Source organism: Bradyrhizobium diazoefficiens (genome assembly GCF_016616235.1).
Classification (GTDB): domain Bacteria; phylum Pseudomonadota; class Alphaproteobacteria; order Rhizobiales; family Xanthobacteraceae; genus Bradyrhizobium; species Bradyrhizobium diazoefficiens_H.
Genome location: NZ_CP067100.1, coordinates 4339887 through 4397292, shown reverse-complemented (window position 1 = coordinate 4397292; position 57406 = coordinate 4339887). Strand labels below are relative to the sequence as shown.

General features: G+C 65.7%; 49 protein-coding genes (2 of these 49 only partly in view). 22 read left to right on the top strand and 27 right to left on the bottom strand.

Annotation, left to right across the window (positions count from 1 at the left end; genetic code table 11):
• The 4 genes in view from JJB99_RS20875 to JJB99_RS20860 are tightly spaced (at most 59 nt apart) and all read right to left on the bottom strand, a layout consistent with a single transcriptional unit that may run on beyond the window.
• On the bottom strand, nt 1–815 hold the start of the coding sequence (locus tag JJB99_RS20875; RefSeq protein WP_200494210.1) for a CHASE3 domain-containing protein. It extends 1441 nt beyond the left edge of the window; 815 of the gene's 2256 nt are visible here — the first part of the coding sequence; the start codon lies at nt 813–815; the stop codon falls past the left edge of the window.
• Nucleotides 812–1225 (bottom strand): response regulator, encoded by a 414-nt coding sequence (locus tag JJB99_RS20870; RefSeq protein ID WP_200494209.1) that lies wholly within the window; start codon nt 1223–1225, stop codon nt 812–814. Before JJB99_RS20870 ends, JJB99_RS20875 begins: the two co-directional genes overlap by 4 nt.
• A gap of 59 nt (nt 1226–1284) precedes the next feature.
• Complete coding sequence (locus tag JJB99_RS20865) at nt 1285–1644, bottom strand: hypothetical protein (RefSeq protein ID WP_200494208.1); 360 nt, start codon at nt 1642–1644, stop codon at nt 1285–1287.
• 37 nt (nt 1645–1681) lie between these two features.
• A complete protein-coding gene (locus JJB99_RS20860; RefSeq protein ID WP_246774933.1) occupies nt 1682–4453 on the bottom strand; it encodes an autotransporter outer membrane beta-barrel domain-containing protein in 2772 nt (923 codons plus the stop codon).
• A 351-nt stretch (nt 4454–4804) separates the two neighbouring features.
• Here JJB99_RS20860 and JJB99_RS20855 point away from each other — a divergent pair, with 351 nt between their 5' ends.
• The 4 genes from JJB99_RS20855 to JJB99_RS20840 all read left to right on the top strand — a co-directional run bounded on the left by JJB99_RS20855 (nt 4805) and on the right by JJB99_RS20840 (nt 7040).
• Nucleotides 4805–5071: a hypothetical protein gene (locus tag JJB99_RS20855; RefSeq protein WP_200494207.1), complete on the top strand. Its 267-nt coding sequence runs from the start codon at nt 4805–4807 to the stop codon at nt 5069–5071.
• A gap of 213 nt (nt 5072–5284) precedes the next feature.
• Complete coding sequence (locus JJB99_RS20850; protein WP_200494206.1) at nt 5285–6424, top strand: helix-turn-helix transcriptional regulator; 1140 nt, start codon at nt 5285–5287, stop codon at nt 6422–6424.
• Between the two features lie 104 nt (nt 6425–6528).
• Nucleotides 6529–6825, top strand: coding sequence for a hypothetical protein (locus JJB99_RS20845; RefSeq protein WP_200494205.1), 297 nt, complete (start codon nt 6529–6531; stop codon nt 6823–6825).
• Nucleotides 6825–7040 (top strand): hypothetical protein, encoded by a 216-nt coding sequence (locus tag JJB99_RS20840; protein ID WP_200494204.1) that lies wholly within the window; start codon nt 6825–6827, stop codon nt 7038–7040. The genes JJB99_RS20845 and JJB99_RS20840 overlap by 1 nt, the downstream gene beginning before the upstream one ends.
• A gap of 64 nt (nt 7041–7104) precedes the next feature.
• Here the strand turns inward: JJB99_RS20840 and JJB99_RS20835 are convergent, their stop codons facing one another.
• Entirely contained in the window at nt 7105–7767 is a 663-nt protein-coding gene (locus tag JJB99_RS20835) for a BA14K family protein (protein ID WP_200494203.1), read from the bottom strand.
• A 246-nt stretch (nt 7768–8013) separates the two neighbouring features.
• Here JJB99_RS20835 and JJB99_RS20830 point away from each other — a divergent pair, with 246 nt between their 5' ends.
• Nucleotides 8014–8421, top strand: a complete 408-nt coding sequence (locus JJB99_RS20830) for an NADH:ubiquinone oxidoreductase subunit NDUFA12 (RefSeq protein WP_200494202.1) — start codon at nt 8014–8016, stop codon at nt 8419–8421.
• A gap of 481 nt (nt 8422–8902) precedes the next feature.
• On the opposite strand, the gene JJB99_RS20825 is transcribed toward JJB99_RS20830, so the two are convergent.
• Nucleotides 8903–9589, bottom strand: a complete 687-nt coding sequence (locus JJB99_RS20825) for a DJ-1/PfpI family protein (protein ID WP_200494201.1) — start codon at nt 9587–9589, stop codon at nt 8903–8905.
• Nucleotides 9590–9680: 91 nt separating this feature from the next.
• On the opposite strand from JJB99_RS20825, the gene JJB99_RS20820 reads away from it, so the two are divergent.
• The gene (locus JJB99_RS20820; RefSeq protein WP_200494200.1) at nt 9681–10619 is read left to right on the top strand and encodes a GlxA family transcriptional regulator; all 939 of its coding nucleotides are present in this window, start codon (nt 9681–9683) and stop codon (nt 10617–10619) included.
• 19 nt (nt 10620–10638) lie between these two features.
• On the opposite strand, the gene bla is transcribed toward JJB99_RS20820, so the two are convergent.
• Complete coding sequence (gene bla, locus JJB99_RS20815; protein WP_246774932.1) at nt 10639–11598, bottom strand: class A beta-lactamase; 960 nt, start codon at nt 11596–11598, stop codon at nt 10639–10641.
• A gap of 24 nt (nt 11599–11622) precedes the next feature.
• Here bla and JJB99_RS20810 point away from each other — a divergent pair, with 24 nt between their 5' ends.
• Complete coding sequence (locus JJB99_RS20810; RefSeq protein WP_283815974.1) at nt 11623–12525, top strand: LysR family transcriptional regulator; 903 nt, start codon at nt 11623–11625, stop codon at nt 12523–12525.
• 46 nt (nt 12526–12571) lie between these two features.
• Here the strand turns inward: JJB99_RS20810 and JJB99_RS20805 are convergent, their stop codons facing one another.
• Nucleotides 12572–13579: a Na+-dependent transporter gene (locus JJB99_RS20805; RefSeq protein WP_200494199.1), complete on the bottom strand. Its 1008-nt coding sequence runs from the start codon at nt 13577–13579 to the stop codon at nt 12572–12574.
• 227 nt (nt 13580–13806) lie between these two features.
• Here JJB99_RS20805 and JJB99_RS20800 point away from each other — a divergent pair, with 227 nt between their 5' ends.
• Nucleotides 13807–14844 (top strand): DUF2155 domain-containing protein, encoded by a 1038-nt coding sequence (locus tag JJB99_RS20800; protein ID WP_200494198.1) that lies wholly within the window; start codon nt 13807–13809, stop codon nt 14842–14844.
• A 3-nt stretch (nt 14845–14847) separates the two neighbouring features.
• On the opposite strand, the gene aat is transcribed toward JJB99_RS20800, so the two are convergent.
• The 10 genes from aat to JJB99_RS20750 form a co-directional block, all read right to left on the bottom strand.
• The gene (gene aat / locus JJB99_RS20795; protein WP_200494197.1) at nt 14848–15528 is read right to left on the bottom strand and encodes a leucyl/phenylalanyl-tRNA--protein transferase; all 681 of its coding nucleotides are present in this window, start codon (nt 15526–15528) and stop codon (nt 14848–14850) included.
• 48 nt (nt 15529–15576) lie between these two features.
• Complete coding sequence (locus JJB99_RS20790; protein ID WP_200494196.1) at nt 15577–16680, bottom strand: sensor histidine kinase; 1104 nt, start codon at nt 16678–16680, stop codon at nt 15577–15579.
• The gene (locus JJB99_RS20785) at nt 16677–17117 is read right to left on the bottom strand and encodes a response regulator (protein WP_200494195.1); all 441 of its coding nucleotides are present in this window, start codon (nt 17115–17117) and stop codon (nt 16677–16679) included. Before JJB99_RS20785 ends, JJB99_RS20790 begins: the two co-directional genes overlap by 4 nt.
• Nucleotides 17114–18631, bottom strand: coding sequence for a sensor histidine kinase (locus JJB99_RS20780; protein WP_200494194.1), 1518 nt, complete (start codon nt 18629–18631; stop codon nt 17114–17116). The genes JJB99_RS20785 and JJB99_RS20780 overlap by 4 nt, the downstream gene beginning before the upstream one ends.
• A gap of 105 nt (nt 18632–18736) precedes the next feature.
• A complete protein-coding gene (gene accC, locus JJB99_RS20775) occupies nt 18737–20095 on the bottom strand; it encodes an acetyl-CoA carboxylase biotin carboxylase subunit (RefSeq protein ID WP_200494193.1) in 1359 nt (452 codons plus the stop codon).
• Nucleotides 20096–20177: 82 nt separating this feature from the next.
• Nucleotides 20178–20675 (bottom strand): acetyl-CoA carboxylase biotin carboxyl carrier protein, encoded by a 498-nt coding sequence (gene accB / locus JJB99_RS20770; RefSeq protein WP_200494192.1) that lies wholly within the window; start codon nt 20673–20675, stop codon nt 20178–20180.
• Nucleotides 20676–20712: 37 nt separating this feature from the next.
• Entirely contained in the window at nt 20713–21180 is a 468-nt protein-coding gene (gene aroQ / locus JJB99_RS20765) for a type II 3-dehydroquinate dehydratase (protein ID WP_200494191.1), read from the bottom strand.
• A gap of 228 nt (nt 21181–21408) precedes the next feature.
• On the bottom strand, nt 21409–22275 hold the full coding sequence (locus tag JJB99_RS20760) for a DUF1236 domain-containing protein (RefSeq protein WP_200494190.1): 867 nt from the start codon (nt 22273–22275) through the stop codon (nt 21409–21411).
• A gap of 232 nt (nt 22276–22507) precedes the next feature.
• Nucleotides 22508–23275: a DsbA family protein gene (locus JJB99_RS20755; RefSeq protein WP_200494189.1), complete on the bottom strand. Its 768-nt coding sequence runs from the start codon at nt 23273–23275 to the stop codon at nt 22508–22510.
• A gap of 98 nt (nt 23276–23373) precedes the next feature.
• Nucleotides 23374–24777 (bottom strand): M48 family metalloprotease, encoded by a 1404-nt coding sequence (locus tag JJB99_RS20750; protein ID WP_200494188.1) that lies wholly within the window; start codon nt 24775–24777, stop codon nt 23374–23376.
• 208 nt (nt 24778–24985) lie between these two features.
• Here JJB99_RS20750 and JJB99_RS20745 point away from each other — a divergent pair, with 208 nt between their 5' ends.
• The 4 genes from JJB99_RS20745 (at nt 24986) to JJB99_RS20730 (ending at nt 30481) form a co-directional block, all read left to right on the top strand.
• A complete protein-coding gene (locus JJB99_RS20745; RefSeq protein WP_200494187.1) occupies nt 24986–26173 on the top strand; it encodes a pyridoxal phosphate-dependent aminotransferase in 1188 nt (395 codons plus the stop codon).
• Between the two features lie 87 nt (nt 26174–26260).
• Nucleotides 26261–26818, top strand: coding sequence for a biotin transporter BioY (locus tag JJB99_RS20740; protein WP_200500230.1), 558 nt, complete (start codon nt 26261–26263; stop codon nt 26816–26818).
• Nucleotides 26819–26901: 83 nt separating this feature from the next.
• Nucleotides 26902–28236, top strand: coding sequence for a dicarboxylate/amino acid:cation symporter (locus JJB99_RS20735; protein ID WP_200494186.1), 1335 nt, complete (start codon nt 26902–26904; stop codon nt 28234–28236).
• Nucleotides 28237–28423: 187 nt separating this feature from the next.
• Nucleotides 28424–30481 carry a tetratricopeptide repeat protein gene (locus tag JJB99_RS20730; RefSeq protein WP_246774931.1) on the top strand — a complete coding sequence of 686 codons (2058 nt, stop codon included), beginning with the start codon at nt 28424–28426 and terminating at the stop codon, nt 30479–30481.
• Here JJB99_RS20730 and JJB99_RS20725 read toward each other — a convergent pair.
• Nucleotides 30478–31710 (bottom strand): NAD(P)/FAD-dependent oxidoreductase, encoded by a 1233-nt coding sequence (locus tag JJB99_RS20725; RefSeq protein WP_200494184.1) that lies wholly within the window; start codon nt 31708–31710, stop codon nt 30478–30480. The genes JJB99_RS20730 and JJB99_RS20725 overlap by 4 nt on opposite strands.
• Before the next feature lie 65 nt (nt 31711–31775).
• Nucleotides 31776–34862 (bottom strand): Rne/Rng family ribonuclease, encoded by a 3087-nt coding sequence (locus tag JJB99_RS20720; protein WP_200494183.1) that lies wholly within the window; start codon nt 34860–34862, stop codon nt 31776–31778.
• Nucleotides 34863–35566: 704 nt separating this feature from the next.
• On the opposite strand from JJB99_RS20720, the gene JJB99_RS20715 reads away from it, so the two are divergent.
• The 7 genes from JJB99_RS20715 (at nt 35567) to JJB99_RS20685 (ending at nt 44959) form a co-directional block, all read left to right on the top strand.
• A complete protein-coding gene (locus JJB99_RS20715; RefSeq protein ID WP_200494182.1) occupies nt 35567–36859 on the top strand; it encodes an N-acetylmuramoyl-L-alanine amidase in 1293 nt (430 codons plus the stop codon).
• Between the two features lie 240 nt (nt 36860–37099).
• Nucleotides 37100–39607 carry a penicillin-binding protein 1A gene (locus JJB99_RS20710; RefSeq protein WP_200494181.1) on the top strand — a complete coding sequence of 836 codons (2508 nt, stop codon included), beginning with the start codon at nt 37100–37102 and terminating at the stop codon, nt 39605–39607.
• Nucleotides 39608–39721: 114 nt separating this feature from the next.
• Nucleotides 39722–40853, top strand: a protein-coding gene (prfB, locus tag JJB99_RS20705; protein WP_200494180.1) for a peptide chain release factor 2 whose coding sequence is annotated in 2 segments (ribosomal slippage) — nt 39722–39790 and nt 39792–40853 — 1131 coding nt in all. Because the reading frame shifts where the segments join, the coding sequence is not laid out codon by codon here.
• Between the two features lie 2 nt (nt 40854–40855).
• Complete coding sequence (locus tag JJB99_RS20700; protein ID WP_200494179.1) at nt 40856–41737, top strand: NAD(P)-dependent oxidoreductase; 882 nt, start codon at nt 40856–40858, stop codon at nt 41735–41737.
• A gap of 13 nt (nt 41738–41750) precedes the next feature.
• A complete protein-coding gene (locus JJB99_RS20695; protein ID WP_200494178.1) occupies nt 41751–42626 on the top strand; it encodes a DMT family transporter in 876 nt (291 codons plus the stop codon).
• An 81-nt stretch (nt 42627–42707) separates the two neighbouring features.
• The gene (locus JJB99_RS20690; protein WP_200494177.1) at nt 42708–43619 is read left to right on the top strand and encodes a DMT family transporter; all 912 of its coding nucleotides are present in this window, start codon (nt 42708–42710) and stop codon (nt 43617–43619) included.
• A 107-nt stretch (nt 43620–43726) separates the two neighbouring features.
• Complete coding sequence (locus JJB99_RS20685; RefSeq protein WP_200494176.1) at nt 43727–44959, top strand: ABC transporter substrate-binding protein; 1233 nt, start codon at nt 43727–43729, stop codon at nt 44957–44959.
• On the opposite strand, the gene JJB99_RS20680 is transcribed toward JJB99_RS20685, so the two are convergent.
• From JJB99_RS20680 to JJB99_RS20660, 5 genes are read right to left on the bottom strand one after another with little or no spacing between them, the layout of a single operon-like run.
• Complete coding sequence (locus tag JJB99_RS20680) at nt 44960–46240, bottom strand: O-antigen ligase family protein (protein ID WP_200494175.1); 1281 nt, start codon at nt 46238–46240, stop codon at nt 44960–44962.
• A gap of 11 nt (nt 46241–46251) precedes the next feature.
• On the bottom strand, nt 46252–47631 hold the full coding sequence (locus JJB99_RS20675; protein ID WP_200494174.1) for a glycosyltransferase family 4 protein: 1380 nt from the start codon (nt 47629–47631) through the stop codon (nt 46252–46254).
• Nucleotides 47628–48368, bottom strand: coding sequence for an ABC transporter ATP-binding protein (locus tag JJB99_RS20670; RefSeq protein ID WP_200494173.1), 741 nt, complete (start codon nt 48366–48368; stop codon nt 47628–47630). Before JJB99_RS20670 ends, JJB99_RS20675 begins: the two co-directional genes overlap by 4 nt.
• A gap of 3 nt (nt 48369–48371) precedes the next feature.
• Nucleotides 48372–50312 carry a glycosyltransferase gene (locus JJB99_RS20665; protein ID WP_200494172.1) on the bottom strand — a complete coding sequence of 647 codons (1941 nt, stop codon included), beginning with the start codon at nt 50310–50312 and terminating at the stop codon, nt 48372–48374.
• Nucleotides 50313–50320: 8 nt separating this feature from the next.
• The gene (locus JJB99_RS20660) at nt 50321–50482 is read right to left on the bottom strand and encodes a hypothetical protein (protein ID WP_200494171.1); all 162 of its coding nucleotides are present in this window, start codon (nt 50480–50482) and stop codon (nt 50321–50323) included.
• A gap of 125 nt (nt 50483–50607) precedes the next feature.
• Between JJB99_RS20660 and JJB99_RS20655 the strand changes: the two genes are divergently transcribed.
• The gene (locus JJB99_RS20655; protein ID WP_200494170.1) at nt 50608–51495 is read left to right on the top strand and encodes a DUF6502 family protein; all 888 of its coding nucleotides are present in this window, start codon (nt 50608–50610) and stop codon (nt 51493–51495) included.
• Nucleotides 51492–52715: a DUF5666 domain-containing protein gene (locus JJB99_RS20650; protein WP_200494169.1), complete on the top strand. Its 1224-nt coding sequence runs from the start codon at nt 51492–51494 to the stop codon at nt 52713–52715. The genes JJB99_RS20655 and JJB99_RS20650 overlap by 4 nt, the downstream gene beginning before the upstream one ends.
• A gap of 33 nt (nt 52716–52748) precedes the next feature.
• Here the strand turns inward: JJB99_RS20650 and JJB99_RS20645 are convergent, their stop codons facing one another.
• Both JJB99_RS20645 and JJB99_RS20640 read right to left on the bottom strand, forming a co-directional pair.
• Nucleotides 52749–54104 carry a M23 family metallopeptidase gene (locus tag JJB99_RS20645; RefSeq protein ID WP_200494168.1) on the bottom strand — a complete coding sequence of 452 codons (1356 nt, stop codon included), beginning with the start codon at nt 54102–54104 and terminating at the stop codon, nt 52749–52751.
• 111 nt (nt 54105–54215) lie between these two features.
• On the bottom strand, nt 54216–54896 hold the full coding sequence (locus tag JJB99_RS20640) for a peroxiredoxin (protein WP_200500229.1): 681 nt from the start codon (nt 54894–54896) through the stop codon (nt 54216–54218).
• Between the two features lie 196 nt (nt 54897–55092).
• On the opposite strand from JJB99_RS20640, the gene JJB99_RS20635 reads away from it, so the two are divergent.
• Nucleotides 55093–57406: the 5' portion of a YhdP family protein gene (locus JJB99_RS20635; RefSeq protein WP_200494167.1), read on the top strand. It continues 1496 nt past the right edge of the window; only the first 2314 of its 3810 coding nucleotides appear in the window; the start codon lies at nt 55093–55095; its stop codon lies beyond the right edge, outside the window.

The following is a 57406-nucleotide window of genomic DNA, read 5'->3' as shown; positions in this document are numbered from 1 at the left end:
GCCGGATTGGACAAAAGCACATTGCCCTCGGTGTCGATGACCAGCACCGCCTCCGCCATGCTGCGAAAGGTGCTCTGGAGCACGTTGACCGAGAGGCGCAGCTCGTCATGGGCGGCGACCAGATGTTCGGTGCGCTCGGCCACCGCGGCTTCGAGCTGTTCGTTGGCGGCGGTGGCTTCCTCGAGCGTGCTCTTGAGCGCGCTTTCGGTGCGGTGGCTCTCGCGCATCACCATCAGCACGAGCAGCAGGATCACCAGCGCGCCGGCCACGTCGATGCCGAGCAGCACGACGCCGGTGCGGCGCGAATCCTGGGAGCGCGCGGTCAGCAGTCGCTCCTCCTCCGCGCTCAGACGGTCGAGATTGCCCATCACCGTGTCCATGAGGCCGCGGCCCTCGCCCTTGCCCTGGAGCGCGGCGATGCCGGCCTGATCGTTCGCAGCGCGCAGGCGCATCGCCGCCGCAGCGATCTCGATCCGGCGCAGCGCCAGCGGCTCGGTGCCCTCCAGCAGCGCGACCTGGTCGGGATTGTCGCGCACCTCGCGCTTGAGCTCGGCGAGCGCCGGGGCGATCTGGGCATGCACCGCCTGGAATTCGTCGCTGAAGCTCTCGCTGCGATAGATCTCGAAGCCGCGCGCGGCGCTCTCGGCGCGGCGCAGCAGCACGCGCAGGTCGGAAATCTTCTTTTGCACCTGGATGGTGTGATTGACCCGGGCCGTATCCGACCGCGACTTGACGTCGAGCGCGATCGATGCGGCGGTGATGATCAGGAGGATGGCGAGTCCAGCACCGAGAATGACGCGTTGCGTTGGGATCAAGGTGCTTCTTTCTTGTCCTTCGGCAAGGCGGCCTCGCCGAGGCATTCGCGGATCGTGGTCAGCAGCGCGTCCGGCGTGAACGGCTTGCGCAGGCAGCGCGTCGCGCCGAGTTCCAGTGCCATGCGGAGGAAATCGGGGGAGGGCGAGGCGGACGAGGCGAAGGCGTAGCCGGACATCGCGATCAGCGGGACCGCCGGCGCGCGCTCGTGAAAGATGCGGATCGATTCGAAGCCGCGCATATGCGGCATGAAGATGTCGACCAGCATCACGTCATAGGCCTGCGCTTCCAGCGCAGCCAGTCCAGTTTCGCCGCCGTCGGCCAGCGTGACGTCGAAGCCCTGACGTTGGAGGAGGACCTCGATGGTCGCGCCGACCATCGGATCGTCATCAACCACGAGGATACGCGGCATGACACTTCCCAGTAGATCGAAGTCCCCGCATTGGTGATATCCGCGAATCGTATGTCGGGTCAATTTGGGAGTGGATCGACGTAGATATGCACGGCGCGATGCATAAAAGCGCCTTGCGGGTTCCCGCCGCCGTGCCACCCGATCCAATCCTGACATTTCGACGAAAGATCGAGGCAATAGCTCCCCGGGCCCGGCACATCGTTCAGCGGCACATCGCGAACAGGCGCGCCGGCTCCGCCTGCGAATGGGTTCCGGTCTTCTTGAAACAGCGGCGCAGATGCGTCGGTCAGGCCAAAGGCCTGGATCGCCGGCGCCACGGTGCGCGACTTCGCCGCGGGATCGACAATGATGACAAGGGCGCGGGCGGGAGCCACCAGCCCCCAGAACGGCACGGACGGCCGCCGCAGCGGCATCGGCATGACGAGAAGGGGGGCGCGCGCTCGATGGTCCGGATGCCTACCAGGAATAGCGCACGACGCCCTTGCCCGCATAGCTGCGCACCGTGCCGGCGAACTCGCCTTCGAACGAGGCGGCGGCGGACCAGCCATTCATCCACCGCATCTCGGCGGACGCTGTCGTCAGCGCTGAATCGTGCGGGCGAGCTGCGCCATTGACGACGAAGCTTGCGCCCGGCAGCGCCTGGAACGTTGCGCCGACCGAACGGTCCGAATTGAAGTCGTGGGCCCAGGCGAGCCGGCTCCGCAGCGTCAGGATGGCGCTGGAGACCGCGAACGACTTGTCGCCGCGAACGCCCAGTTCGCTGCGGCTGTCGGTGACGGTCTTCGCCGCGTAAGCGAGCGCAAAGACCGGCGTGCCTGCCAGCGCCTGCTCCGCGTAGGCGGGCAGGTCGAATGTGGTGAACTGCGCCGCAGCGTACGGGGTGAGACCGATGCCGCCGAGCCAGGGCGTTGCGAACCGGTAGCCGCCCTCGATGCGGCCCGAATAGGCGTTCGCGTTGAACTCGGCATGCAGCCGGTCGACGCCGGCGATGGTCACGATGCGATCGGTGGTGACGTTCTGAAAGCCGTAGGCGAGCGCGGCGGAGACGTAGGCCGGGCCGGATTTGTGGCGCACGAACGCGCCGGCCTGAAACAGGTCGGAGCGGCCATAGCCGCCATTGTCGACGGAGAAGCTCGTCCCGCCGCCGGCGAGTGCGAAGCCGGCAACCGTATCCGGCGAGAAGCGATAATCTGCACCGACGGCGATGCCGGCGAGGTTGCTCGTGGTGTTGTTGCTGCCAAGTGCGGCGTTTCCGTCCGTGGTCTGGGCGCCGCCGAAGCCCGCGCCCCACACGCTCCAGCGCCGATCGTAGACCTGCGCGACGGAAGCCTTGGCGAACATCGCGGCATAGGCATCACGTTCGAGGCGCGATGTGCTGCTTCCGCCGGTCTCGGCCGCGAAGGAGGACGTGCCGGAGGACGTCGTCGTCTCGCCGCGCCCGGCAATGAACGGATCGGTCAGGACGCCCATGAACTGATTCATGGCATTGAAGGTCGCCTGCTGGCTGCCGGTTGCGGCTTCGCCCGAGGCCTGGGTGAGGCCCGCCGCGCTCAGCATGCTGTAGACCGCCGGAATGCTGCCATTGGCGTTGAAGAAATTCGTCAGCGCGTTGGCGACGTTCTGCTGGTTGGCGTTGAGGCCGCCGGGAATGGCAAAATTAAGAAGGAGGTTCAGATAGACGTCGTTGGCATCGTAGCTCAGGCTCGCGCTGAAGTTCGGCGACAGGTTGGTGGTGAGACTGCCGAACGTGCCGTTGACGCCGCTGGGGGAGCTGAGGATGGTATATTGCTTCGAGACGTAGCTGCCCGGTGCAAAGACCGCCTGCACCGATGCGCCTCCAAGCGTTGCCTTCCCCTTGAAGGTGCTGGTGAAGCTTGAGGCCGACGGCGAGACTTCGACCAGGTAGGTCGATGCAGCGGTGAAGGACAGATTGAACTGCACAAGGAACGAATTGCCGGGCGCGAGCGTGCCGCCATTGACGACGAGATTGCCGACTGTGCCGGTGCCGCCCAGTATGCCGCCGGCATTCACGGTGACATTGCTACCGGACAGATCGCCGTTAACGAGCAACGTCCCCGCATTGACGTTCGTGGCGCCGTTGAACGTGCTGGCGCCGGTCGCCGTCCAGGTCGAGTCTCCGACCTTGTTGAACGTGGCAAAGCCCTGGTATTGCTTGCCCGAGCCGAGCCGTGAGAGGTCGAACGTCGCTGCGCCGCTGCCGCCGAGTTGGAGCGTGTCGCTGCCGGTGCCGGTCACGTTGCCCGAAATGACCGATCCGGGCGCGAGTGTCAGCGTGTTGCCGGTCCCGGCGAAGACGATCGCGTCGGACCCGCCGGTCACACTGATGGTCCCGGCGTTGAAGACGGATGAATTGCCGCCAAGGAGGTTGATTGCGGCAAAGGTGCCGCTGATGGTGCCGGCATTGACCACTGACCCGCTGCCGTTGGAATTGATTGCGTAGAGGGCGCCTGTGATCGTCGCGCCGGCATTGTTGGTAACGCTGACGTTGTTGTTGGCGTTGACGCCGATTCCGGTGCTTGGTGCGTCGGCGGAAATCGTGCCCGAATTGGTCACTGTGGCGGTGTTCACTGCTCCAATGCCAGAGATAGGCCCCGTGATGCTGGCGCCGGCATTGTTGACGACGGTCACGCTGTCGCCGAGGATACCGAAACTTGTGCCACCGCTGACGATTCCGTTGTTGGTGACGCTGATCGATGCGGAACCGCCTCCGATGCCGGAGGTTCCGGTGATCGTTCCGCCCGTGCTGTTCACGATCGTGGCGCTGGTAAAGACCGCGATGCCGCTTTGGGTCGAGCCGGCAATGGTCCCGGCGTTCGCGACAATTCCGGTGTCGAGTACCAATCCAAATCTGGTGCCGCTGATATTTGCGCCCACGCCGTTGTTGATGGTCCCGCTGGTGAAGGCGATGCCGTTGGAATTGGCGTTCGCGTTACCGGTAACGCTCGCGCCGTTGGCGACATTGACCGTGATGCCGAATTCTCCGGCGCCGTAGCCATTGGCACCAGCGCTGGTGCCCGGCGCTCCGGCGCCCTGATTGACGGTGGCGCCGGTACAAGTGGCGGTGACATTGTTCGTCGATGCCGGCGTGCAGGTGGCCCAAGCCGATGGTGCTGCCAGAAGCATCGACAGCGTCAGCGAGCCTGCGAATACACGGGTGAATTCGACGTCGCGGCGGCGCCTCGTAGCGTTACGGCTCGGCTTTGGCATTGCTCATTCCAATGTCTTGAGGTCAGGCAAGAGCTGTTTCGAATCGTGTGAACACGTTTGCGCATGTGAATACCGAACGGTTGCAGAGGCCGCGTCGCCCACCCGGGTGAGACGGCACGACTTCGCGGCAACCGTGGCGCGCACAGCACACCGGCAGCACTGGCTCGCAAGAGGACGAGAACGGTGCGCAAAGAAGAAGTGCACACGTCGTACGCCCGTCTCACCCGCCTGGATGATGACGCGTGATCTCAGCTTGACGTATTGCCGAGGTGTGATCCCGGTCGGGGCTTGCCGGAGATCTCGATCGCAACTGGATGCATGCCCGCATCCGGACGTGCGGGAGGTTCCACTATGACCAGACTTGCCATGCGCAGTAGGCATTCATCGAGACCAGCGTCCGCGCCTACGGAAGAAGATCGTCAGACCTACCGACGTTGGGCGCGCGCGTCCTATGTCATCGACTTCATGGTCTTCGCCGCGCTGCTGATCGGTTTCTCGCTGTACGACAGACAGACGTCGCGGACGGTTCGTAACGACCTGACAGCCGGTGTGAATGTGAAAGCGATGCCGCCGAGCCCGCAGAATACGAGCAGCGATCACGACGGTCACAACTTTTGATTGAATATGTGCTTAGAGCGGACAACCGACCAGCGTGATGAGCAGGGATGTCGCCGTCGAAAGGAGATTGAAAACGGATATTTGACCGACATCAACCCTGCCTCACCCGGTCGGGTGAGGCCTCGCTGCCGCGAGTCGCCGTATCATCATGATACCGCCCTAGATTGCGCGGACGGCCGTCGGCTGTCGGCAGCCTCAGGCAGGGAGAGTGCCGTGAATTTCTCCAGTGACAAGATCGAGAAGATTCTCGACCTGATCTACGACGCCGCGGCCGATAACGATCTGTGGCCGCATGCGCTCACGGCGGTCGCCGATCTCACGCATAGTGAGGGCGGCATCCTGTTCGGTCAGTCCTACACCGCGCAACGGATTTACTTCGATTTCAACGGTCGCCTGAACGAAGAGTGCAACCGCGCCTACCAGGAGCGGCATATGCAGAATCCGTGGTCGCGTTACATGGAAAGCCAGCCGACAGGACGGCTGGTGCTGTCGGATGAAGCGGTCTCGCTCGGGGAGCTTCAGCGGTCCGCGTTCTTTGATGAGGTGTTGCGGCCGCAGGAGATCGCCCACAACGGAATGATCGCGCTGGCGGCGCGCGACGACTTTCGCGCCGCGTTCAACATGTGTCGCAGCGCGCGTCGGGGCATGTTCGATCCCGACGAGCAGCGGCTTTTGGAATGGTTGTCGCCGCATCTGTGCAGGTCGGTGACGCTCGGGTTTCGGATCGACGGCTACCTCGCCATGCAGCAAGCAGCATTCGACGTCCTGGATCGGCTTGCTGATGGCATCGCCGTGCTCGATCGCAAGGCGCGGGTGCTGTTCGTCAATGCCGCCGCCCGCCGCATGGCGGAGGAAGGCGTGCTGCGGCTACACCAGTCTGTCGGGACCCATTCGTCGGCGCATTCGCAGCGGCTGAATGAGCTGATCCGCTCCGCGCTGCAGGGGGCTGCTGGCGGCACCATGAGCTTGCCGCGCCAGCTCGACGGCCGCCTTCTGACCATCCTCGTCTCCGCGATCCGGAGCAAGGATCTCGGGCGGCTCTCGGATGCCGGCGTCAAGGATGCCGCCGTGCTGCTGTTCGTCGTCGATCCAGCCAAGCGGCGCTCGATCCCGCTCGGGCAGATCATGGACGCCTACGGCCTAACCCACGCCGAGGCGCGGGTGGCGCTCGCGGCGTCCTCCGGCAACACCGTCCTGGAGACCGCGCAATCGCTGAAGCTGTCTCCCAACACCATCAAGACGCATCTGCGCCGCGTCTTCGCCAAGACTGCGACGGGACGGCAGGCAGAACTCGCCGGGCTGATCGCATCGATTGGCAGCGTGCGGATCGGGGAAGCGGACCAGGAACAGTGATGCCTCACCCGCCCGGGTGAAGACGGCGGATATCGCGATCCGCTAAATTCCGTGCCGAAGCAAGTCCGCGCCGCTCGTGCCCGATGCGGCCGGATGAAATCGCAATGAGGTCTGCCGTGCGGTGGGTGGAAGTGGCTGGCTACATCGCCTCGTCGCTGGTGTTCCTGACCTTCTACATGCGCCGCATGGTGCCGCTGCGGCTGGTCGCGCTCTGTAGTAATGTCGCCTTCCTCACCTATGCCGTCGCGCTTCATCTTGCACCGATCGCGATCCTCCATGGCGCGCTGATTCCCGTGAACATCATCAGGCTGATCGGTGCGTTGCGCGAAGACGCTGGCAATCGGCGGGACGGCGATCCGAACGCGACCCGGTATTTGCCGCGCCGGTCAGGGATTGCGTGATGCCGAAGGGATCGCACGAGGCCGGTCGTCGCGCATCCGTGGCGATAGCGGCTGTTGCTCGTCCGACGCCGGAGGAGCTTGCGGAGTTCGAACGGCTGGATGCCACGGCGCCGCTCGACGAGGAGGGGCATCCGGCGTGGTCGTTCGAGGGGCAGCCGCTGACGGGGCGCGAGCGGCGCTGGCTCGAACTGTATCGAAGGCTGAGGATGCCGTGAGGTGGCCCGAACACCGGGCGGCGACGATCAGTCGCCGCCCGGGAAATGGTCTTTTCATGCTGCCTTACGGGCAGGGATGGCGCAGGCCGTCATAGCCGAGATAGGTGCCCGAGGCCGGGTCGTACGATTGGTAGCGCTGCGCGCAATAGGCAGCGGAGTCGCCGCCGGTGTCGGGTACCACCGCGACTGACGGCTCATCATAATAGGTGTCGCCGTAGTAGTAGGGATCATCGTAGTAGCCGCCGCCGTAATAGGCGTAGGAGCCGAGGCCGCCGATCGCGGCGCCTGCCGCGAAGCCAGGCCAGAAGCCGCCGCCGCGATGATGCCAGCGGTGACCGCTCCAATTGCCGCTGCCGCCCTGCCAGTTGCCGCCCGCAGCTGCGAACCGGCCGCCGCCGCTAAACGTACCTCCCGCGCTTGGGCGCATGGCAACACCGGCGCTCGGGCGCATGGCTGCGCCACCCGCGAAACTGCCGCCACCGCCACCGACCCGTGGGCCAGCGCTGAAGCCGCCGCCGCCCATGCGGGCACCGCCGCCAAAGCCGCCACCACCGAAGTGAGCGCCTCCGCCGCCACCGCCGACATGGACGCCGCCACCGCCACCGCCGAAATGGGCACCGCCGCCGCCACCCCCGCGACCGCCCTGGACCTGGGCGAAGCTAGGGCTTGCCAACGGAAGCATCAACGCCACTGCCGCGGTGGCACTCAAAACCTTCAGACTGTTCATGATCGAACTCCTTTCCCGAAAGCCAACCCGATGAAACAGAGGTAGTTCCTGGGATCACGCTGGTTTGCGCCTGTCGCGAAGCGTCTCACCTCGCCGCTGTACCGGGCATGAACGGATCGAGACCGATTTGCGGCGCCGCCGGCGGCGCGGAGCACGGCATTTGCGAAGGGCACGGGCCCGCCGGCCGAACTGGACATTTTGCCGTCCGGATGGCATCAGGGCCCGACGAAGCAGGGCCCTTGCCGCATGAAACAATTCTTTCTGAAGTTCTTCACCTGGTGGAATGGCCAGACATTTGGCACCCAGCTCTGGACCAGCCGCTACGGCGAGCTGGTCGGTGAGGACGAGCAGGGCAACCGCTATTATCGCACCCGCGGCGGGGAGATCGATCCGACACTCGGCTTCGAGCGGCGCTGGGTGATCTATAACGGCTATGCCGAGGCGAGCCGCATTCCGCCGTCCTGGCACGGCTGGATTCATCATGTCGTCGACACCCCGCCGACCGCGATCAACTACCAGCCGCGGGAGTGGGAAAAGCCGCACCAGCCGAATCTCACCGGCACGCCCAAGGCCTACCGCCCCTCGGGCTCGACGCTCGCCAGCGGCCGGCGGCCGAAGGCGACCGGCGACTATCAGCCCTGGACGCCCGGCTAGCCGTCCGGACGCAATCCTTATCATCCGGTTGGATGCACCCGCATCCGCCCGACGCCGCTGTGGACAACGGGAACAGCGGGGATGGCGCCTGCGCGCTCGTTGCAGCGGCCCCGGCATTGCGGCTCAATGATCCCATCTTACGGAGATGGGAGACCATCGCGTTCGGTTCGGGCAACAGTTCGCGACTGCCCCGAGATGCAGCGGCCGCCGAGTAAGGACTCGATCGGGAGATAGGCCCCCGGTCTTGAAGTTCCGAAATCGCCCGATGGGAATGTGCGCCGCCGTGAGACAGGAAAGGCCGCCTGGGAAACCGGGCGGCCTTTTTCTTGTTGGGTGAAAGTCTCCGTGCCCCGGACGCAGGCGCAGCGCTTCTTCAGCGGTGCGCTGCAGAGCCGGGGCCCACTTTGCAGCGAAATCCGTCCCGCGATGGGTCCCGGCAGCGCAAGAGCGCTGCAGCGCGTCCGGGACACGCCAGCCGAGATTACCTCAACCGCTCGGCTGCGCGCCTGGCAGCATCGAGACGCCGCGCCTGGAATGGTGCGACCCGCTCCTTCATGAGCGCGAGCACTTCGGCCGGTGCGGTATCGGGCGAGCCGGCATTGAAGGGCGGCGCGGGATTATATTCGAGGCGGAGCTGCACGGCCTCGGCCGTGGTGCGGCCGACCAGCAGCGACACCAGCGTCAGCGCGAAATCGATTCCAGCGGTGACACCGCCGCCGGTCACCCGATTTCGATCGACGCAGACCCGCGTCTTGGTCGGGGTCGCACCGAACAACGCCAGCATCTCCATTGCACTCCAATGGGTCGCGGCATTGTAGCCTTTCAAGAGCCCGGCCGCGCCCAGCACCAGCGATCCCGTGCAGACGGACGTGACGAATTTGGCGCCCGATGCCTGCTTGCGGACGAAGTCGATTGTCTCCTCGTCATTGAGGAGAGCGTCGGTGCCGAAGCCGCCGGGAATGCAGATCACATCGAGTTGCGGGCAGTCGGCGAATGTCACCGTCGGCGTCAGCATCAGTACGGAATCGCTCGGCACCGGATCGAGCGTCTTCCAGATCAGGTGCACGGCCGCGCCGGGGACTGATGAAAACACCTGCAAGGGACCGGTGAAGTCGAGCTGGGTGACACGTGGAAACACCAGGAGACCGATCTGGAGCGGTGCCGACATGAGGACCTCCAATGAAGAGCTTGACGGGCGCAAAATGGCATGATGCTCTCCTGTCCAAAATGGCATATTTCCCTCACTTTCGGACATGACCATGATCGGCATCCTGATCTTCCCGGACTTCCAGCTGCTCGATGCGGCGGGCCCGATCTCGGTGTTCGAGATCGCAGCACGCGCCAGCGGCAAGCCGCTCGCGCTGCGGGTGCTGGCGCTGAACGCAGGCGCCGTGCGCTCGTCCTCCGGCGTCGAGATGATGGCGGGCGGCTTCAAATCGGCGAACGCGATCACGACGCTGGTTGTCGCCGGCGGCGCGGGCGTATCGGCCCCGGCGCGCTGTCCCGCTACGCTCGCCTTCGTGCAGCGGCTGGCCAGGCGCGGCGTTCGCGTCGCGAGTGTCTGCTCGGGCGCCTATGTGCTGGCCGAGGCCGGACTGCTCGACGGTCGCCGCGCCACTACGCATTGGGGCCGCACCCGCGATTTCGTCGCGCGCTATCCGAAGATCAAGTTCGAGCCGGACCAGATATTCACCCGCGACGGCAATGTCTGGACGTCGGCCGGCATCAGTGCCGGCATCGACCTCGCGCTCGCGATGGTCACCGAGGACCACGGCGAGGAGATCGCGCGGGTCACCGCGCGCCAGCTCGTGCTCTATCATCGCCGCAGCGGCGGCCAGTCGCAATTCTCATCGCTGCTGGAGTTGAAGGCGCCGAATGGCCGCTTCGGCGCATTGCTGTCCTGGGCCCGCGAGAACCTCGACGCGCCGCTGACGGTCGAGGACCTCGCCGATCGCGCCGGCATGAGCGCGCGGCATTTTGCCCGCGCCTTCGCCGCCGAGACCGGCACGACGCCGTCCAAGGCGATCGAGCGGCTGCGGCTCGAGGTCGCGCGCGAGCGCGTGCAGTCCTCGCGCGAGGCGATCGAGCTCGTCGCCGAAGTGACCGGCTTCCGCGATCCCGAGCGCATGCGGCGCGCCTTCATCCGCGCCTTCGGCCAGCCGCCGCAGGCGCTGCGCCGTGCGGCGCGGGCGGGGTAGGGCGCGAGCACACGATTTGTCAGCCAAAGGCCTTGCCGACCTCCCGTCCGACGGATGCGATCAGATCGTTTCGTCCATTCGGGTCGAGCGTGGCGCCGGTGAGATAAACCGCGACGATGAGGGGCGAACGCTCGGGCGGCCACACGATGGCGACGTCATTGGTGGTGCCATGTTCGCCTGCTCCGGTCTTGTCGCCCACGCGCCAGCCCTGCGGCAGGCCGGCGCGTAACCGACTATCACCGGTCTTGTTCGCGATGAGCCATTTGACGAGTTGATCGCGGCCCTCCGGAAGCAGGACGTCACCGAGCAGCAAGCGCCTGAAATTTGCGGCCATCGCATTCGGGGTTGTGGTGTCGCGGGGATCGCCTGGAGTTGCCTCATTCAGTTCGGTTTCGGTCCGATCCAATCTCGTCATCTTGTCGCCGAGGCTCCGCGCAAAGCTGGTCAGCCCGGCGGGGCCGCCGATATTTTTCAGAAGTGCGTTCCCGGCCGTGTTGTCACTCCTGGTGATGGCGGCGTCGCAGAGTTCACGGAGCGACATTCCCTCTCCGCCGACATGCTCGCGGGTCACGGGCGAGTTCTCGACGATGTCGGTCTGCTCGATACGAACGCGGCGTTCGAGGCGTTCCAGCTTGCCGTCCGCCTCCTTGAGGATTGCTGCCGCAGCCAGGACCTTGAATGTGCTGCACAGGGGAAAGCGTTCGTCTCCCTTGTAATCGATCGGAACGCCTGTCGTCGTGTCGAGCACGGAGACGCCGAGCCGACCTCCACTCTTCACTTCCAACTGCTTGATGGCCTCGATGAGCGGTGCAGCTCCGCCTGGCGGAGCCGCCGAAACATCGGGCAGAAAGACACTTCCCGCGACCGCAAGTGCTGATGAGGCGAATTGACGTCGTGTCAGCACCGAAAACTCCCGTGAATAGCGGGAAGGTTTTGCGTCGGGCTCGAGCGATTGACAAACGATGGTTCGTAAGGCCATCCATAAGCAAAACTTGGATCAGACGTGGCCCGCCGTCCCGCCGACATTTCCAGTCTGCCCCTGAACGCGCTCCGCTCGTTTGAAGCGGCTGCGCGCCATCTCAGCTTCACCAAGGCCGGTCTCGAACTTCGGGTGTCGCAGGCCGCGGTAAGCCAGCAGGTGCGGACTCTGGAAGAGAGCCTGCGCGTCAGGCTTTTCAAGCGACTGACCCGCGGCCTTGCTCTCACCGAAGAAGGCGAGGCGCTACAGCCTGCAATATCGAGCGCCTTCAGTCAGATCAGTCAGGTGCTGGATCGGTTCGAGAACGGTCGAATGCGCGAGAGTCTCGCCATCGGCGTGGTCGGAACGTTCGCGTCCGGCTGGCTCCTTCCGCGCATCGGGAGCTTCACCTCGAGCCATCCGCATATCGATATCAGGATCTTTGCCAACAACAACCGTGTGGACCTTGGCGGCGAAGGACTGGACTACGCCATTCGATTTGGCGACGGTGCGTGGCACGGGACCAATGCCGAGCCTCTGATCGAGGCTCATTTCACCCCGATGTGTGCGCCTGATGTCGCGAAGCGCCTTAAAAATCCGGTCGACCTCCATAAGGAGGTGCTGTTGCGATCGTATCGCCCGGGCGAGTGGGCGCACTGGTTCGAGATGGTCAAATGCAGGCAACCGCGGATGACCGGTCCGACCTTCGATTCGTCGGTCTCTTTGGCGCATGCGGCAGCTCAGGGCGCCGGAGTCGCGCTTCTGCCGGTCGCGTTGTTTTCGGACGATCTGTCGCGCAAGCGGTTGGTTTGTCCCTATGACCGCCAGGTCCTTTTGGGGTCCTATTGGCTCACGTCGCTTAAATCAAAAAGGCTCTCGCCTGCGATGAAAGCGTTCCGGGACTGGATATTGGCAGAGTGCAAGAAAAAGAGACCGCGCAATCCATGAGGCGCCGGGGTCTGCCGTGGCTTCCAGCGAGGCCATTGTGCAGTCGTCAAATTGGGCTGCCCGGGACCGCCATGCGGGACACCTCCGCCCTTGCGGTCAATCGCCGCGCAATCGGCATCAGCATGTAGGGCGACAGGTGGATCGGAAACTGCGTCATCGCGAAATAGAGCCAGGTCGTGGCCGGCAGCGCGCCGGCAGTCGCAGCCAGCATCAGGCCGAGATTGCGCTGCGACACCATCAGGCCGAGCGCCAGCGCGCGCTCATAGCCGATGCGGCGGAAGATCAGCGTCGTCACCGCCAGCAGCGTGAAGTAGACCGCGAAGGCCAGCAGCGCGACGCCGATCGTGACGACCGGATCGGTCAGCACGTCGTGGGCCACATCGCCCATGATCGCGGACGCGAATGCCAGCAGGATGATGATGTTGATGCCGTCGATCGGCCGCTTGTGGCGCTGGATCGCCGCCGCGCCGGCGAGGCGCCGGATGATGGTCGCGCCCAGCAGCGAGCCTGCCAGCAGGCCGAGCAGCTTGAGGCCCAGCGCCAGCGGGGTGACGCTGAGCTTGGCGCCGAGAAACAGGCCGGCGAACAGCGTGGCGGTGAAGGGCACCAGCGCCGTCGAGGTCACCAGCGTGATCAGCACCAGCGTCGCATCGAGGCCCATCATGGCGGCGAGCGCGGGCGATGCCATCATCGGTGAGGCCATGCCCTGCAGCATCAAGCCGAGGAAGAGGCCGGGGGCGCGGTTGTCGAAGCCGGTCGCCCAGGCGATCAGCCCGACGATCAGGGGCACACCCAGCGTGGTCCATGCGGTGGCGGTCGCGACCAAAGCGGGCCGGCGGAAATGGCCGTAGAGCGCGGCGAGATCGACGCGCATGAACGAGATGCAGAGCAGGCCGACGATCGCCCAGGTGAGATAGGGTCGCAGCAGCGCGCCGATCGGCGGCACTGCGACCGCGATGAACACCACCGTCGCCACGGCGCGAGTGCCCTGGTCGCCAATCCAGGTCAGCCAGCGGATTGGAGCGGCGATGATGGCTTGGAGGGCGGGCGGCATTTCGATTGCGATCTCGTAGCCCCGGAACCTCCGAGGCTTCTGGTTGTCGTTGGGACGTCGTTTTCGGGGCAATACCCGCCGCGCGGCCCCGGGGAGAGGCGCATCAACTATCCCATCGGGGAGCCGGTCTGGCCAGCGGGCGGCGGGCAGGGCAGGAATGCCGCCCTTTCCCCGCCGTATTCGGCGTGTTAACCCGATGGCCTGCGAGCGGCGGTATCCCCTGTAAAATGTCCAACAAGCCCGATTCGCTGTTGAAGCCGCGCGAGATGTTCAAAAGCTTTACTCTGACAGGCCTTGCGGCGCTGCTGGCCGCTACCGCGCTGACGGTGGCGATGCCCGTGCAGGCGCAGATCGGCACGATCTTCTCCGATCCGCCGCCGCTGCGGCCGCCGGGCAGCATTCCGCGCGGCCAGCCGCAACCGCCGATGCCCGATGACGACGACGAGGAAGTCCCCGCGCTGCCACCCCAGGGCCGCGTGCTGCCCTCGCGCCCGATGCCTCCGCCGCCGGGACGGCAAGGCAACATCCAGGGCAATGCCTTGCCCGGGCCGGTCGAGAGCCAGCCCCTGGCGCCGCCGCCGGGCTCCGCCGCCGCTCCGCCCAATCAGCCGCCCTCCGTGGCGGTCGCTCCGCCCAATCCGCCGGGCACGCCCGGTCAGCGCCCGCCGCAGCAGAAGGGCGCACCCGGCGGTGCCGTGCCGCAGACACCGGCAAGCCTGCAGCCGGGCGACGAGGTCGTGACCGAACCGCCGGCCCAGAAGATCGTGAACAAGAAGGCGACCTTCTCCGGCCTCGACAAGATCACCGGGCGCATCATCAATTTCGACGAGGATATCGGCGAGACCGTCCAGTTCGGCGCGCTGCGCGTCAAGACCGACGCCTGCTATACGCGCCCGGCGACGGAAGCCGCCAATACCGACGCCTTCGTCGAGGTCGACGAGATCACATTGCAGGGCGAGGTGAAGCGCATCTTCTCGGGCTGGATGTACGCGGCAAGCCCGGGCCTGCACGGCGTCGAGCACCCGATTTACGACATCTGGCTGACCGACTGCAAAGAGCCGCAGCAGACCGTGGCAACCGCTGCGCCCGATCCCGCCACCAAGCCGGCCGCGCCACCGCCGCCTGCGCAGAAGAGGGCCGCACCCAAGCAGGTCCAGCAGCGCCCGCCGCAGCCTCTGCCGCCGCCGCCGCAAGCGCAGCCGGCTCCGCCGCAGCCGGAGCAGCAGCGGCCCGGTCTGTTCAATTTCCCCGGCTTCGGCCGCTAGATCCTATTGCCGCGAGGCGATGATCTCGAGCGCGCGGGCGCCCGGGATTGCCTCGCCGGCGGAGAGCCGCAGGAAATCGCCGGGATCGCCGGCCAGCGCCTTGTCGAGCAGGCCGGTGTAGCGCCGCCGTGAGATTTCCACCGCGCCAAAGCTCTTCAGATGCTCGGTGACATATTGCGTGTCGAGCAGCTCGAAGCCGCCGTGGATCAGCCGCGCGACCAGGTGCACCAGTGCGACCTTCGAGGCATCGCGCACGGTGTGGAACATGCTCTCGCCGAAGAAGGCGCGCCCGAGGCTGACGCCGTAGAGCCCACCGACGAGCTCGTCGCCCTGCCAAGCCTCGACGCTGTGGCAATGGCCGAGCTCGTAGAGGCCGCCATAGAGGTCGCGGATGCGCTTGTTGATCCAGGTGTCCTCGCGCCCTGCCTGCGGCGCGGCGCAGCCGGCGATGGTCGCCTTGAACGCGGTGTTGACGGTGACGCGAAACGCATCCGAGCGCACGGTGCGCGCCAGCCGCGAGGCGACGCGGAATCCATCGAGCGGGATCACGCCGCGCAGTTCCGGCTCGACCCAGAACAGGGTCGGATCGTCGGCGCTCTCCGCCATCGGAAAGATGCCGCAGGCATAGGCGCGCAGCAGCACGGCCGGCGTGATTTCAGACGAGGCGGAGTCGCGCGAAGTCATGACGCAACAATAGCAGGATCGCAATTCGGTTGCGATGGGCGGCGCGGGTCAGCTCGCGGCGACATTATTTGCTTTGCCGGGGGCGGCGGGCGCGCGGCGGAACCTCAGCACGATGCGGGTTCCTGAATGCGCGGGGTCGCGCTCGACGGTGGCTTCGAGCTTGGAGGCCATCGCTGCGACGATGCGCTGGCCCATGCCGGTGGAGCGCGGATCGGCCTTGCCCTTGTCGCCGACGCCGTCGTCGCTGATCGACAGCAGCAGGTCGTCTCCTGTCGAGCTCAGCTCGACATGGATCGGGCCGGCGCCGTCAGGATAGGCGTATTTCACCGCGTTCATCACCAGCTCGTTGACGATGATGCCGACGGCGACCGCGCGGTCCGGGTCGATCTCGATCGGTTCGGCCTTCAGCGTCAGGCGCGACATCCGGTTGCCTTCGGCCGAGCGGCGGAGATCCTCGAGCAGCGAATCCAGATATTGGTTCAGCACCACGCTCTTGAGGTCCTGCGAGGTGTAGAGGCGGCGGTGCACCTGCGCGACCGCTGCAACGCGGCCCATCGCATTGGTCAGCGCCGCCTTGACCTCTTCCCGCGCGGCGGAGCTCGCCTGAAGGTGCAGCAGCGAGGCGATGATCTGGAGCGAGTTGCCGACGCGGTGATTGACCTCGCGCAGCAAGAGCTCGCGCTCGGCGGCGAGCGCGGCGTAGCGGTCGCGCGAGGCGTGGATCTCGGCTTCGGCTTCCTCGCGCGCCTTCTGCAACTCGGCCTGGCGCAGCGCGCCCTCGGCCGCAACGTGGAGCAGGGGGATGAAGTCGCCCTTGACGTCCTTGACGAGATAATCGGCCGCGCCCGCCTTCAACGCAGTCACCGCAATGGTGGAATCCTGCGAGGCCGTGACGAACACGACGGGCGGCGCGCCCGCGATGGCCATGATCTGCTCGAGCGTCTCCAGCCCGTCGAGCCCGGGCATATACTGATCGAGCGCCACGACGTCGATGCCGCCATCGGTCCCCGCGCGGCGGATGCGTTCGAGGCCTTCCTCGCCGCTTGCAGCATGCACGACCTTGTAGCCGCGCCGCGTCAGGCCGCGATCGACCAGGCGCGCCAGCGCATCGTCGTCATCGATGTAGAGCAGTGTTGGCGTGCGCTGGTTCATGGGGCGGCGGGAGGGACCTGGATGACCGAGAAGAACAGGCCGAGCTGCCGGATGGCATTGGCGAAATTCTCGTAATTGACGGGCTTGGTGATGTAGACGTTGCAGCCGAGCTCGTAGCAGCGCTTGATTTCCTGGCTGTCGTCGGTGGTGGTCAGCACCACCACGGGCGAGGCCTTCAGATATTTGTTCTCCTTGATCTGCTTCAGGATGTCGATTCCGGTCATGTCGGGCAGGTTGAGGTCGAGCAGGATCAAGAGCGCATTGCCCTTCTGCACGAGGCCGCTGCCGTCGGCGCCGAACAGGTGCCTCATCGCGTCGCTGCCGTTGGCGAAGGAGATGATCTCGTTGTTGACGCCGGAGCGGCGGATGTTGCGCTCGATCAGGCGGGCATGTCCCTCGTCGTCCTCGATCATGATGATGCTGACGGGCTGAGTCATCGATCTGCGTTCCGGTTGCTGGCGTTCCAGGCGATGGGCAGTGTGATCGTGAACGTGCTGCCCGCGTTCAGTTCCGACGATACCGACATCGTGCCGCCGAGGCGGCGCACAAGTGCACGCACGTGGGCAAGACCTATGCCCTGGCCGGGCCTGTCCTGGGTTCCCGCCCTGCGGAATAGGTCGAAAATCCGCTGGTGATCCCTGGGATCGATGCCCCGGCCGTTGTCGCTGATCTCGAAGATAGCGTATCCGAGTTTGGTGCGCCCCCGGATTCTGATCTCGCCGGGAACGTCGGTCTTGAGATATTTGATCCCGTTGTCGATCAGATTGGAGAAGATCTGCTCCAGCGCAAGACGGTCGCTGACCAGATTCGGCAGCGGCTCGACATGGATCTCGGCCTGCGCCTCGGCGGCCTGATGCGCCAGTGTCGAGACGATGGCCTCGATCAGCTCGCGCATGTCGATCTTCTCCGGCTTGAACTCGCGCCGGCCCTCGCGGGTGAGGTTGAGGATCGCCGAGATCAGGCGATCCATCTTGGCGATGGAGGACTTGATGAAGCCGAGCGCCTCGGAAAAATCCGCCGAAAGCTGCTGGTCGGGGCCTGTGAGCGAAATCTCGCCAGCCGCCGGCGGCGGCCCGCCGGCCGCTTCATGGGTGAGGCTGCCGATGCGGCGGAAAATGTCGCCGCCAAGCTCTTCGAGTTCGCTGGTGAAGCCCATGATGTTGACGAGGGGCGAGCGCAGATCGTGGCTGACGATGTAGGCAAAGCGCTGGATTTCGTCGTTGGCCTCGCGCAGGTCTGCCGTGCGTTCGTCGACGACAGACTCAAGGTTGAGGTTTGCGTCGCGCAGACGCGTGTCAGCTTCATCGCGCGCACGTGCGGATCGGCGGACCAGCCAGATCGAGATCAGCGCCAGCAGCACGACGAGGCCCGATCCGATGCCCGTCATCGATGCGGCGAGCGTCTGACTTCGATCGGAGTTGGCAGTCCGGATCCGGAACAGCCGCTCCTCTTCGCGGATCATCGCGTTGGCCAGGTTGCCGATCGTGGTCGTGGTGTTGCTTGCGGCGGCCTCGCGGACCAGCGCAATGGCCCGATCGGGTTGATCCTGCCTGACGAAATCCATCTCGCGCGAGAACTGGTCGAGCCGCGTTCCGATCGCTGCTCTCAGCTTCTCGATGCTGTCGCGTTGCGCCGGATCGTCGCCGATCTGACGCGTAAGCTTGTCGAGCGCCGGAATGATCGCTGCGACGGCCTTCTCATGGTCCGACTGGAAGTCCGGTCCCCGCGTCAGGAGAAAGCCGCGGGCGCCGCTCTCGGCGCGACGGACTTCAAGCAGCAGGGTGTTGATCTGATTTTCCACCTCGATGGTGTGGATCACCCATTTGCTGTCCTCCCTGGCCTTGTTGACGAGATAGACCGAGCCGGCGCTGATCACGGTCAGCACCAAGAGGCCCGCCGCGAACAGCAGGATCTGCCAGATTGCGCGCCGCCGGAGGGACTCAGCCGTCACGACGGTCTCGCCTCACACAAACGACGGAATGCAAAGAGGCCCCCGAGAGCAGTTCCAACTGCTCAGAACGTCCGCGAAGGCAAAGGGTTCCAAAGCGGCTGGACGTTATTTGGGAGCAGGTTCCGCCTTGCCGGCGAGATACTGTTCCAGCCAATGGATGTGGTAGTCGCCATCGATGATGGCGGCCTGGCGGACCAGGTCACGGAACAGCGGCAGCGTGGTCTCGATGCCCTCGACCACCATCTCGTCCAGCGCCCGGCGCAGCCGCATCAGGCATTCGGCCCGGGTCTTGCCATGGACGATCAGCTTGCCGACCAGCGAGTCGTAATATGGCGGGATCTGGTAGCCCTGATAGACCGCGGAATCGATCCGCACGCCGAGCCCGCCGGGCGGGTGATATTGGGTGATGCGGCCCGGCGAGGGCCGGAAGGTCTGCGGGTTCTCGGCGTTGATGCGGCACTCGATGGCGTGGCCGATGATCTGCACCTCAGTCTGCTTCGCCGGCAATTCGCCGCCCGCGGCGATGCGGATCTGCTCCAGCACGAGGTCGATGTCGGTGATGCTCTCGGTGACGGGATGCTCGACCTGGATGCGCGTGTTCATCTCGATGAAGTAGAACTCGCCGTCCTCGAACAGGAACTCGATGGTGCCGACGCCGAGATATTTCATCTCGCGCATCGCTTTCGCGCAGGTCTCGCCGATTTTGGCGCGCGCGGCGGCGGCGAGCACCGGTGAGGGCCCTTCCTCCCAGACTTTCTGGTGACGGCGTTGCAGCGAGCAATCGCGCTCGCCGAGATGGATGGCGCCGCCGCGGCCGTCGCCAAGGATCTGGATCTCGATGTGGCGCGGCTTCTGGAGGTATTTTTCCAGATAGACCGATGCGTCGCCAAAGGCCGACTTGGCTTCATTGGCCGCCGTCGACAGCGCGACCTGGAGGTCGGCCTCGCTGTGCGCGACCTTCATGCCGCGGCCGCCGCCGCCGGCCGCCGCCTTCACCAGCACCGGGAAGCCGATTTTCTTCGCGATCGCCATCGCATCGTCGTCGGGGCCGACCGCGCCGTCGGAGCCGGGCACCACGGGGATGCCGAGCTTCTTGGCGGTCTTCTTGGCCTCGATCTTGTCGCCCATCAGGCGGATGTGCTCGGCCTTGGGGCCGATGAACTGCAGATTGTGCTCCGCGAGAATTTCCGCGAAGCGCGCGTTCTCGGACAGGAAGCCGTAGCCGGGATGCACGGCATCGGCGCCGGTGATCTCGCAGGCCGCGAGCAGCGCGGGCACGTTGAGATAGCTGTCCTTGGACGGTGGCGGGCCGATGCAGACGCTCTCGTCCGACAGGCGCACATGCATGGCATCGGCGTCGGCGGTGGAGTGCACGGCAACGGTGGCGATCCCTAGCTCCTTGCAGGCGCGCAGGATGCGAAGGGCGATCTCGCCGCGATTGGCTATGAGGATCTTGTCGAACATGTTGTCCTGCAGCGAATGGCGAGTGGCGAATGGCGAGTAGGGAAGGCTGATGCCATTCGCTATTCGCTATTCCCCATTCGCGTCACTCAATAATGACCAGCGGCTCGCCGTACTCGACCGGCTGGCCGTCGTCGACCAGGATCTGTGTCACCGTACCGGCGCGCGGCGAGGGGATCTGGTTCATGGTCTTCATGGCTTCGATGATCAGCAGCGTCTGGCCGACCGAGACCTTGCTGCCGACCTCGATGAACGGTTTGGCGCCGGGCTCCGGCGCCCAATAAGCGGTGCCGACCATCGGCGAGGTGACGGCGCCGGGATGTTTAGACAGGTCGGCTGCGGCCGCAGCGGGCGCTGCAACGGCGCTTGCTGCCGCCGGCAGGGCGGCGGGAGGGGCTGCGACCGGCATCGGCATGGTCGCGGCGACGCTGATGTTGCGGGCGACGCGCAGGCGCAGGCCCGCACGTTCAATCTCGATCTCGGTGAGGCTGGTCTCATCGAGCAGCAATGCGAGCTCGCGCACGAGCGCGGAATCCTCGCTGGAAAACTTTGCGGCTGCTTTATCGTCTGGCTGGCGCGCCATGTTGTTTGATCCGAATGTTCTGTGTGATGAGGGAGCGTCAGGCTTTGGACTTGATGCCGAGCCTGGCGGCAAGGCCCTGGATGGCGAGGCGGTAGCCCTCGATGCCGAAACCGCAGAGCGAGGCGAAGGCCGCGCGCGCGGTGTAGGAGTGGTGACGGAAGCTCTCGCGGGCATGGATGTTGGTCACATGCACCTCGACCGTCGGGATCTGCACCGCCAGCAGCGCGTCGTGCAGCGCGATCGAGGTGTGCGAATAGCCGCCCGCATTGATGATGATGCCCTTCATCTTGCGCGCATGCGCCTCGTGGATGAAATCGATCAGCTCGCCTTCGCGGTTGGACTGGCGGCAGTCGGCCTTCAGGCCGAAGTGTGCTGCCGTCTCCCGGCACAGCGCCTCGACATCGGCCAGCGTGGCATGACCGTACTTCTCGGGCTCGCGCGTCCCCAGCATGTTGAGGTTCGGCCCGTTCAGGACGAGGATCGTGTCGGTTGCAGGTTCAGCCATTCCAATCCCGGAAAGAGGTGCTTCGGCGTGGCGGCGGTTATAGGTAACAAAGCGCCCCAGGGGAAGCCTCGAAGGGGCTCCGGGGGTGCATCAAGCCCCTCATCCAGAGCGCAAAAACCTGTGCGGAAGATACGGAAATTGCTTGTTAACCAGTCCTAACCATGGCTGCGGCCGAATGCAAAGGGGGCGGGCATTGCTGCCCGCCCCTGAGGTTGCCGGTATCCGGCCTTAGGCGTTCAGGACCGCCACGATCTCGTAGGTGTCCGGATTGATGATCACGATCTCATCCCGGACCAGGACGTACTTATAGGTCCGCCACTCCGGATAGATCGTCACGACCCGCGACGGCAGGGCGTGCAGCTCGATGCCCTCACGCGGAATGCGCGTGCCGACCGAGATCGAGAAGTTCACGTTGGTGACGGGCCGCACGTGCTCCTCGCGGATCACCGACGTGATCTGGGTCCGCTGCTCGGTCGAGAGCTTGGCGCCGGCACCGGCCTGGCCAACCGTCGTGTTGGTCTGACCCTGGGCGTTCTGGTTGGTGCTGGTGCCGGTCTGACCCTGAGCGTTCTGGTTGGGGCTCGTGCCGGTACGATTCTGGTTCTCGGCGTTGTTGGTCGAGGTGCCGGTCTTGCTGCCCTCAGCCTTCTGGTCCTTCTGGGCGCCGGACTTGCTGGTGTCCTGGCTCATGCTCTTGGACTTGTCCTGCTGACCCTGCGCACGCTCGTCGGTGCGCTGGCCCTTGGTGGCGCCGGACTTGTCCTCAGCCGCGTTCTTGTTCATCTCGCGGCCCGAATGCTCGTCCTTCGTCGCGCCCGAGGACTTGTCCTCGGCCGAGGTGCCGGACTTCATGCTGCCGGAGCCGCCGGCCTGGCCGACGGTGCCCTTCTCGTGGGTGGATTTGTCTTGTGCGGATTTCTCCTGGGTGGATTCCTTGCCCATCGAGCCGCTGCGCTCGGCCGCGCCGCCCGAAGACTGCGAATGCTGCGTCTGCGCGCCGCCGCTGTCGCGGCCCATGGTGCCCTGTGCGTTGGCGAAACCGGTGCCCGCGACCAGCGCGAGCGCGGCAACCGAGATCATAAAGCGATTCAACATCGAATTCTCCTCACGTGTTTTCTTCGCGTCATTGCCCGCGCCACCAACGAAAGGGGATTTGAGTTGTTCCGGAACTTCGCCTGTTCCGCGGCATTTGTTTGTTGAATGCCGGATGAATGACTTTGCAGGATCGCGCCAAGGTTTGAACCAAGGTGTGAGCCACGGTTTGGTGCAAGAAAAAGGCCGGCTTTTCAGCCGGCCTTTTGCGTTTGCTGAAGCGTAGAACACCTGATCAGCAGGTTGCCTTGCCGCAGCGGGCGACGCCGATCTTTTCCTTGAGGCCTTCGAGGCCGACGGCGCCGATCACGATCTGCTTGCCGATCACGTAGCTCGGCGTGCCGTTCATGCCCATGGCCTCCGCAAGCTTGAAGTTCTCCTCGATGGTGGCGCGCACCTCAGGGTTTTGGATGTCCTTCTCGATCCTGGCGGTGTCGAGGCCGGCCTCCTTGGCCGCCTGCATGGCGCGCGCCTTGTCCGCGGCGCCGCGGCCGCCGAGCAGCCTCTGGTGGAAGTCGAGATACTTCTTGCCGGTGGGGTCCTGCATGCGCACGGCGACCGCGACCTGCGCCGCCTCGACTGAACCCTGGCTCAGCACCGGAAATTCCTTCAGCACGACCTTCAGCTTCGGATCGCTCTTCATGAGGTCGAGCATGTCGCCCATGGCGCGCTTGCAGTAGCCGCAATTGTAATCGAAGAACTCGACGAAGGTGACGTCGCCGTCCTTGTTGCCGAGCACGACCTGGCGCGGCGAGTTGAAGATCGCATCCGAATTCTGCGCGATGCTGGCCTCGTGCTTCTTGGTTTCGGCGTCGGCCTGGCGCTTGCTGAGCTCGGTCATGGCCTCCTCGAGCACCTCCGGGTGGGTGACGAGGTAGTTCCTGACGATCGCCTCGATGTCGGTGCGCTGGGCATCGGAGAAGCTGTCGGCCGACGCGGGCACGGCTGCACCGAACATGGCGAGCGCAAACAGCGCGGGAGCAAGCAGGCGCAGCGAAGGCATAGGCAAATCCTCTTATCCAAAGCAGGTTTCGGGATGCGTCCCGGCGGACTTAAGCTCGATGTCGTGACGTCGTAGTGTCGGGCGTCGGTTGGGTCGATCTAGTTGCGCGGCGGCTTCGCCGCCACGATGTCGTCGGCCTTGACCCATCCGGGCGTGCCGACGGCGAAACGGGTTTTCGCGCGCGTGGCAAGCTCGCGGGCGGTCTTGTTGTCGCCGCGCAAATAGGCGGCCTGGGCCGAGGCGAGATCGGCCTCGGCATAGTCGCCCTTCCGGCCATAGGCCATCGCGAGCTGGGTATAGCCGAGCGGCGCCTCGGGCTCGCGCGCCACCGCGGCGCGGAGAATCCGAACGGCGTCGTCCGTGTAGGCCTTATTATCGGTTCCAACCAGAGCCTGCCCAAGTAACATCTCGATGAGGGGCGCATTGTTGGAGAGCGCGACCGCCTTGCGCAGCGGGGCGATGGCCTCGGCAGGCTTGCCGCTCTCCAGCAGCGCCTGGCCGCGCACCTCGTAGAAGTACGGGTTGTTGGGCTGGACCTGGATCAGGGCGTCGATCTGGGCCAGCGCGCTGCGTAAGTCCCCGTGCAGATAGGTGCTGATGGCGCGGGCATAGCGCGCCGGCAGGCTCTCGTTGGTCTGCGGATAGCGGCGATACACCGTCTCCGGCCGCTCCATGAACGCGGAGATCTTGGCACGCACCATGTCGTGGCGGAGCTGCAGCGCGGGATCGTCCTTCTTGTCCCAATAGGGGCTGGAGCTGGCGAATTCCTGGAGCGCGGCGACGCGCTCGGCGGGCATCGGGTGCGACTGGAGATAGGGATCGGCGCCGCGTGCGGCGAACAGGCTTTCGCCGGTGAAGCGCTTGAACGTCTCGTACATGCCCTTCGGCGATTGCTGGGTCGCTGTCAGGAATTTCACGCCGGCGCGGTCGGCGTTCTCCTCCTGCTGGCGCTGGTAGGACAGCAGCGAGCGGCGGATCATCTCCTGCGGGGCGGCGATCGCGGCCGCGCCGGCATTGGCGAGACCGTTATTGCCCGCGCTGTTGCTGCCACGAGTGCTGCCGACGGCAATCGCGCCGGCGCCGAGCAACATCGCGATGATCATCTGGGTCTGGGCGGTGGCGAGCTGCTCGCGCAGCTTGGACAGGTGGCCGCCGGCCAGATGCCCGGTTTCGTGCGCGAGCACGCCGATGATCTGGTTTGGCGTCTCCGACTGGAGGATTGCGCCGTAATTGACGAAGATGCGGCGGCCGTCCGCAACGAACGCGTTGAACGAGGCGTCGTTGAGGATCACCATCTGAATGTTCTGCTTCTCCAGACCGGCGACGCGCAGGATCGGGCGGGTGTATTCGCGCAGCAGCTGCTCGGTTTCGGTGTCGCGCAGCACCGGCGGCCCCTTGGCCTGTCCATGCGCGGCCGGAACCGGCAGCAGCGCGATCGCCGCGGCCGTGACGAGGGCAGTGAGGGCGGAGGCCTTCTTGCGCAATGCGATCTGGGGCAACATCAGGCGGTCTGGGTCAAACGGTCTTGGTCAGGCGTTCTTGCAAAGCGGTTTCGTGATTGGTTTTGGCGATTGGCGGCGGACCGGATACGCGATATGCCCTTGTGAGCCGCACTCCTTATGAGCCGTACAATGCGGCCAGTCTGGGGCGCAAGCGCCCCGTTTTTTACGGACCGGACGGACCGGTCCGCCAGCGAAATAGCAGAAATCGATGCACCATGCGACATTGAGGAACCGGTTGGGGCAGTGGCTCGAGCCCTCCCGCCGCAGCGATGTTCCCCCCTTCATGGTGATGGACGTCATGGCCGCGGCAGCCCGAATCGAGGCCGCCGGCGGCCACGTCATCCATATGGAGGTCGGCCAGCCCGCGGCGGGTGCGCCGAAGACCGCGATCGCGGCGGCCCATGCCGCGCTCGAGGCCGGGCGGATCGATTACACCTCGGCGCTCGGCATTCCTTCCTTGCGCGCGCGCATCGCCCGGCATTATCGCGATGTCTATGGCTGTGACGTCAGCCCCGAGCGGATCGTGGTGACGACGGGCTCCTCCGGCGGGTTCATCCTGGCGTTCCTGTCGATGTTCGAGCCGGGCGACCGCGTCGCCGTGACGGTGCCGGGCTATCCGCCGTACCGCCACATCCTCACCGCGCTCGGCTGCGAGCCGGTGCTGATCGAGACCGCCGACGAGACGCGTCATGCGCTGACGGGCGAGGCGCTGCTCGCCGCCCATCGCAAGGCGCCGCTCAAGGGCGTGCTGGTCGGCAGCCCCGCCAATCCGACGGGAACGATGATGTCGCGCGAGGCGCTCGCCGGCCTGATCGCAGCGGCGGAGGATGCCGGCATCCGCTTCATCTCCGACGAGATCTATCACGGGCTCGACTACGCGTTTCCCGCAGTGACGGCGGCGGCGCTATCCGAGCACGCGCTGGTGATCAACTCGTTCTCGAAATATTTTTGCATGACCGGCTGGCGCGTCGGCTGGATGGTCGCGCCGGAAATTCTGGTGCGCCCGATCGAGCGTCTCCAGCAGAACCTGTCGATCTCGGTGCCGGCGCTGTCGCAGATCGCGGCGGAGGCGGCATTCGACGGCGCGGCCGAGATGGAGGAGATCAAGCACGGCTATCAGGAAAACCGGCGCATTTTGATCGAGGGATTGCCCAAGGCGGGCCTTCGCAAGTTTCTGCCTGCCGACGGTGCATTTTATCTCTATGCCGATGTCTCCGACTTCACCTCCGACAGTTTCGAGTTCGCCAAGCAGATGCTGGAGCAGGCCAACGTCGCGGCAACGCCAGGAGTCGATTTCGATCCTATCCACGGCCGCTCGTTCATTCGTTTTTCCTATGCGCGCTCGGCGGAAGAGATGCGCGAGGCAGTTGACCGGATCGCTCACTGGCTTAAATAGCCGCCAGTTTTGGAAAGCCTTCCGGAGTTCAACTTGTCTGACCCTTCCTTGCCGTCCGTCACTTCGCATTCTCCTCTCGCCGCCCTGATGTGGCCGACCCGGCCGGGTGAAAGTGTCGGCGCAGTTCGCGCCGTCGTGCTGATCGCGCTCGGCACCGCCTTGATGGCGCTATCAGCCAAGGTGAACCTGCCGCTGCCTTACGTGCCCATGACGTTGCAGACGCTGGTGGTGCTGATGATCGGCGCTGCCTATGGCTGGCGCCTTGGCAGCGCAACCATGATCGCCTACCTCGCCGAAGGCGGAATGGGACTGCCGGTGTTCGCCAGCCCGGTCGGCGGGATTGCACCGCTGGTCGGTCCGACCGCCGGTTATCTGTTCGGCTTCGTTGGCGCCGCCTTCATCACCGGCTGGCTCGCCGAGCGCGGCTGGGATCGCAGCGTCGTGCTGTTGTTCGCAGCGATGGCAGTTGGTCATATTGTCATACTGGTGGCCGGGTTCGGCTGGCTTGCTTTTGGTCTCGGACTCGGCGCCGCGAAGGCCTGGCAAGTCGGCGTTGCGCCATTTATTGCAGCCTCGCTGGTCAAGAACGCGCTGGGCGCGACGCTGATGCCGGCGGCACGCCGGATCGTCGATCGCCGCGGCTAAAGCGCGCCAAAACGAGCAGTTCCGATTGACAGAGCCGGCCAAGTTGATCTTGGCTGGCTCCGAGTTTGAGGGGGAGTGAAACAATGACGACGACAACGATGGCGGCGGCGCCTGCAGCGCCAGCCGCAGCCAAGCCGTGGTACAAAATTCTCTACGTTCAGGTGCTGATCGCCATCGTGCTCGGCGTCATCGTCGGCTCGCTCTGGCCGCAAGTCGCCACCAACGACTGGATCAAGGCGCTCGGCGACGGCTTCATCAAGCTGATCAAGATGGTGATCGCGCCGATCATCTTCTGCACCGTGGTCTCCGGCATCGCCCATATCCAGGACGCCAAGAAGGTCGGCCGCATCGGCGTCAAGGCGCTGGTCTATTTCGAGATCGTCTCGACCTTTGCGCTGGTGATCGGACTGATCATCGGCAATCTGGTGAAGCCGGGCGCCGGCTTCGGCAGCGGCGCGGCCAACGAGGCGGCCGTCGCCAATTACGCCAAGCAGGCCGCCGGTCAGAAGTCAGTCGATTTCGTGCTGCACATCATTCCGGACACCGTGGTCGGCGCCTTCGCGCAAGGCGAGATCCTCCAGGTGCTGCTGTTCTCGGTGCTGTTCGGCTTCGCCATCATGGGGCTCGGCGAGCGCGGCCATTCCATCCGCAGCTTCATCGACGATGCCGCGCACGCGGTGTTCGGCGTCATCGCGATCGTGATGCGCGCGGCGCCGATCGGTGCGTTCGGCGCGATGGCCTTTACGATTGGCAAGTTCGGCACCGGCGCGATCCTCAACTTGATCGGACTGATCGCGACGTTCTACGTCACCGCGGCGCTGTTCGTGTTAGTGGTGCTCGGCATCATCGCGCGGATCGCCGGCTTCTCGATCTTCAAGTTCCTGGCCTACATCAAGGACGAGCTGCTGATCGTGCTCGGCACCTCGTCCTCGGAAAGTGCGCTGCCGTCCCTGATGGAGAAGCTGGAGCGGCTCGGCTGCTCCAAGTCGGTGGTCGGCCTCGTGGTGCCCACGGGCTATTCGTTCAACCTCGACGGCACCAACATCTACATGACGCTGGCGACGCTCTTCATCGCGCAGGCGCTCGGCTACGATCTCTCCTTCAGTCAGCAGCTCACGATTCTGGTCGTGGCGATGCTGACCTCGAAGGGTGCCTCGGGCATCACCGGGGCGGGCTTCATCACGCTGGCGGCAACGCTCGCCGTGGTCGATCCGCGCCTCGTGCCGGGCATGGCGATCGTGCTCGGCATCGACAAGTTCATGAGCGAGTGCCGCGCGCTGACCAATCTGTGCGGCAACGGCGTTGCCTGCGTGATCGTCGCCTGGTGGGAGGGCGAGCTCGACCGCAACAAGCTCAACGCCAACCTCTCCAGGCAGATCGATCCGACCGACATGGAAACGGCCGTCACGACGGACTGATGTGCAGCCGGCGCCGGCGCCGTCAGAGCTCGAAGTCGCAGGGCTGGTCGAGATTCTCGATCAGCCCTTTTTCTTTTGGCCGGCCGAGCGATCCGACTGACGGATTTCGCGGCTTCGCCCGTTTAACCCGCATCTCTGACGTTAAGGGGCGGGCGGTATCGTGGGCAACGGGGCTGTGGATCGAATCGTGCTGGAGGCGGCGGAGCGTTTTTCGGCGGGGCGGCCGGATCAGGCTGACGCGCTCTGTGCGGAGGTGCTGCGGGTCGAGCCGGATCATGTGCCGGCGTTGCATCTTGCCGCCGTGGCCGCTTTCGTCACGGATCGCGCGGCCGATGGTGCCGAGCTGCTCGGCCGCGTCTTCGACATCGATCCGGACCATGCGCCTGCGCTGGTCACGCTCGGCGACGCACTGGCGCTGAAGGGCGAGCAGGAAGGCGCGGTGGCCGCGTTCCGCCGTGCGCTGGTCCGGCGGCCGGACGATGCGGGCCTGCACAACAAGCTCGGCTTGGCACTGGGAGCGCTCGCGCGGTTCGACGAGGCCGAAGCCGCCTATCGCCGCGCGCTGGTGCTCGATGCGCATCTGACGCGGGCCTGCTTCAATCTCGCCGTCGTGCTCGCCGGGCAGGGGCGGCCGACGGAAGCCGAGGAGGCCTATCGCGCGGTTATCGCGCGGGAGCCTTGCTATCGCGGCGTCTGGCTCAATCTCGGCAATCTCCTTGCGGATCAGATGCGGCTCGGCGAGGCGGAAGCCGCTTATCGCCGCGCCCTCGACAGCGATCCGGATGATCCCGCGCTGCTGTGCAGTCTCGGCGCCGTGCTCTACCGGGAAGGATTGCTTCAAGACGCCGTCGCCTCGTACCGCCGGGCCATCGCGCTCGCACCTGATAACGTGGCGGCACTGCGCCTGCTGGGCCTCGTGCTGCACGAGGCCGGTCAGCTGCAAGACGCTGCCGAGATCTACCGGCGGAGCCTTGCGCGCGACGCATCGGATCACGTGATCGCAAGCAATCTCGGCGCCTGTCTGTCCGAGCTCGGCGCGCTGGACGAGGCGGCCTCCGCCTGCGAGCAAGCGGTGCTGCTCAAGCCCGATTACGCAGCGGCCTGGACCAATCTCGGCATCGTCTTCGAGAAGCAGGACCGCGCCTGCGATGCGATTGCCGCGCATCGCTGCGCGGTCGCTGCCGATCCCGACTATGCCAAGGGCCACGCCAATCTTGCGGTGGCGCTGCGCAATGCCGGCGAGATCGACGAGGCGCTCGCGGCCTCGCATCGCGCGGTCGGGTTCGATCCGGAGCAGCCGCTCGCGCAGTACAACCATGCGCATTTCCTGCTGATGAACGGCGACTTCGTGAATGGCTTTGCGGCCTATCGCTGGCGGCGCAAATGCAAGTCGCTGTCCGACGGCGATCCCACCTTCAGCGAGCCTGAGTGGCAGGGTGAGCCGCTGAACGGGCGCACGCTGCTGCTGTTCGCGGAATACGGGCTCGGCGATGCCCTGCATTTCGTGCGCTATGTGCCGACGGTGGCGGCCCTCGGCGGCAAGATCATCCTTCAGGTTCAGCCGGCGCTCGCCACGTTGCTGCGGCAGCTTCCCGATGTCACCGTGATCCCGCGCGGCGAAGCGCTGCCGCGGTTCGATCTGCAACTGCCGCTGATGAGCCTGCCGCGCGTGTTTGGCACCACGCTTGATACCATCCCGGCCGATGTGCCGTATCTGCATCCCGATCCCGCAAGACTGTCTCGCTGGCGCGCGGCGCTCGCGGATGTCACGGGCTTGAAGGTCGGCGTGGTCTGGGCCGGCAACGCCAGGCATAAGGGCGACCGGCAACGCTCGCTGCCGGCCGCTTCCGTGCTGCCGCGCCTCGTGATGCCCGGCGTGCAGCTCTACTCACTGCAAAAGGAGCCGCGGCCAGAGGATGGCGAGATGCTTGCGGCGCTTGGCTGCGACGTCATCGACCTTGCGCCTGCGCTCGGCGATTTCGCCGACACGGCGGCTGCGGTCGCTGCGCTCGATCTCGTCATTGCCGTCGATACGTCAGTCGCGCATCTCGCCGGCGCGCTCGGCCGTCCGGTCTGGATGCTGACGCCTTACGGGCTCGACTGGCGCTGGCTGCGCGAGCGCGAGGACAGCCCGTGGTATCCGACCATGCGCCTGTTCCGCCAGCGCAGCCCCCGCGAATGGAACGACCCGCTGATGCGGCTGTCGGCTGCACTCGCGGTGCTGGCCGCGAAGGCGGAAAGCTAGAACCGCTCCGGCCGATATGGCGCGGGATCGATCGCCGGCGTCTCGCCGCTCATCATCTCGGCGAGCAGGCGTCCGGTCGCGGGCCCGAGCGTAAAGCCCTGGTGGCCGTGGCCAAAATTCATCCAGAGGCCGGGGTGGCGCGGGGCCGGGCCGAGCACCGGCAGCATGTCGGGCGTGCAGGGCCGCGTGCCGAACCAGGGATCCGGCTCGACGCGCTGGCCAAGATCGATCAGCTCGCGCGCGGAGGCTTCGGCGCTGGCGAGCTGCACCGGCGTTGCGAGCGCATCCATGCCGGTCAATTCCGCGCCGGTGGTGATGCGGATGCCCTTGGCCATCGGCCCCATGGCGTAGCCGCCGGCCTTGTCGACGAGGGGTAAATCGAGCGACGCGCCGCCGGCATAGTGCATGTGGTAGCCGCGCTTGCGCACCAAGGGGATGCGGTAGCCGAACTTGTGCAGCAGATCGGGTGACCAAGGTCCGAGCGTCACCACGGCGTGGTGCGCATCGATGCGTCCCTTGTCGGTGCTGACCGACCAGCCGGTCGCGGTCTGCTGCAGGCTCTGGGCATCACCGAGCACAATGGCGCCGCCGAGGCGCTCGAGCAGCTCGGCATAGGCGGTGACCAGCGCGCCGGGATCGGACACGGTCCAGGTGTCGAGCCAGTGAATCGCGCCGGGGAGGTCGTCGCGCAGGATCGGTTCGGCCTTGGCGAGCTCGGCGCCTGAGAGCGCGCGAAACCTCACGCCGAACTCGCGCTCGTCTTCTTCCGCGGCCTTGACGGCCTGATCGAATGAGCCCGGGTCGCGATGCAGATGCCGGTATCCGGCGCGGCGGATCAGATTGTCGGCATGGGCCTCGCGAATGAGGATGTCGTGCTCGCTTGTTGCGTAGGCGATCAGCCGCGCCCAGGCGTCGATCGCTTCGCGATGCCGCTTCGGCGCCGAATGCCACCAGTAGCGGAGCAGGGGCTCGATATGGAGATGAAGCGACGACGGGCTGTAGCGGACGTCGTTGGTGCGGCCGGTCGCGATCTTGAGCAGCGAAAAGAGATCGCGCGGCATCGGATAGGGGCGCACCGCTTCGGCCTGGATCATCCCGGCATTGCCGTAGCTGGTCTCGCGGCCCGGCTCCCTGCGGTCAACGAGCGTGACCGACCAGCCGCGCTGCCGCAGGTGCAGCGCCGCGCTGACGCCAATCATGCCGCCGCCGAGAACGATCGCGCTTTGCATTCGAATGCCCTCGCCAAATCAAAACCGCCCGGTTTGGCCGGGCGGTTTCAACGCGATTGTCTCTCTTACTCGCCGCCGCCGCCGAAGCGCCGCGACCACCAGCCGGCACGACGCGGTGCGGCCGGCGTTTCATTTGCTGCTTCCGGCGCAGGCTCAGGCGCAGGCGGAGGAACCGGCTCGCTCGCCTCCGTAACCGGCGCTGCCGGCTCGCTCTCGCTGTTGAGCAGGAAGCTCACCTTTTCCCGGACCGTGGAGCGGCGGCGCGCCGCCTTGTCGTCCGCAGGCTCCTCGGCTGCGGCGCTGGGCGCGGGCTCCGGCTGGGCCGCAGCCGGCGTTTCCGCTTGCGCCTCAGGCTGTGCAGCCTGCGGCTCCACGACGTGCTCGGCCTGTGCGATCGAGGGCGCAGCTTCGCTGCCGAAGCTGTCGAAGTCGGCGACTGCGTCGCTCGCTTCCGGCGGGGCATTGGCCGCGAGCTCGTCGCCGATGGAGCCAGCGAGGCCTTCCTCGCCACCGCCACGCCGACGGCGTCCGCCGCGGCGACCGCGCCGGCGCCGGCGCTCGCCGCCGCCCTGCTGCTCGCCACGGGCGGCCTGCTCCTCGCCTTCCTCGCCGTCCTGCTCGGTATCGGCATCGTCCTCCTCGCCTTCGCCGGCGGCCACGACCGCCTCGGGAAGGGTGGGTGGGCTGTCCTCGCGCAGCTCGCCGTCGCGCTGGCCACCGCGGCCGCGGCGGCGACGGCGACGCTTGCGGCGCTGGCCGTCCTGCTCGGGGCCGGCCTCGCCGGCAGCCTGCTCTTCGGTGAGACCTTCGGTCTCCTCGGTCTCGACCTCGGATTCCAGTTCCGGATCGAATTCCTCGTCGTCATAGGCCTCTTCGGCCAGCGGCGGCGGACTCGCTGCCGCCTGCGCCGCGAGCAGCGCCTTGGCGGCTTCGAGCGTATGCACCTGCTCGCCACGATCGATGAGATAGGCCTGCGGTCCGCTGACGCTGGGGTCGGCGATCACAGACAGCGTGACCTTGAAGCTGTTCTCGAGGTCGCGCAGATGCCCGCGCTTGTGGTTCAGCACATAGAGCGCGACATCGGTGCGGGTGCGAACCACGAGATTGTGGGTCGCGCCCTTCATCAGGATCTCTTCGAGGCCGCGCAACAGCTGCAGCGCCACCGACGACACCGAACGGACGTGGCCGGTGCCGCCGCAATGCGGGCAGGGGTCGGTCGAGGACTCCAGCACGCTGGCGCGGATGCGCTGGCGCGACATTTCCAGGAGGCCGAAATGCGAGATGCGGCCGACCTGGATGCGGGCGCGATCCTGCCGCAGGCAATCGGACAGCTTGCGTTCGACCGCGCGGTTGTTGCGCTTCTCGTCCATGTCGATGAAGTCGATGACGATCAGGCCGGCGAGGTCGCGCAGGCGGAGCTGGCGGGCGACCTCTTCGGCGGCCTCCAGATTGGTCTTGAGCGCGGTGTCTTCGATATGGTGCTCGCGGGTCGATCGTCCCGAGTTGACGTCGATCGAGACCAGCGCCTCGGTCTGATTGATCACGATATAGCCGCCGGAGCGCAGCTGCACGGTCGGCGAGAACATCGCGTCCAACTGGCTCTCCACGCCCATGCGCGAGAACAGCGGCTGGCCATCGCGATACTGCTTCACCGCGCTGACATTGGCGGGCATCAGCATCTTCATGAAATCGCGCGCTTCGCGGTAGCCGGACTCGCCGGCGACCTGAATCTCGTCGATCTCCTTGTTGTAGAGGTCGCGCAGCGAGCGCTTGATCAGCGAGCCTTCCTCGTAGACGAGGGTCGGGGCCTGCGACTTCAGCGTCAGGTCGCGCACCGTCTCCCACATCCGGATCAGATACTCGAAATCGCGCTTGATCTCGGGCTTGGTGCGGGAGGCGCCGGCGGTGCGCAGGATGATGCCCATGCCCTCGGGCACGTCGAGGTCCTGCACCACTTCCTTCAGGCGCGAACGGTCCTGCGCGCTGGTGATCTTGCGGCTGATGCCGCCGCCACGCGCGGTGTTCGGCATCAACACGGCATAGCGGCCGGCCAGCGAGAGATAGGTCGTGAGCGCCGCGCCCTTGTTGCCGCGCTCTTCCTTGACGACCTGGACCAGCATCACCTGGCGGCGCTTGATGACTTCCTGGATCTTGTACTGGCGGCGCGGACGGAAGGTGCGCTCGGGCACTTCCTCGAGCACGTCGTCGCCCCCGACGGATTCGACGTGTTCCTCTTCGGCTTCCTCGCCGTCCTCGTCCTCGTCCTCGTCGTCTTCGCCGGCTGCTTCCGCGGCCTCGGCATGCGGCGCCTCGGCGCCGTCGCCGTAAACGGCATCAGCCGGCTCCGCGGCCGAGGTCACGGCTTCGGCCAGAGCCTCGGCATGGGCTTCATCAGCGTGGGCTTCCTGCGGCTCGGCAACGGTCTCGGTTGCGACTACGGGCTCGGCGCCGACGGCCGCGGGCGTCTCGTCATGATCATGGTCGTGATGGTCGTGCGCATCGTGATGATGGTCGTCATCATGGGTCTCATGATGATCGTCGTGCCCGTGCTCCCGATGATCATGGTCGTGGTGATCATGATGCTCGTGATCATGCTCGCCATGATCGTGGTCGTGATGATCGTGGGCTTCGTGCTCGCCATGATGCTCGGCATCGGCGTGCAGGTACTCGCTCTCGTGCGAAGCCCCCTCAGGGTGCAGGGCCTCGCCCTCGACCGGCTGGGCCGTGGGATCGACGCCGGCCTCGAGGCCTTCGACGATGTCGCTGCGGACGCGCTCGCCATGGCCGCGGCGGCGGGCATTGCGGTGGCGCGAACGGCGGCGGCCATGGGAGCGGTTCTCGCTCTCCTCCTCGGCCTCACGATGGGCCTGTTCCTCGGCCTCGATCAGCGCCTGCCGGTCGGCGACCGGGATCTGGTAGTAGTCGGGATGGATTTCGCTGAAGGCGAGGAAGCCGTGGCGGTTGCCGCCATATTCGACGAAGGCGGCCTGGAGCGAGGGTTCGACCCTTGTGACCTTGGCGAGGTAGATATTCCCGCGCAGTTGCTTGCGTTGCGCAGTCTCGAAATCAAACTCTTCGACGCGATTGCCGCGGACCACGACGACCCGGGTCTCTTCCGGGTGGGTGGCATCGATCAACATCTTGTTGGGCATGTCTTAACTCTTGGCGGCGGCGGGCGCGATCGACCGTGGGCGCGAATTGCGCTGCCGGGTGACGCGACGGTCCACCTGATTCGGGGGTGAGGGGAAGGCCGAAACGCCGTCTCTCGCGCCTTGCCGAACCGGAAGCTTCAGGACCGAGGCGGCGCGCGGGAGTATCACTCCGCAGCGTCGCGAATGGTCCTTCAGAATTCGTCGGCACAGTCTGGCGCATCAAGCGTCGGCCCGTATGAAGCATTGGGCGGCGGGGCCGCCCCTCAATCAGTTGCTGTTGGCCAGGCATGGCGCGAGCGCGCTCGCCTTGGGGATCACGAACCGCTCCCTTGGGATTAAGGGACCGGGTAAATGGTCGCGTCGCTGTCAAAACCGTCCCGGAAACGCTGAGGTAACCCGGGACCGTCCGCCACCGGGGCTTCGCCCGCTCCACCTCGCTGCCGCGCACCGCGCTGGTCTTAGAGGGAAACGGAAAACGCTGGAATTCCCAAACCTTGAGAGTTCCGGCGCTGCACCGGGAGGCTGAATGCGACACAACCGGAAATATCGGCCGTCAGCACTCCGTACATACGTGGAATGGGCCAGCCGTGCAAGGGAGCGTCGCACGGCGGTCACAGTCAGCGAGTTTCGCATCTCTGTCATTAGGGATCGATTAACCCTGTGGTTCTATTGCGTTAAAAGGGCTGCTCGGAGGCACGGAATCGGTGGCGAGCCGCACAAATCAAAGGGTTTTGCTGGGATGCGTTTTGCTGTGCACCGCAGCATTGGCGTGCGCTGATTCCTGGCGCCTGAGCGCAGCCGAAAGCCAACCGCAACCCGCTGTTGCAGTAGCGAATTTTCCGGTTGCCTCGGCCGCGCGCCTCGCCGGCGACGGCAAGCAGACCCGCTTCATCCTCGACATCGATCAGACCGTCACCTTCCGCACCGTAACCCTGGCCGACCCGTATCGGGTGGTCATCGACGTGCCCCAGCTCAATTTTCAGCTGCCGGCGGGTACCGGCGCCGGGGGGCGGGGGCTGGTCAAGGCCTTCCGCTACGGCCTCGTCATGCCCGGCGGCTCGCGAATCGTGTTCGACCTGACGGGACCGGCCAAGATCGCCAATTCCTACGTGCTGGAGGCGGCTAACGGCCAGCCGGCCCGGCTCGTGCTCGAGCTGGAGGAGGTCGATCGCGCCGCCTTCGTGCCGACGATTCCTCCGGCAAACCAACCGGAGCTGCGGCCCGCGATTGCCGAGGCGCCGCCGGCCACGGTTCAGGCCGCCCCTGCGCCGGAAACGACGCAGAAGGCTGATGGCCGTCCGGTGGTGGTAATCGATCCCGGCCATGGCGGCATCGACAACGGCACCCAATCGGGCGGCGAGAGCGAGAAAAATCTGGTGCTGGCCTTCGGCCTGGCGCTCCGTGACAAGCTCGAGAAGGCTGGCAAATACCGCGTGGTGATGACGCGGGACGATGACACCTTCATCCCGCTCAACGACCGCACCAAAATCGCCCGCAACCTCAAGGCCGCCTTGTTCGTCTCGATCCACGCCGACGCGCTGCCGAAGGCGGAGGGGGATGCGCAGGGCGCCACTATCTACACGCTGTCCGACAAGGCTTCCGACGCCGAAGCGCAGCGGCTGGCGGACGCCGAAAACCGGGCGGACGCCATCGCAGGGTTCAATCTTGCCGAGGAGCCGACCGACGTTGCCGACATCCTGATCGACCTCACCCAGCGGGAAACCCGTACGTTTTCAAACCGTTTTGCCCGCCTGTTGATGGGTGAAATGAAGTCGAGCGTGCGGATGCACAAGCATCCTCTGAAGTCAGCCGGCTTCCGGGTCCTGAAGGCGCCGGACGTGCCCTCGGTGCTGGTCGAGATCGGCTATGTCTCGAACAAGGGCGACCTCGAGCACCTGGTCTCCGAGGGCTGGCGCTCCAAGGCCGTGGGCTCGATGGCGCAGGCGATCGACGGGTTCCTGACCAAGCGGATGGCGACCGCGGGGTCGTCGCATTGAGTTGAATCGAGACGGTTTTTCCGTCCCGCCGCAAAAGCCCTAGTTTGGCCACAGCGGGCGCCTTATAAAAATGCCGCAGGGGTTCCGGAATCGTAAGAGAATCCCGATCGGCAAGCGTCTTAGGTCCGGCACGGATAGTATTGGGTAGGCCGGTGAATTCGCGACGTGAGGTTGGCGCCAGTTTGAGGTGCCAAGGGCTGATATTGGGCTGGCTCCAGAGTTTGAACGGATAAACACATAATGCGCTTGCTTGTGCGGTTCATGGGCTTCCTGTTCGCCGCGGGAACAGTGGTGTTCCTTGTCGGTGTCGGGGCCGTGGCAGGCCTGATCTGGCATTTCTCCAAGGACTTGCCGGATTACTCTCAGCTTCAGGATTACGAGCCGCCGGTGATGACCCGCGTGCACGCGGTCGACGGTTCGCTGCTCGGTGAATACGCCAAGGAGCGGCGGCTGTACCTGCCGATCCAGGCGGTGCCGAAACTCGTGATCAACGCCTTCCTCGCGGCCGAGGACAAGAATTTCTACGAGCATGGCGGCATCGACTACACCGGTATGGCGCGCGCCGGTTTGCTTTATCTCCAGAACTACGGCTCCAACCGCCGTCCGCAGGGTGCGTCCACGATCACCCAGCAGGTCGCCAAGAACTTCCTTCTGACCAACGAGGTTTCCTTCGCCCGCAAGATCAAGGAAGCCTTGCTGGCGATGCGCATCGAGAAGACCTATTCGAAGGATAAGATCCTCGAGCTGTATCTGAACGAAATTTATCTGGGCCTCGGCGCCTACGGCATCGCGGCCGCCTCGCTGGTCTATTTCGACAAGTCGGTGAACGAGCTGACCGTTGCGGAAGCCTCTTATCTGGCGGCGCTGCCGAAGATGCCGGCGACGCTGCATCCGGTCCGCAACCGCGACCGCGCCATCGAGCGTCGCAATTACGTGATCGATCGTCTGCTGGAGAACGGCTGGATCAAGCAGGCCGACGCCGAGAAGGCGCGCAAGGAGCCGCTGGCCGTCACGAACCGCTCCAACGGCGCCCACACCTTCGCCGGCGAATATTTCGCCGAGGAAGTCCGCCGCGACATCTTCGAGCGCTACGGCGAGAAGAAGCTGTATGAGGGCGGCCTGTCGGTCCGCACCACGCTGGATCCGAAGATTCAGGTCATGGCGCGCAAGACCATGGTCGCCGGCCTCGTCAATTATGACGAGCAGCAGGGCTATCGCGGCGCCATGAGCAAGCTCGATACGTCGGGCGATTGGGGCGTCAAGCTTGCCGAGATCAAGGCGCTGTCCGACATCTCGCCGTGGCGCATGGCGGTGGTGCTGGAGACCAGCGACCAATCCGCGCGCATCGGCTTCCAGCCGAGCCGCGAGCTCGGCGGCGCCGTCAGCAAGCAGCGCGAGACCGGCATCGTCACGCTCGACGGCGTGCGCTGGGCCCGGGCCGCGCAGGGCGGAACGAAGGGCAAGACGCCGACTTCGGTGGCGCAGGTGCTGCAGCCCGGCGACGTGATCTATGCCGATCCGCTCTACAAGGACGGCCAGCCCGTCGAAGGCCAGTACCGGCTGCGTCAGATTCCCGAAGTGTCGGGCGCGATGGTGGTGATGGATCCCTGGACCGGCCGCGTGCTCGCGATGGTCGGCGGCTTCTCGTTCGACCAGAGCCAGTTCAACCGTGCCACTCAGGCCTACCGGCAGCCGGGCTCGTCGTTCAAGCCGATCGTCTATTCGGCGGCGCTGGACAACGGCTATACGCCCTCGACCGTCGTGCTCGATGCGCCGATCGAAATCGACCAGGGCCAGGGCGCCGGCGTGTGGCGGCCGGAAAACTTTGATGCTGGCAAGTATATGGGGCCGATGACGTTGCGTAATGCCTTGCGGCTGTCGCGCAATACGGTGACGGTGCGGCTGGCGCAAGACATCGGCATGCCCCTGATTGGCGAGTATGCGCGCCGCTTCGGTGTTTATGACGAGGTGCCCAACTATCTGTCCTATTCGCTAGGAACCGGCGAAACCACGGCGATGCGCATGGTCACGGCCTATTCGATGCTCGCCAATGGCGGGCGTCGCGTGAAGCCGACCCTGATCGACCGCATCCAGGACCGCTATGGCCACACCATCTTCAAGCACGACCAGCGCGAATGCCGCGGCTGCGATGCGCCGGGCGGCTGGAAGAACCAGGCCGAGCCGCAGCTGATCGATCGCCGCGAGCAGGTGCTGGACGCCATGACCGCCTATCAGATCACCGAGCTGATGGAAGGCGTGGTGCAGGCCGGTACCGCGACTGTCGTCAGGGAAGTCGGCAAGCCGATCGCCGGCAAGACCGGTACGACCAACGAGGCCAAGGACGCCTGGTTCGTCGGCTTCTCGCCGGATGTCGCCGTCGCCATCTACATGGGCTACGACAAGCCGCGCCCGCTGGGGAGAGGCAATGCGGCCACCGGTGGCCATCTCTCAGCGCCGATCGCGCGCGACTTCTTCAAGCTCGCGCTGGCGGACAAGCCCGCCGTTCCGTTCAAGGTGCCGGCCGGCATCAAGCTCGTGCGCGTCGTCGCCAAGACCGGCATGCGCGCAGGCCCTGGTGAGTCCGGTGGAACTATCCTTGAAGCCTTCAAGCCGGGCACGGCGCCGCCGGACAATTATTCGGTGATCGGCGTTGCTGACGCTGACGGGCGCGGCGGCGTGCCGGCCTCGCAGCAGCAACAGCCGGATTCCGGCTTCTTCATGCGGCCCGGCACCGGTGGGCTGTACTAAGGTTTAGGACAAGACAGAGGTTATTGGCGGTGGCGGTTGCGCTTTGCAGCCGCCGCCGTTACATCCCCCATCTCATTTGCACGCGGGATCAGTCCCGCGACACCAGAGAGCGACATGCGCGCCGAAATCGAACGGTTGGTAGAAGAGATCAAGCAGTCAGTCGGGCTGCTGAGGAGGCATCTTTGACGTCGAGAAATCGACGGCGCGCCTCGCCGAGCTGAACAAGCTCGCAGAAGATCCCAACCTCTGGAACGATCCCCAGAAGGCCCAGAAGCTGATGCAGGAGCGCACCTCGCTTGAGGATTCGCTCTCGGGCATCGGCAAGGTCGAGCAGGAGCTCGAAGACGACATCGGCATGATCGAGCTCGGCGAGGCCGAGGGCGATGACGGCGTCGTGGCCGAGGCCGAAGCCGCGCTGAAGACTCTGAAGAAGGAAGTCGCGCGGCGCGAGCTCGAGGCGCTGCTCTCGGGCGAGGCCGACCGGTTCGATTCCTATCTCGAAGTCCATGCGGGTGCCGGCGGCACCGAGAGCCAGGACTGGGCGCAGATGCTCTTGCGCATGTACACGCGCTGGGCCGAAACGCACGGCTTCAAGGTCGAGTACCTCGAAGAATCCGAGGGCGAAGAGGCCGGCATCAAGTCCGCGACCATCCAGGTCTCCGGTCACAACGCCTATGGCTGGCTCAAGACGGAAGCCGGCGTGCACCGCCTGGTGCGCATCTCGCCGTTCGATTCCAACGCACGGCGGCACACCTCGTTCTCGAGCGTGCAGGTGTTTCCGGTCATCGACGACAGCATCAAGATCGACATCAAGGAATCCGATGTGCGCGTCGACACCATGCGTTCGGGCGGCGCCGGCGGTCAGCACGTCAACAAGACCGAATCCGCGGTGCGCCTGACGCACATCCCCACCGGCGTCGCCGTGGTCTGCCAGGCTGGCCGCTCCCAGCACAAGAACCGCGCGCAGGCGTGGGACATGTTGCGCGCGCGTCTTTATGAAATCGAGCTGAAGAAGCGCGAGGAGAAGGCCGCCGCCGATCAGGCCGCCAAGACCGACATCGGCTGGGGCCACCAGATCCGCTCCTACGTGCTGCAGCCCTACCAGATGGTGAAGGATCTGCGCACGGGCGTGCAGACCTCCGACACCTCGGGCGTGCTCGGCGGCGATCTCGACGAGTTCATGGCCGCGACGTTGGCGCAGCGCGCCTTCGGCACCACCAGCGGCGACATCGAGGACGTGGACTGATCATGCCGCGCGTCGCCTTCATCGGGCTTGGACGGATGGGCCGCGGCATGGCCGGCCGCTATCTCGATGCCGGCTTTACGGTGACGCTGTGGAATCGCAGCAAGGCAAAGGCCGAAGACCTGATCGCGCGCGGCGGGCGCTGGGCGACGTCGCCGGAAGATGCCGCGATCGATGCCGATGCCGTCGTGACCATGGTCGCCGATGACGAGGCCTCGCGTGCGGTCTGGCTTGGACCGGAGGGCGCGGCCAAGACGGCGAAGGCTGGCACCATCGCGATCGAATGCTCCACCGTCTCCTATGACCACGCCCGCGAGATGGGCCGCGAGCTGAACTCGCGTGGGCTGATCTACATCGATTGCCCCGTGACGGGATTGCCGGATGCGGCCGCCAGCGGAAAGCTGACGCTGCTCGTTGGCGCTGACGCGGCCGATCTCGAACGCGCGCGCCCCTATCTCGAACCGATCGGCTCGACCATCCGCCATTTCGGCCTGGTCGGCTCCGGCACGGTCTACAAGCTCATCAACAATCTCTTGGGCGCGATCCAGATCGCCGGACTCGCCGAGGGCCTCGCCATCGCCGAGCAGGCCGGGCTCGACATGAAGCTGGTGCTGGACTCGATCCAGGCGGGCGTCGCCGCCAGCCCGCAGGTGCAGCGGCACTCCAAACGCATGGTCGCCCGCGACTTCAGTGGCGCAACCTTCACGGCAGCGGTGCGGCACAAGGATGCCGCCTATGCCGTCAAGCTTGCGGAAAGCCTGCTCGCCGACAAGCCGCTGGTCTCGCGCGCTGCGGTCGAATCCTACGCGCAGGCGAAGGCCGCAATGCCGGACGAGGACGAAGGCAGGATGATCGAACTGGTATCGCGGCCGAAGAAGCCGTCCTAAGCGGTACATTCGCATGGGGCAGCGTCATTCGGAACGTGGTCTCGGCATTGCCCTCGTCCTTGCCGCCGCGGTTGCCTGGAGCACCGCGCCGTTTTTCACCCGCCTGTTGCCGTTCGATCCCTGGACCATCCTGTTCTGGCGCGGCCTGTTCGGCGGCAGCCTGATCACGGTGTTTCTCGTCGTCATGCAGGGACGCGCCGCGCTCTGGCAGTTGGTGATCCCGGGCAGGAGTGGCCTGCTCGTCGCATCACTGTCTACGATCGGCATGATCTCGTTCATTCCCGCGCTTCAGATGACAGACGTCATGAACGTCGCGGTGCTGATCGCGACCCAGCCGTTCGTTGCCGCTGCGCTGGCTTGGCTGTGGCTCGGCGAAGCTGCGACATGGCGCACGCTGATTGCGAGCCTCGTTGCGTTTGCCGGCGTGGCTATCATCGTCGGCGGTGTTCGAGCCGGCGCAGATATCAGCGGCGTGGCCCTGAGCTGCCTGATGGTGCTCGCCATCTCCGCCATGACCGTCGTGGTTCGGCGCCACCGCGAGACGTCGATGGTGGCGGCCGCCGCGCTGTCGAACTTCATGGGAAGCCTCGTCAGCCTGCCGTTCGCCCACGACATCGCCCATGTCGGCGGCAACAGCCTTGCGATCCTCGTGATGTTCGGATGCCTCCAGGTCGCGCTCGGCTTGACGTTCTACATGCTTGGCTCACGCCTGCTGCCGTCAGGACAAGCGTCGCTGATCGCGACGCTGGAGACGCCGCTGATGCCGCTCTGGATCTGGGTTGCCTTCCGCGAAATCCCCGCCGTTCACGCGCTCATTGGCGGAGCGTTGGTGATCGGAGCCGTGGTCGCCGATATCGCCGCCGACCCCCGATCACGCCGAACCACCTGAGCGCCGCCTGGTCGGAAATCGGGTGGCCTTGTGCGCCGCCTCGTCCTAGGCCGCAGGCTCAGCCGCCCAGGTGAGACCTCCATGCCCCCGAACGACAACCGGATCGACGCGCGAGATTGGTCGCTGCTCACCGTGCTCTCAATTCTTTGGGGCGGCTCGTTCTTCTTCAACGGCGCCGCGCTGCGCGAGTTGCCGCCGCTGACGCTCGTGTTCCTACGCGTGGCACTCGGCGCCGCCATTCTCCTGCCACTGCTGCGCAGGCAGGGGATCGGCTTTCCCAAGGGAGCTGCTGGCTGGACACCATTCGTCGCGATCGGGTTGCTCAACAACGTCATCCCGTTCTCGCTGATCGTGATCGGCCAGACCTTTGTTCCGAGCGGGCTGGCGTCGATCCTGAATGCGACGACGCCGCTGTTCACGGTGATGGTGATGGCTGCGGCAGGCGAAGAGGCCTTGCAGATGCGGCGCATCGCCGGCGTGGCGCTGGGCCTGCTGGGCGTGATCGTGCTGCGCGGATGGGGCATCGAGGCGAGGCCGGGGCAGGGGCTCGGCATCCTGCTCGGCCTTGGCGGCGCTTTCAGTTACGGCTTCGCGGCGCTGGCGGCGCGGCGGCTGCTGAAGGACTCAGCCCCGCTCGGCACCGCGACGTTTCAGCTAATGGCCTCGACTGTGATGATGGCGGCCGTCGCCGGCGTCATGGAACAGCCGTGGCGGCTTCCGATGCCTGGCCTGACGACCTGGTTCGCAGTGCTCGGCCTTGCCGGCTTATCGACCGCGCTCGCCTATATCGTCTTCTTTCAGATCCTGCGGCGCTCGGGCGCAACCAATGTGATGCTGGTGACGCTGCTTATTCCCGTCACCGCCATCCTGCTGGGCTGGCTGGTGCTGGGCGAGCCGATCTTTGCGTGCGAAATCGCGGGTGCGATCGTCATCGGCAGCGCGCTGCTCGTCATCGACGGGCGCGTCCTGAATCTGCTGCGGCGCGGCGTGTAAGTTCCAGCTCTCCCGTTTCACGCTGCGGAAAATCGTGGCGCTTGCCAGCCGCCGGCCTGCTTGCGACACTCCCAGCAAAACAAGACTACAAAACAGGGGAGAGAACCATGCCGGGTCGTCGCAGCCTTGCTACCCTCGCCATGCTTGCTGTCGGAGTGCTGGTCACGACACCGGCCCTGGCGCAGAAGAAATACGACCCGGGCGCGAGCGACACCGAAATCAAGATCGGCAACATCATGCCCTATAGCGGGCCGGCGTCCTCTTATGGCGTGATCGGCAAGACCGAGGCCGCATACTTCAAGATGATCAACGACCAAGGCGGCATCAACGGGCGCAAGATCAATTTCATCAGCTATGACGATGCCTATTCACCGCCAAAGGCGATCGAGCAGGCGCGCAAGCTGGTCGAGAGCGACGAGGTCCTCCTGATCTTCCAGTCGCTCGGCACGCCCTCGAACTCCGCGATCATGAAGTACATGAATGCCAAGAAGGTGCCGCAGCTGTTCGTCGCCTCCGGCGGCACCAAGTTCGGAGACCCCAAGAACTTTCCGTGGACCATGGGCTTCCAGCCGAACTATCAGAGCGAGGGGCGGATCTACGCAAAGTACATCCGCGATCATTTTCCGAACAGCAAGATCGCCGTGTTCTGGCAGAACGACGATGCCGGCAAAGACCAGTTCAAGGGCCTGAAGGATGGGCTCGGCGACAAGGCCAATATGATCATCGCTGACAAGTCCTACGAGGTCAGCGATCCCTCGATCGACTCGCAGATCGTCGCCCTGCACGATTCCGGTGCCGACATCTTCTTCTCGTGGGCCGCGCCGAAAGGCTCGGCGCAGGCGATCCGGAAAGTGGGCGAACTCGGCTGGAAGCCGAAGTTCTTCCTCGCCAATACCGCAACATCCATCGCCTCGGTGCTCAAGCCGGCCGGGCTCGAATATTCCAAGGACATCACCTCGACCGCGTATCTGAAGGATCCGACCGACCCGACCTGGGACAAGGATCCGGCAGTGATCGCGTGGCGCGCCTTCATGGACAAGTACTATCCGGAAGGCGACAAGGCCAATGCCAACAACCTCTATGGCTACGTGCAGGCCGAGGCGATGGCGCAGGTGCTGAAGCAATGCGGCGACAATCTCACGCGCGAGAACGCGATGAAGCAGGCCGCGAACCTCAGGGATTTCCATACCGACCTGATGCTGCCGGGCATCATGGTCAACACCTCCCCGGACGATTATTTCCCGATCGAGCAGATGCAACTGATGCGTTTCAACGGGCAGGCCTGGGAGCTGTTCGGCGAGGTCATCACCGGCGAGGTCGGCCACGAGCGCGGCCAGTAGTCACGTCGGGCGCTTCACCTCGGCCTTCAGCGCCATGCCGCCGGCAACGCCGACGCCGAGCACATACATCCAGCCCTCGTGGAAATCGAACAGATGCGAGTTCAAAAGCGAGCTCGCGATGTTCTGGACGATCGCGATGAGGCCGATCCAGGCCGCAAGACCCTCGCCCAGGAACAGGCGCAGGTGCGCGATCCACATCGCATAGAGCAGGATGATGCCGAGCACGCCCCACTGCACCGCCACGTTGAGCGTCTGGTTGTGCGGATTGCTGACGACCTCCGCATCCAGACTGCTTCCATTCGTTGAGGCGCGCTCGAACTGGCGCTTGATCGAGCCGGTGCCATGGCCGATCAGAGGCGCCTCGGCGAAGGCGTGGAGCGCCTTGCGCCAATAGGTCAGCCGCTGCGCGGTCGAGGCGCGGCTGATGTCCTCATGGCCGTGGCGGTATTCGATCGCGACGTCGGTGATGCGCTGGCGCAGATAGGGCGATGTCGCCCAGGCCAGCGCACTCGCTGCCACCGTGCCGGCGAGCAGCACCAGCGCCGCCCGCCGGCTGAGATGCTTCCACGCGAATAGACCGAGCAGCACGGCGATACAGAGTAAAGCGGTGCGGGCCGCGGCGACGAACACCATGTTGGTGGCGAACAGCAGGATCAAGGCGAGGCAGGCGGCTGCCGGGATCGCTCTTCGGCCGCGCCAGAAATGAAGCGCGGGCAGCGCCAGTGCGAAGGCGCACAGCGTGAATTCCTGGCTCTGGTCGATGTAGTTCTTGACCGGCACGCCGGCCGATGCGGTCGCGGTGATCTTCCAGGCGGGATCAAGCAGCACGATCCAGGAGTAGACCGCAAGGAGCGTGCAGGAGCCGAGAAAGGCGAGGCAAACCCAAAAGCCGCGCTCGGACCGGCGGAAATGATAGAGCAGCGGCGGAATCAGCACCAGCTTTGCCACCGGCTTGATCGCATGCAGCCGGTCCGGCCAGTCGCCATCCGACCACAGCATGCCCACAAGCGCGAGCAGCAGGAAGGCGAAGGGCAGGGCAAAGGCGGGCTGCAGCAGCGCGCGCGCATAGTCGCGCCAGTCGATGGCCGGCGTGACCGCGAGCAGCCAGAGCCCGACGAAGATCGAAGGCGCTGTGGTCGACCAGGGCAGCGACGCCGCGATCAGCACGACGAGCAGATCCGCCGCCCGGACCAGCGCAGCCGAATGGCCGAGCGCCTGCCATCGGCTGCGCAAGCTTTGCGGATCTGCCGGGCCAGACCATGCCGAGGGTTCGGCAATCATGCGGAGGACGCCTATTGTGCCGCGGCCAGCCGTTCTCTGGGCAGCTCATGGCCGAGGAAATCGCGAGCCTGGGTCTCGTAGCCAAAGCGCTTGGCGAGCTCGTGGCGCCTTGCGCGGATCTTGCCGCGGCACTCCTCCTGCCGCGTCAGCACGCGGGTAACGGAGGCTGCGATCGCTTCGGTCGAGAACGGGTCGAAATAATCGGCGAGGTCGCCCGCGACCTCGCGGAACACTGCGATGTCCGAGCACAGCACCGGCGTGTTGGCAGCGAGTGCTTCGATGATCGGGATGCCAAAACCTTCGGCGAGGCTCGGCATGATCACGCCATGAGCCTCCGCGATCAGCGCGGCTTTTTCATGCTCGTCGACGTAGCCGGCGAAGCGGATGTTTTTCGGAAGACTCCGCATCCGGCTGATCTGGCCGGCATAGCCGATCACCACGAGATCGGCCTGGGGGATGTTGCGGAAGGCGCGAATGACGATGGCGACGTTCTTGCGCGGCTCGTTCGAGACGATCACGACAAAGCTCGGCCGCCCCGGACGGCCCGACGGGGCTGGGAGGTGCAGGACATCCGGGGCGTCGAACCGGGTGCGGGGATACACGACCCGCGCCGGCAGGTGCGCAAATTGCGGCAACAGTTCCCTGAACCGCATCATGCTATAGTTTGAAACGAAGGCGAGCTCATCGGCCTGACGCAGGCTGGTGCGGATTCGCGCCAAAAACTGCCGTGTGGCGATGTCGCTGAGCTTGAGGTCGGTGAGCGGCAACAAATCGTGCACCACGCAGATCACTTTGGCGTTCGGCTTGCGCCTGATCGCGATGCGCGTCGGGGTGTCCACGACGATGAGGTCATAGTCGCGCGCATCGATCCGCGGCGGCGGCAGCAGGAAGAAGGCCGAGGAGTCCTGATAATTGAAGAATCCAGGCTCGAGCTGGAAGTCGCGGAACAGTTCGAGGTGGCTCAGATCCGGCGGAATGTATTCGAGCGCGGCAGCGCGGTTCTCGATCAGCTGCGCGCTCAGGCCACGCAGGCCGATCGCGCGCAGGAGGCAGAGGATATTGTCCCGCGACAGCAACAGGCCGGCCCTGTGGCGGAGCCAGTCGAACTTGCGAGCCGTGCCGCTGAGTGTCACCGGCCCGCTCACGTTGATCTCGTCGAGGAAGCGGTAAAGAGCGAGCAGCTCGATATTGCGCGACTGCGCCGGAAACAGCCTGGTGCGTCGCTCGCGCCGGCATAGCTTGCGGTAACGCTTCGAGGTCTCCACCAGCAGCGTGAGTTCGTGGCCTTCCGAGGCGAGCGAACGGACCAATTCCCGGGTGAAGTGGAAGATGCCGCGCTTGTGATTGGGTTGTCCGAGTGACTCGGAGACCACGAGAATGTTCTGTTTCATGCGCGTTTCTCGCGGAGCTCTAAGGTGTGCGTGGCCGGCGGCTGGACCGTGACGGTCGAGGCGATGCGGCCGTGATCGAGGTTGATGATGCTGGAGCAGGTGCGGCGCAGCAGCATCTGGTCATGCGAGGCGATGATCACGATCGCCGCCTGCGACACCAGGTTCAACAGCCGCCGCTGTGCCTTCTCGGCAAAGTGCTCGTCGACCACGCTGAGCCATTCGTCGAGCAGCAGGATGTCGGCCGGAAACGCTGTGGCGGTCGCAAACAGCACCCGCATCAGCATGCCCGATGAGAACATCCGCAAGGGCACGCGCTGCATCCGCGGCTCGAGCTCGGTGAAGGCCCAGATCTCGTCGATCACGCTGCGGGTCGGCTTGCGGCCGCTGATCCGCAGCAGCAGCGCGATATTGTCCTCGGCGACGAAGTCGAGGTTGACGCCGGCATTCAGGCCGAGCAGGGGCACGACGTTGCCCTGGACCGCGATGCTGCCGCTGCTCGGTGGATAGACGCCGGCGATCAGGCGCAGCAGCGTCGACTTGCCGGAGCCGTTGGGACCGGCAAGCCCGATGCGGGCGCCGGCCTGGGCCTCGATCGTGACATTGTCGACGGCGCGGATGATCCGCATCTGGCCCGGCTCGCGAATGAGATGGCCGAGCAGCCGCCGCTTCAGCGAGTGGTCGTAGGCGCCGTAGAGCGGATAATCGAGACAGACGTTGCGAAGCTTGACCGAGACCATGCGTCAGATCCAGAAAGCCGCTTTGCGCAGGTGGATGACCGTCAGCACGCTCGCAACGGTCAGGAGCGCCAGCGCGGCGACGACGTAGGCAATGCTGACGGGATCGACATGGCCGCCCGTCAGCGGCTCGCGCCACACCGCAAACAGATGCGTCAGCGGATTGAGCCGCATCACGGCGGAGCGGTGATTGATCATGTCCGATGACCAGATCACGGGCGAGGCGAGGAAGGCGAGCATCAGGGTGGATTCGATGATCGGCTTGAGGTCGCGGTAGCGCGTCGCCATGGCGCCGAGGACGAGGCTCAGGGCGAAAGTGCAGGCCACGAAGACGAGGAGGCCGGGCAGCGCCGCCAGCGCGTGAGAGAGGTCGTGGGACGACAGGATCAGCCACAGCACCAGTGGCACGCAGGCATTATGCAGCGCGAACAGCGCCTGACGGAACGTGCATTGCAGCAGGAAGACGACCGGCGGCAGCGCCCGGTCGCGGATCAGGCTCGCGGAATTCTGCAGCGCCGTGGTGGCATCGAGCACGACGCTGTTGAGGAACGTCCAGGCCGTCATCGACAGCGCCAGCATCGGCAGGCGCGCCAGCATGCTGCCGTTCGACATCTGGCCGATCACCGAGCCTAGCACCGCGACTACGATCGCCATTTGGAGCGACATCCAGAAGGGGCCGAGCAGCGAGCGCACATAGCGGTGGCGCATGTCGGACCAGGCCAGCGCCGCCGCGATCTTGACGGTGTCCAGCCAACCGGCTGCCTGCGCCCGTTCGGGGAGCTTCGATCGTTCCTTATCGGCTGCGGCGACGGCGTCGCGGTAAACCGCTTCCATGCCCTGTCTGAAGGCGGTGGCCGAATAGCGGCTGAGCGCGCGCGTGCGCGCCGAAAGTCCCATGCGGCGACGCCGCTCGGGATCGCGGATCAGGGTGTCGATGGCCTCGCCGAGCTTCTCGGCGTCGCCGGGCGGCACGGTGATCGCCTCCATGCCGTGGCGGGCGACGCGCGGCACCGCGGTGTCGAGCGCGGTGTTGACGACGGGGCGGCCGGCGGCCATGGCCTCGAGCTGGACGAGACCGAAGGTCTCGGCGTTGGTCACCGACGGCATCACGAAGACGTCGGCAAGGCACATCAGCTTGATGCGCTCGCAATCGTTGACCGAGCCGAGCAGGCGGACGCGGTCACTGACGCCGAGCTCGCGGATCAAATGCTCAAGCCGCGGCCGCTCGACGCCCTCGCCGATGATCCAGACCTCGAAATTGTGCGCAGCCGCGGCGCGGATCAGCACGTCGAAGCCCTTGTAGGGCACGAGCCGGCCGCAGGCGAGCACCAGCCGGCCGCGATCGTTGACATGGTGCGGCTCGATCTTCGGCCAGTCATAACCCGAAGTGTCGATGCCGAACGGCACGACGCGGCACTTGTCCTCGAATTCGCGCAGCAAGGGCGTGTTCTCGACCAGCACGTGGTCGGAGACGATGATCGCCTTGGCGCGGCGCAGCGTTCGCCGCATCAGGGGCTCGATGAACCAGCGCAGGCCGGCATGGCTGACAATGTCGGCGTGCCAGTGCACCACCAGCGGCCGCCTCGCGCCAAATCCGAAGGCGAGGACGAGGTCGGCGAGCGGAAAGGGGGCGTGCAGCGCGAGCAGATCGTGCTCGGCGATTCTACGCCACAGGCGCCAGGGATAGGTGGGGGCGGCGGGCAGCGACAGAACGTTGCCGAACGAGCGCACGCGCTCGACCGGTACACCGTCGACAACGATGTGGCGCCGCTCGGCCGATTGCGAGCAGACCAGCACGGCCGAAGCGAAGGCGTCCTTCAGGCTGGCGCAGATGTCGCGGATCACCGTGAGCGTGCCGCCGAACAGGTCGGGATAGTAGATCTTGAAAATGTGCAGCACCGACGGACGGCGCGGGGTTTTCTGCAAGGTTTCCTGGGTGTGATGCATGATGGCGGTCAGCCCGCGAGCAGCGCTGCGACGAACGGTGCGGCCAGAACCGAGATGAAGATCACGCCGCGCACGAGCGCCGGCAGCATCGGCTCGATCAGGCCGCGGCGGCTCTCGAACATCGGAACAGCACGCGCTGCACTGGAAATGCGGGCCAAGCGGTCGGCCATGGTCAATATTCCTTCAAGTCACGCCCTCAGTGGTGTTCCGTATATGTGGGAAAATTTACCACGTCAATCAGCAAGTAGGAAAAAGTGGGATTGTGTCCCACGCGTTGCACCGGTACAATTCGGACATGAATGCCAAGTCCGGGTCCAAAGCAGCGGCTCCGCAGCCGAATGCCGCCGCGAAGCTGCACGCGCCGCTGGCGCGGCTGCTGCGCCCGCTGGTGCGGCTTTGCATCCGCAGCGGCATGACCTTTCCGGCGCTGGCGCAATTGCTGCGCGAGCTGTTCGTCAACGTCGCCGAGCACGATTTCGCGCTGGAGGGAAAGGAGCAGACCGACAGCCGCGTCAGCCTGCTCACCGGGATCCATCGCAAGGAGGTGGCGCGGCTGCGCGGCGCCGGTGCGCCCGTGCACGAGGCGCCGGCTGCGGTGTCGCTGACCAGCGCCGTGATCTCGCGCTGGCTCGCCGCGCCCGAGTTCACCGACGCGAAGGGCGAGCCGCTGGCGCTGCCGCGCACGGCCGAAGGCGATGAGCCCTCGTTCGAGCAGCTCGTCGCCTCCGTCACCAAGGACGTGCGCCCGCGCGCGGTGCTCGACGAATGGATCGACCGCAAGCTCGTCAGCATCAACGAGAATGACGAGATCGAGCTGGTCGAGGCCGCCTTCGTTCCATCGGGCGAGGACGACAGCAAATGGCATTATCTCGGCCGCAATCTGCACGACCATATCGCGGCGGCGGCGCAAAACGTCTCGGCTGGGCCGCGCTTCCTCGAACGCGCGGTGCACTACAACAATATCTCGCCGAAGCTGGCGAAGCGCCTCGAGGCGCGCTCGCGCGAGCTGGCGATGGACGCGCTGAAGACCGCCAACCGCGAGGCGAACCGCGCGCTCGCCAAGGACAAGGGCGGTGACGCCCGCTGGAATTTCGGCATCTACATCTACAGCGAGGAGGCCGACGAAGAGAGTGAGGCGACGCAAGCCGGCAAAGAGGCGGGCAAAGAGGGCAGCTCCTCATGAGCCCGCCGCCGCTGATCTCGCGTCGCCTGCTGCTGACCGGACTCTGGCTCGCCGGCACGGCGATCGCCCGTGCGCAGAGCGGGCGCGGCACCGACCAGGGCATCGGCGGCACCGGGCTCACGCGCGGCGATGACCATGGCATCGGCGGCACCGGCATCGTCGGCGTAATCCAGCGCTTCGGCAGCATCTACGTCAACGGTGAGCGCGTCACTTATGCGGCCGACGTTCCGGTCCGGATCGACGGCGAGGCGGCCAGCGCCAAGGCGCTGCGCATCGGCCAGCTCGCGCGCGTGGTCGCAGCCCGACAGGCCGACGGCACGCTGGTGACGCGCAACATCACCATTGCGAGCGAGGTCGCAGGCCCGATCGAATCCATGAAGGGCAACGAGCTGACGGTGCTCGGTCAGAAGGTCGTGACGAGCGGCAAGGAGAGCAAGCTGCGGGCAGGCGCGCAAGTGGCCGTGTACGGCCTGCGCCGGACCGACGGTGTCATCGTCGCCAGTCTGGTCGAGCCGCGCCGCGATGCGGCCGCGCGCGTGACCGGCCTCGTCGAGCGCGGAGCAAACGGTCTGCATATCGGCGGGCTGAAGCTGAACGGCGTCGATCCCCTGCTGGTTGGCCAGCGCGTCCAGATCGAGGGCAGCGCGAGCCAGGGCATGATGCAGGCCACGCGCACACGGATCGACGATTTCTCCGATCTCGTCGGCGCGAGCCGGCTGTCGATCGAGGCCTATGTGCAGCGGTCGGGCGCAAACCTCCAGCTCGGCTCCGGACTGATTGCCCGTGACAGTTCGCGCTTCGGCCCCGCGGCCGGCGAAGCACGCATGGTGGTGAACGGCGTGTTCGACCGCTCGCGCGGCCTCCAGCTCGATTCGGCGCGGCCGGTCGGCCAATTCCCGGGCTCGCCGACGCAAGCACCGGGCGGCGCCGGCAGCCCCGCGCGGTCGCCGGGCGGCTCGATCCTGCATCCCGATCGCGGCAGCACCATTCAGGGCGGCGGCCAGTCTCCGGCACCCGGGGGCGCACCGGGGGCGCCGGGATCTGGCCCCAGCCCGACGAACGGTCCCGGACCGACGGGGCCGAGCGGCCCGTCAGGTCCCGGTGGCCTTGGTTCACCCGGAGGTCCTGGCGCGCCCGGTGGCCCCATGGGTCCCGGCGGTGGAATGGGCAGCGGCGGATTCGGCGGTCCCGGAGGCGGCATGGGCGGCGGGCGGCGCTAAGGGCCGCATCCGGCGGAAGCAAAGCGCGCGGGCCTAGCCCGCGCTGAGGCGCACGCCGGCGCGCAGGAACTTCTGCGGATCGACGGCTTCGCCGTCGATCCGGGTTTCGTAGTGCAGATGCGGACCGGTGGAGCGGCCGGTCGAGCCGACGAGACCGACCACCTGGCCGATCTTCACGACCTCGCCGACCCTGACGCTAATCTCGGAGAGATGGCCGTAGCGGGTCGACAGTCCGTTGCCGTGATCGACCTCGACCATGCGGCCGTAGCCGCCGGACCAGCCGGCCGAGACCACCTTGCCGTTGGCGGTGACGCGGACGGGATCGCCGGTGGCGGCGCGGAAGTCGAGCCCGGTATGCATCGCGGGACGGCCGAGAAAGGGATCGCTGCGGACCCCGAAGCCGGAGGTGAACTCGACCTCGCCGATGACGGGTTTGCGGTAGGGCACCAGCGCCAGCGTGCGGTTGAGACGGTCCATCTCGGCCCGGCTGATATTGATGCGGTTGAGCTGTTTCTCGAACGGCCCGGCATTGGCGTTCAGCTTGACCGGCACAAAAGGTCCGCCCATCGCGGAGCGCGGTACGGCGGCTTCGAGGCTGGCGAGATTGAGGCCGAGATCGCTGACGACGCCGCGCATCCGGCGCATGCGGGAATCCATGCCGTCCTCGACGGCGCTGAGCGCTGCCATCTGGCGGCGCTCGACCTGGTCGAGCGAGTTCGTGAGCCGGACCAGGACGTTGTCAAAACCCTGGTTCTTGGCGAATTGATTGGTTGGCGGCGCCATCGTGGCCGGCGCGCGCGACTCAAGGCGCGCCTCGCGGTCCGGCGGCGCCACGAAGATCACGGTGTCGCTGATCGGCGACGGCTTTGGCGTGCCCTGACTGGCGTCGCCGCGCTGCGGGGCGCCACGCGGAATCGATCCGGTCACGTCGGGCATGGCGCCAAGCGCCGTTGCCCGGGACTCCAGCGCCGTCTGGCGCTTCATGATCTGGTCGAGCTTCTGGTCGAACTGTTCCTGATCGAGCAATTGCCGGCTGGTGGTGCGGTCGACCTTGGCGCGGAGCTCGGCGATGCGGTCCTCATAAGCGTACTGCATCTCGGCCTGGCGGGCGATCAGCCGCGTCAGGACGTCGTCGCGGAAGGCAAAATAGGTGGCCGTTGCCGCCGACCACAGGCCGAGCAGCACGACGGTGCCAACCACGATCCAGAACACCACGGGCCCGAGCCGGACCTGCTTGCCGTGATGCACGATGGTGTAGGCGTCGTCCGCCGCGGGGGCGAGGGGAATTGCGGCTGTCATCGCGGCAGCAGAACGGCGATGAAGGACCCGTCCGTGGTCGCGAGGATGATGTTGGGGGTACTGCGAGTATTGGGCAGAACTTTTCGACATCGGCACTCCCGCGCCGGTCGGATGGGTTCCTTGCGGCTCAATTGCCGCAGCAATCTGGGCCGCTCATGGTTAATTTTCCGGAAACGGAACCGCTAGAACTTAACGGGCTGGTTAAAGACTTCTTGCCGCTTCGAGCACTTGGTCGGCGTGGCCATCGACCCGGACATTGCGCCAGATCCTGGCGATCCTGCCGTCGCTTCCGATTAGCACCGTGGTGCGAAGAATCCCGAGGAAGCTTTTGCCGTACATGGATCTTTCGCCCCAAGCGCCGTAGGCCTGCAGCATCTCGTGCTGCTCATCCGAGATCAAGGGAACGCCGAGCTTGTGCTTGTCGCGGAACTTCTCCTGCGCCCTTAACGGATCGGCGGAGATACCGAGCACGGCGGTCGCGGCCTTGGCAAAGTCGTCGGCCAGCCGGGTGAAGTCGATCGCCTCCCTGGTGCAGCCGGGGGTGTCGGCGCGGGGATAGAAGAACAGCACGAGCTTCCGGCCGGCATAATCCGACAGCGAGACCACATCGCCGCCGTCGCGGGGCAGGCGGAAGGCGGGGGCCTTCTGGCCCTTGGTGAGTCCAGGCTTCGCCGCGGCCGCCGGTTTGGTGGAAATTAACTGTTTCGATGCGGCCTTATGTGATCCTGCTTTTGCTGTGGTCGCAGTTGATTTGCGCGCCGGTGTCCGCTGTGTTTTCGCGGACTTTGTTTGAGTCGCTGCCCGCGTTATCGGGGCCTTCTTTTCAGCTGTGGGACCGCCGGAGGGCGTCTTGGACGATTTCTTTCGGGATTTCTTGGACATACGCCTTCCTTTCGACGCTTTCGGCGGGTCAACCGAAGCGGTATTGCAGCTCTCGTCCGGTGTGCCGGAATCGCCCTCGGCTGGGCAAGTCTGACGACGCCGGAGTATGGTTACAAGGAATTCCACGCACCACCACCCCACTGCTCGTTGAACGCGCTCCCGGGGCGAAATGACGAACAGCAGGAATAGTCGAGGTATGGCGGCAGTGCCGGCGCAGGGAGCTTCGCTTCCGGTGGACGGCTGCGGTCCCGGCGGCGCTCAATCCTATGACGGGCGCCTGTATCGAGAGGCAATGGCAAGGAATACGTCGCCCCAGGATTACAACCGGGATTTCGATCGGCGCGGCGGCCAGACAGAGCCGCAGGAATGGGACGACGCCGACTGGGATCCGGATCAGGAAGCGGCGGCGGGCCATCGGGCGCGCCGGCTGCTGTCGCGTTCCAGCTCGGCCTTCCCTCGCTTCGGTGACGGGTTCGGACTGTTGCGTCGCCGGCTCGGCGGCGGCCGCTGGCTGGTGCGGCTTGCCATCGTCGTCAGCGCTCTCGCCGTCATTTTCGTCGGCTGTTTTGGCGCGCTGTGGTGGCGGCTTGGCGCCGGACCGATCAATCTCGACATCGCAACCCCGTGGCTCGCTGCCGCCATCGAGGACAATATCGGCCACGGCAACACGGTCGAGGTCGGCGGCACCCAGATCGAGCGGGCCGGGCGGATCCGCATCGCTGTCCGCATCCGCGACATCATCGTGCGCGACAAGGACCAAGCCATCGTCGCCAGCGCGCCCAAGGCCGAGGTGAAACTGTCCGGTGCCGGCCTGTTGATGGGGCACCTGCGCGCTGAAAGCCTCAATCTCGTCGATGCCGAACTCGCGATCCGGATTGCGCCCGACGGCACCGTCACCGTGTCGGCCGGCGATACCGCAAAGCCGCTCGCAACCGGCGTCGCGTCCAAGAAGGACGCGGGCCTGCCGCCGACATTCCCGCGTGGCGGCGTCCCGCCGCCGCCCTTCGCGACTGCGCCCGCAACCCCGGATGCACCGCAAGCTGCGCCGCAGACGACCGCGCAGAGCGGCATCCTTCAAGGCCTCGACTGGCTCGACAGTTTGAGCATGACCGGCCTCGATGGCCAGAACCTCAACGAGATCGGTCTGAAGAACGGCAATCTGATCGTCGACGATCAGCAGCGCGGCAGCAAATGGTCGTTTGAAAACATCACGCTCAGCCTACGCCGGCCGAGCCGTGGCGGCGTCACGCTCAGCCTCGGCGAGGAGGGCGCGAATCCGTGGTCGCTACGTGCCACGATCGGCCCCGCCGAGAACGGCGTGCGCTCGGTCGACATCAAGGCCGACAAGGTCTCGACCGCCAACATCCTGCTGGCGCTGCGGCTGAAGGACCTCACCTATACCGCCGATCTGCCGCTGACCGGCGAGCTCAAGGGCGAGCTCGGCCGCGACGGCGTGCCGACCTTCTTCCGCGGCAAGATCGCAATCGGCGCCGGCAACATCATCGATACCGATACGCCGGATTATCCGATGGCGATCGACGCGGCCGAGATCAGTATCGAGTGGGACGCCAACCGGCGGGTGCTGGTCGCGCCGTTCAAGATCCTCTCGGGTGCGAACCGCCTGACGCTGCTGGCCCATCTCGAGCCGCCCAACGGCACCGTCAACGACTGGCAGCTCGGCTTCAGCGGCGGCTCGATTCTGCTGGGCGGCATCGACAACGAGCCGCCGCTCGTCTTCAACCGCATCGCGATCGGCTTCCGCTTCGACACCGACCACAAGCGCATGGTGCTGACGCAGGCCGACATCAGCAATGGCGAGATTGGCGTCGCCGGCACCGGCGCCATCGACTATTCGGGCGAGCCGCGGCTGACCCTGGGCTTTGCGGGAACGCCGATGTCGGCCTCCGCGCTGAAGCGGATGTGGCCGACGCTCGTCGTTCCCGAATTGCGCGAATGGGTGATCGAGCGGATCGAGCGCGGTACGCTGCAGCGCATCGAGATTGGAATCAATTCGCCGACCAGGAACCTGCCGCGCAAGGGCCCGCCGATTCCGGACGACGGCCTGTCAGTCAACATCGTGGCGAGTGGCGTCGCGGTCCGCCCCGTCGACGGCATGCCTGTGGTGCACGATGCCGATCTGAAGGCGCGCGTCACCGGGCGCACCGCGACCGTGAATATCGGGCAGGGCATTGCGGATACACCCGCCGGCCGCAAGGTCACGATCTCCGACTTCGTCTTCGAGGTGCCCGACATGGCGCCCAAGCCCTCGCCCTCGCGCACCAGGTTCCGTGTCGACGGTCCGGTGCCGGCGGCGGCTGAAATGCTCGCCAATGATCGCCTGAGCGATCTCTCCGCGACGGTCGTCGACCCCAACACCAGCAAGGGCACGTTCACAGCCAACATCCAGCTTGGCTTGCCGGTCAAGGGCGAGCTGACCAAGGCCGATACCGTCTATGCGGTCACCGCCGATCTCAACGGCTTCTCAGCCGACAAGCTGGTGATGAACCAGA

Bases quoted from the DNA above. Each gene is read 5' to 3' on its own strand.
- JJB99_RS20870 (WP_200494209.1), bottom strand. From the start codon at position 1,225: ATGCCGCGTATCCTCGTGGTTGATGACGATCCGATGGTCGGCGCGACC.
- JJB99_RS20865 (WP_200494208.1), bottom strand. From the start codon at position 1,644: ATGCCGATGCCGCTGCGGCGGCCGTCCGTGCCGTTCTGGGGGCTGGTG.
- JJB99_RS20860 (WP_246774933.1), bottom strand. From the start codon at position 4,453: ATGCCAAAGCCGAGCCGTAACGCTACGAGGCGCCGCCGCGACGTCGAA.
- JJB99_RS20855 (WP_200494207.1), top strand. From the start codon at position 4,805: ATGACCAGACTTGCCATGCGCAGTAGGCATTCATCGAGACCAGCGTCC.
- JJB99_RS20845 (WP_200494205.1), top strand. From the start codon at position 6,529: ATGAGGTCTGCCGTGCGGTGGGTGGAAGTGGCTGGCTACATCGCCTCG.
- JJB99_RS20840 (WP_200494204.1), top strand. From the start codon at position 6,825: ATGCCGAAGGGATCGCACGAGGCCGGTCGTCGCGCATCCGTGGCGATA.
- JJB99_RS20835 (WP_200494203.1), bottom strand. From the start codon at position 7,767: ATGAACAGTCTGAAGGTTTTGAGTGCCACCGCGGCAGTGGCGTTGATG.
- JJB99_RS20830 (WP_200494202.1), top strand. From the start codon at position 8,014: ATGAAACAATTCTTTCTGAAGTTCTTCACCTGGTGGAATGGCCAGACA.
- JJB99_RS20825 (WP_200494201.1), bottom strand. From the start codon at position 9,589: ATGTCGGCACCGCTCCAGATCGGTCTCCTGGTGTTTCCACGTGTCACC.
- JJB99_RS20820 (WP_200494200.1), top strand. From the start codon at position 9,681: ATGATCGGCATCCTGATCTTCCCGGACTTCCAGCTGCTCGATGCGGCG.
- bla (WP_246774932.1), bottom strand. From the start codon at position 11,598: ATGGCCTTACGAACCATCGTTTGTCAATCGCTCGAGCCCGACGCAAAA.
- JJB99_RS20805 (WP_200494199.1), bottom strand. From the start codon at position 13,579: ATGCCGCCCGCCCTCCAAGCCATCATCGCCGCTCCAATCCGCTGGCTG.
- JJB99_RS20800 (WP_200494198.1), top strand. From the start codon at position 13,807: ATGTCCAACAAGCCCGATTCGCTGTTGAAGCCGCGCGAGATGTTCAAA.
- aat (WP_200494197.1), bottom strand. From the start codon at position 15,528: ATGACTTCGCGCGACTCCGCCTCGTCTGAAATCACGCCGGCCGTGCTG.
- JJB99_RS20790 (WP_200494196.1), bottom strand. From the start codon at position 16,680: ATGAACCAGCGCACGCCAACACTGCTCTACATCGATGACGACGATGCG.
- JJB99_RS20785 (WP_200494195.1), bottom strand. From the start codon at position 17,117: ATGACTCAGCCCGTCAGCATCATCATGATCGAGGACGACGAGGGACAT.
- accC (WP_200494193.1), bottom strand. From the start codon at position 20,095: ATGTTCGACAAGATCCTCATAGCCAATCGCGGCGAGATCGCCCTTCGC.
- accB (WP_200494192.1), bottom strand. From the start codon at position 20,675: ATGGCGCGCCAGCCAGACGATAAAGCAGCCGCAAAGTTTTCCAGCGAG.
- aroQ (WP_200494191.1), bottom strand. From the start codon at position 21,180: ATGGCTGAACCTGCAACCGACACGATCCTCGTCCTGAACGGGCCGAAC.
- JJB99_RS20760 (WP_200494190.1), bottom strand. From the start codon at position 22,275: ATGTTGAATCGCTTTATGATCTCGGTTGCCGCGCTCGCGCTGGTCGCG.
- JJB99_RS20755 (WP_200494189.1), bottom strand. From the start codon at position 23,275: ATGCCTTCGCTGCGCCTGCTTGCTCCCGCGCTGTTTGCGCTCGCCATG.
- JJB99_RS20750 (WP_200494188.1), bottom strand. From the start codon at position 24,777: ATGTTGCCCCAGATCGCATTGCGCAAGAAGGCCTCCGCCCTCACTGCC.
- JJB99_RS20745 (WP_200494187.1), top strand. From the start codon at position 24,986: ATGCACCATGCGACATTGAGGAACCGGTTGGGGCAGTGGCTCGAGCCC.
- JJB99_RS20740 (WP_200500230.1), top strand. From the start codon at position 26,261: ATGTGGCCGACCCGGCCGGGTGAAAGTGTCGGCGCAGTTCGCGCCGTC.
- JJB99_RS20735 (WP_200494186.1), top strand. From the start codon at position 26,902: ATGACGACGACAACGATGGCGGCGGCGCCTGCAGCGCCAGCCGCAGCC.
- JJB99_RS20725 (WP_200494184.1), bottom strand. From the start codon at position 31,710: ATGCAAAGCGCGATCGTTCTCGGCGGCGGCATGATTGGCGTCAGCGCG.
- JJB99_RS20720 (WP_200494183.1), bottom strand. From the start codon at position 34,862: ATGCCCAACAAGATGTTGATCGATGCCACCCACCCGGAAGAGACCCGG.
- JJB99_RS20710 (WP_200494181.1), top strand. From the start codon at position 37,100: ATGCGCTTGCTTGTGCGGTTCATGGGCTTCCTGTTCGCCGCGGGAACA.
- JJB99_RS20700 (WP_200494179.1), top strand. From the start codon at position 40,856: ATGCCGCGCGTCGCCTTCATCGGGCTTGGACGGATGGGCCGCGGCATG.
- JJB99_RS20695 (WP_200494178.1), top strand. From the start codon at position 41,751: ATGGGGCAGCGTCATTCGGAACGTGGTCTCGGCATTGCCCTCGTCCTT.
- JJB99_RS20690 (WP_200494177.1), top strand. From the start codon at position 42,708: ATGCCCCCGAACGACAACCGGATCGACGCGCGAGATTGGTCGCTGCTC.
- JJB99_RS20685 (WP_200494176.1), top strand. From the start codon at position 43,727: ATGCCGGGTCGTCGCAGCCTTGCTACCCTCGCCATGCTTGCTGTCGGA.
- JJB99_RS20680 (WP_200494175.1), bottom strand. From the start codon at position 46,240: ATGATTGCCGAACCCTCGGCATGGTCTGGCCCGGCAGATCCGCAAAGC.
- JJB99_RS20675 (WP_200494174.1), bottom strand. From the start codon at position 47,631: ATGAAACAGAACATTCTCGTGGTCTCCGAGTCACTCGGACAACCCAAT.
- JJB99_RS20670 (WP_200494173.1), bottom strand. From the start codon at position 48,368: ATGGTCTCGGTCAAGCTTCGCAACGTCTGTCTCGATTATCCGCTCTAC.
- JJB99_RS20665 (WP_200494172.1), bottom strand. From the start codon at position 50,312: ATGCATCACACCCAGGAAACCTTGCAGAAAACCCCGCGCCGTCCGTCG.
- JJB99_RS20660 (WP_200494171.1), bottom strand. From the start codon at position 50,482: ATGGCCGACCGCTTGGCCCGCATTTCCAGTGCAGCGCGTGCTGTTCCG.
- JJB99_RS20655 (WP_200494170.1), top strand. From the start codon at position 50,608: ATGAATGCCAAGTCCGGGTCCAAAGCAGCGGCTCCGCAGCCGAATGCC.
- JJB99_RS20650 (WP_200494169.1), top strand. From the start codon at position 51,492: ATGAGCCCGCCGCCGCTGATCTCGCGTCGCCTGCTGCTGACCGGACTC.
- JJB99_RS20645 (WP_200494168.1), bottom strand. From the start codon at position 54,104: ATGTCGAAAAGTTCTGCCCAATACTCGCAGTACCCCCAACATCATCCT.
- JJB99_RS20640 (WP_200500229.1), bottom strand. From the start codon at position 54,896: ATGTCCAAGAAATCCCGAAAGAAATCGTCCAAGACGCCCTCCGGCGGT.